Source organism: Acinetobacter sp. ANC 4169 (assembly GCF_002135355.1).
Lineage (GTDB): Bacteria > Pseudomonadota > Gammaproteobacteria > Pseudomonadales > Moraxellaceae > Acinetobacter.
Genome location: NZ_NEGE01000003.1, coordinates 1 through 57671 on the forward strand (window position 1 = coordinate 1; position 57671 = coordinate 57671).

48 protein-coding genes and 1 rRNA gene (1 of these 49 running past the window's edge) are annotated in these 57671 nt (G+C 42.3%); 25 read left to right on the forward strand and 24 right to left on the reverse strand.

The features are described from left to right. A 16S ribosomal RNA gene (locus tag B9T26_RS02690) occupies positions 1-106 on the reverse strand; the annotation flags it as partial. Positions 107-647: 541 nt separating this feature from the next. On the opposite strand from B9T26_RS02690, the gene B9T26_RS02695 reads away from it, so the two are divergent. From B9T26_RS02695 to B9T26_RS02720, 6 genes are all read left to right on the forward strand, one after another. Next, the gene (locus B9T26_RS02695; protein ID WP_086198282.1) at positions 648-1598 is read left to right on the forward strand and encodes a VacJ family lipoprotein; all 951 of its coding nucleotides are present in this window, start codon (positions 648-650) and stop codon (positions 1596-1598) included. A 112-nt stretch (positions 1599-1710) separates the two neighbouring features. Beyond that, positions 1711-2679 carry an RsbU family protein phosphatase GigA gene (gene gigA / locus B9T26_RS02700; RefSeq protein ID WP_086198283.1) on the forward strand — a complete coding sequence of 323 codons (969 nt, stop codon included), beginning with the start codon at positions 1711-1713 and terminating at the stop codon, positions 2677-2679. A 113-nt stretch (positions 2680-2792) separates the two neighbouring features. Beyond that, on the forward strand, positions 2793-3311 hold the full coding sequence (gene gigB, locus B9T26_RS02705; RefSeq protein ID WP_086198284.1) for an anti-anti-sigma factor GigB: 519 nt from the start codon (positions 2793-2795) through the stop codon (positions 3309-3311). A gap of 23 nt (positions 3312-3334) precedes the next feature. Next, the gene (locus tag B9T26_RS02710) at positions 3335-4159 is read left to right on the forward strand and encodes a carbon-nitrogen hydrolase family protein (RefSeq protein WP_086198285.1); all 825 of its coding nucleotides are present in this window, start codon (positions 3335-3337) and stop codon (positions 4157-4159) included. Positions 4160-4284: 125 nt separating this feature from the next. Continuing rightward, positions 4285-4710 carry an organic hydroperoxide resistance protein gene (locus B9T26_RS02715; protein ID WP_086198286.1) on the forward strand — a complete coding sequence of 142 codons (426 nt, stop codon included), beginning with the start codon at positions 4285-4287 and terminating at the stop codon, positions 4708-4710. A 171-nt stretch (positions 4711-4881) separates the two neighbouring features. Next, positions 4882-6129: a hypothetical protein gene (locus B9T26_RS02720; RefSeq protein WP_086198287.1), complete on the forward strand. Its 1248-nt coding sequence runs from the start codon at positions 4882-4884 to the stop codon at positions 6127-6129. Positions 6130-6179: 50 nt separating this feature from the next. On the opposite strand, the gene gspE is transcribed toward B9T26_RS02720, so the two are convergent. Next, a complete protein-coding gene (gene gspE / locus B9T26_RS02725; RefSeq protein ID WP_086198288.1) occupies positions 6180-7667 on the reverse strand; it encodes a type II secretion system ATPase GspE in 1488 nt (495 codons plus the stop codon). 99 nt (positions 7668-7766) lie between these two features. On the opposite strand from gspE, the gene B9T26_RS02730 reads away from it, so the two are divergent. Both B9T26_RS02730 and B9T26_RS02735 read left to right on the forward strand, forming a co-directional pair. Next, the gene (locus B9T26_RS02730) at positions 7767-8588 is read left to right on the forward strand and encodes a hypothetical protein (RefSeq protein WP_086198289.1); all 822 of its coding nucleotides are present in this window, start codon (positions 7767-7769) and stop codon (positions 8586-8588) included. An 8-nt stretch (positions 8589-8596) separates the two neighbouring features. Further along, on the forward strand, positions 8597-9523 hold the full coding sequence (locus B9T26_RS02735; protein WP_086198290.1) for a mechanosensitive ion channel family protein: 927 nt from the start codon (positions 8597-8599) through the stop codon (positions 9521-9523). 432 nt (positions 9524-9955) lie between these two features. Here the strand turns inward: B9T26_RS02735 and B9T26_RS02740 are convergent, their stop codons facing one another. Continuing rightward, entirely contained in the window at positions 9956-12676 is a 2721-nt protein-coding gene (locus tag B9T26_RS02740; RefSeq protein WP_086198291.1) for a DUF2339 domain-containing protein, read from the reverse strand. Between the two features lie 163 nt (positions 12677-12839). On the opposite strand from B9T26_RS02740, the gene polA reads away from it, so the two are divergent. After that, complete coding sequence (gene polA, locus B9T26_RS02745; RefSeq protein WP_086198292.1) at positions 12840-15605, forward strand: DNA polymerase I; 2766 nt, start codon at positions 12840-12842, stop codon at positions 15603-15605. A gap of 513 nt (positions 15606-16118) precedes the next feature. Here the strand turns inward: polA and B9T26_RS02750 are convergent. The 5 genes from B9T26_RS02750 to ppx are packed head-to-tail and all read right to left on the reverse strand — an operon-like array spanning position 16119 to position 21257. Further along, a complete protein-coding gene (locus B9T26_RS02750) occupies positions 16119-16688 on the reverse strand; it encodes a YggT family protein (RefSeq protein ID WP_086175774.1) in 570 nt (189 codons plus the stop codon). Positions 16689-16715: 27 nt separating this feature from the next. Further along, positions 16716-17546 (reverse strand): pyrroline-5-carboxylate reductase, encoded by an 831-nt coding sequence (gene proC, locus B9T26_RS02755; RefSeq protein ID WP_086198293.1) that lies wholly within the window; start codon positions 17544-17546, stop codon positions 16716-16718. Positions 17547-17575: 29 nt separating this feature from the next. Then, complete coding sequence (tilS, locus tag B9T26_RS02760; RefSeq protein WP_086198294.1) at positions 17576-18925, reverse strand: tRNA lysidine(34) synthetase TilS; 1350 nt, start codon at positions 18923-18925, stop codon at positions 17576-17578. Then, on the reverse strand, positions 18862-19686 hold the full coding sequence (locus B9T26_RS02765) for an acetyl-CoA carboxylase carboxyltransferase subunit alpha (RefSeq protein WP_086198295.1): 825 nt from the start codon (positions 19684-19686) through the stop codon (positions 18862-18864). Before B9T26_RS02765 ends, tilS begins: the two co-directional genes overlap by 64 nt. A 50-nt stretch (positions 19687-19736) precedes the next feature. Beyond that, complete coding sequence (gene ppx, locus B9T26_RS02770) at positions 19737-21257, reverse strand: exopolyphosphatase (protein ID WP_086198296.1); 1521 nt, start codon at positions 21255-21257, stop codon at positions 19737-19739. A gap of 261 nt (positions 21258-21518) precedes the next feature. Here ppx and trxA point away from each other — a divergent pair, with 261 nt between their 5' ends. From trxA to B9T26_RS02785, 3 genes are all read left to right on the forward strand, one after another. Then, on the forward strand, positions 21519-21845 hold the full coding sequence (gene trxA / locus B9T26_RS02775) for a thioredoxin (RefSeq protein ID WP_086175779.1): 327 nt from the start codon (positions 21519-21521) through the stop codon (positions 21843-21845). 328 nt (positions 21846-22173) lie between these two features. Then, the gene (gene rho / locus B9T26_RS02780; protein ID WP_005007569.1) at positions 22174-23442 is read left to right on the forward strand and encodes a transcription termination factor Rho; all 1269 of its coding nucleotides are present in this window, start codon (positions 22174-22176) and stop codon (positions 23440-23442) included. Positions 23443-23863: 421 nt separating this feature from the next. Further along, entirely contained in the window at positions 23864-24112 is a 249-nt protein-coding gene (locus tag B9T26_RS02785; RefSeq protein WP_086198297.1) for a hypothetical protein, read from the forward strand. Between the two features lie 186 nt (positions 24113-24298). Here B9T26_RS02785 and B9T26_RS02790 read toward each other — a convergent pair whose 3' ends face one another. The 3 genes from B9T26_RS02790 to pheS all read right to left on the reverse strand — a co-directional run bounded on the left by B9T26_RS02790 (position 24299) and on the right by pheS (position 28083). Further along, positions 24299-24595, reverse strand: coding sequence for an integration host factor subunit alpha (locus tag B9T26_RS02790; protein WP_004649746.1), 297 nt, complete (start codon positions 24593-24595; stop codon positions 24299-24301). Beyond that, positions 24592-26973, reverse strand: a complete 2382-nt coding sequence (gene pheT / locus B9T26_RS02795) for a phenylalanine--tRNA ligase subunit beta (protein WP_086198298.1) — start codon at positions 26971-26973, stop codon at positions 24592-24594. Before pheT ends, B9T26_RS02790 begins: the two co-directional genes overlap by 4 nt. Before the next feature lie 129 nt (positions 26974-27102). After that, positions 27103-28083: a phenylalanine--tRNA ligase subunit alpha gene (gene pheS, locus B9T26_RS02800; protein ID WP_086198299.1), complete on the reverse strand. Its 981-nt coding sequence runs from the start codon at positions 28081-28083 to the stop codon at positions 27103-27105. A gap of 157 nt (positions 28084-28240) precedes the next feature. On the opposite strand from pheS, the gene B9T26_RS02805 reads away from it, so the two are divergent. Further along, the gene (locus B9T26_RS02805) at positions 28241-29287 is read left to right on the forward strand and encodes a hypothetical protein (RefSeq protein WP_086198300.1); all 1047 of its coding nucleotides are present in this window, start codon (positions 28241-28243) and stop codon (positions 29285-29287) included. 156 nt (positions 29288-29443) lie between these two features. Here B9T26_RS02805 and B9T26_RS02810 read toward each other — a convergent pair whose 3' ends face one another. Both B9T26_RS02810 and orn read right to left on the reverse strand, forming a co-directional pair. After that, on the reverse strand, positions 29444-30232 hold the full coding sequence (locus B9T26_RS02810) for a ThiF family adenylyltransferase (RefSeq protein WP_086198301.1): 789 nt from the start codon (positions 30230-30232) through the stop codon (positions 29444-29446). 138 nt (positions 30233-30370) lie between these two features. Next, positions 30371-30928 carry an oligoribonuclease gene (gene orn / locus B9T26_RS02815; protein ID WP_086198302.1) on the reverse strand — a complete coding sequence of 186 codons (558 nt, stop codon included), beginning with the start codon at positions 30926-30928 and terminating at the stop codon, positions 30371-30373. A gap of 125 nt (positions 30929-31053) precedes the next feature. Here orn and rsgA point away from each other — a divergent pair, with 125 nt between their 5' ends. The 4 genes from rsgA to secB all read left to right on the forward strand — a co-directional run bounded on the left by rsgA (position 31054) and on the right by secB (position 33379). After that, entirely contained in the window at positions 31054-32112 is a 1059-nt protein-coding gene (gene rsgA, locus B9T26_RS02820; protein ID WP_086198303.1) for a small ribosomal subunit biogenesis GTPase RsgA, read from the forward strand. A gap of 94 nt (positions 32113-32206) precedes the next feature. Beyond that, the gene (locus B9T26_RS02825) at positions 32207-32614 is read left to right on the forward strand and encodes a rhodanese-like domain-containing protein (RefSeq protein WP_086198304.1); all 408 of its coding nucleotides are present in this window, start codon (positions 32207-32209) and stop codon (positions 32612-32614) included. A gap of 18 nt (positions 32615-32632) precedes the next feature. Beyond that, positions 32633-32887, forward strand: a complete 255-nt coding sequence (grxC, locus tag B9T26_RS02830; protein ID WP_086175788.1) for a glutaredoxin 3 — start codon at positions 32633-32635, stop codon at positions 32885-32887. Between the two features lie 36 nt (positions 32888-32923). Further along, on the forward strand, positions 32924-33379 hold the full coding sequence (secB, locus tag B9T26_RS02835; RefSeq protein ID WP_086175789.1) for a protein-export chaperone SecB: 456 nt from the start codon (positions 32924-32926) through the stop codon (positions 33377-33379). Positions 33380-33521: 142 nt separating this feature from the next. Here the strand turns inward: secB and B9T26_RS02840 are convergent, their stop codons facing one another. From B9T26_RS02840 to B9T26_RS02875, 8 genes are all read right to left on the reverse strand, one after another. Beyond that, positions 33522-34328, reverse strand: a complete 807-nt coding sequence (locus B9T26_RS02840; RefSeq protein ID WP_086198305.1) for an enoyl-ACP reductase — start codon at positions 34326-34328, stop codon at positions 33522-33524. Positions 34329-34488: 160 nt separating this feature from the next. Then, entirely contained in the window at positions 34489-35223 is a 735-nt protein-coding gene (locus tag B9T26_RS02845) for a Bax inhibitor-1/YccA family membrane protein (protein ID WP_086198306.1), read from the reverse strand. Between the two features lie 174 nt (positions 35224-35397). Beyond that, positions 35398-36219: a TatD family hydrolase gene (locus B9T26_RS02850; protein WP_086198307.1), complete on the reverse strand. Its 822-nt coding sequence runs from the start codon at positions 36217-36219 to the stop codon at positions 35398-35400. After that, a complete protein-coding gene (locus B9T26_RS02855) occupies positions 36219-37208 on the reverse strand; it encodes an RsiV family protein (RefSeq protein ID WP_086198308.1) in 990 nt (329 codons plus the stop codon). Before B9T26_RS02855 ends, B9T26_RS02850 begins: the two co-directional genes overlap by 1 nt. A 66-nt stretch (positions 37209-37274) precedes the next feature. Further along, positions 37275-38099, reverse strand: coding sequence for a hypothetical protein (locus B9T26_RS02860; protein ID WP_086198309.1), 825 nt, complete (start codon positions 38097-38099; stop codon positions 37275-37277). An 89-nt stretch (positions 38100-38188) separates the two neighbouring features. Continuing rightward, the gene (locus B9T26_RS02865; RefSeq protein WP_086198310.1) at positions 38189-39781 is read right to left on the reverse strand and encodes a peptide chain release factor 3; all 1593 of its coding nucleotides are present in this window, start codon (positions 39779-39781) and stop codon (positions 38189-38191) included. Between the two features lie 124 nt (positions 39782-39905). Continuing rightward, positions 39906-41975 carry a putative bifunctional diguanylate cyclase/phosphodiesterase gene (locus B9T26_RS02870; RefSeq protein WP_086198311.1) on the reverse strand — a complete coding sequence of 690 codons (2070 nt, stop codon included), beginning with the start codon at positions 41973-41975 and terminating at the stop codon, positions 39906-39908. A 350-nt stretch (positions 41976-42325) separates the two neighbouring features. Continuing rightward, the gene (locus B9T26_RS02875) at positions 42326-44524 is read right to left on the reverse strand and encodes a carboxy terminal-processing peptidase (RefSeq protein ID WP_086198312.1); all 2199 of its coding nucleotides are present in this window, start codon (positions 44522-44524) and stop codon (positions 42326-42328) included. A gap of 197 nt (positions 44525-44721) precedes the next feature. Here B9T26_RS02875 and nagZ point away from each other — a divergent pair, with 197 nt between their 5' ends. Together nagZ and B9T26_RS02885 are read left to right on the forward strand one after the other, a co-directional pair. Beyond that, entirely contained in the window at positions 44722-45744 is a 1023-nt protein-coding gene (gene nagZ, locus B9T26_RS02880; RefSeq protein ID WP_086198313.1) for a beta-N-acetylhexosaminidase, read from the forward strand. Between the two features lie 189 nt (positions 45745-45933). Further along, entirely contained in the window at positions 45934-46794 is an 861-nt protein-coding gene (locus tag B9T26_RS02885; protein ID WP_086198314.1) for a class I SAM-dependent methyltransferase, read from the forward strand. A gap of 28 nt (positions 46795-46822) precedes the next feature. Here the strand turns inward: B9T26_RS02885 and B9T26_RS02890 are convergent, their stop codons facing one another. After that, positions 46823-48154 (reverse strand): alpha/beta fold hydrolase, encoded by a 1332-nt coding sequence (locus tag B9T26_RS02890; protein ID WP_086198315.1) that lies wholly within the window; start codon positions 48152-48154, stop codon positions 46823-46825. 303 nt (positions 48155-48457) lie between these two features. Between B9T26_RS02890 and B9T26_RS02895 the strand changes: the two genes are divergently transcribed. The 4 genes from B9T26_RS02895 to pta all read left to right on the forward strand — a co-directional run bounded on the left by B9T26_RS02895 (position 48458) and on the right by pta (position 53991). Further along, entirely contained in the window at positions 48458-49723 is a 1266-nt protein-coding gene (locus B9T26_RS02895; RefSeq protein WP_086198316.1) for a glutamate-5-semialdehyde dehydrogenase, read from the forward strand. A gap of 134 nt (positions 49724-49857) precedes the next feature. Further along, positions 49858-50259 (forward strand): hypothetical protein, encoded by a 402-nt coding sequence (locus B9T26_RS02900; protein ID WP_086198317.1) that lies wholly within the window; start codon positions 49858-49860, stop codon positions 50257-50259. 312 nt (positions 50260-50571) lie between these two features. After that, on the forward strand, positions 50572-51795 hold the full coding sequence (locus B9T26_RS02905; protein ID WP_086198318.1) for an acetate/propionate family kinase: 1224 nt from the start codon (positions 50572-50574) through the stop codon (positions 51793-51795). A 54-nt stretch (positions 51796-51849) separates the two neighbouring features. Further along, positions 51850-53991: a phosphate acetyltransferase gene (pta, locus tag B9T26_RS02910; protein ID WP_086198319.1), complete on the forward strand. Its 2142-nt coding sequence runs from the start codon at positions 51850-51852 to the stop codon at positions 53989-53991. Positions 53992-54086: 95 nt separating this feature from the next. Here the strand turns inward: pta and B9T26_RS02915 are convergent, their stop codons facing one another. Next, entirely contained in the window at positions 54087-54428 is a 342-nt protein-coding gene (locus B9T26_RS02915) for an antibiotic biosynthesis monooxygenase family protein (RefSeq protein ID WP_086198320.1), read from the reverse strand. A gap of 496 nt (positions 54429-54924) precedes the next feature. Here B9T26_RS02915 and B9T26_RS02920 point away from each other — a divergent pair, with 496 nt between their 5' ends. Continuing rightward, a complete protein-coding gene (locus B9T26_RS02920; protein ID WP_086198321.1) occupies positions 54925-55452 on the forward strand; it encodes an ester cyclase in 528 nt (175 codons plus the stop codon). A gap of 248 nt (positions 55453-55700) precedes the next feature. On the opposite strand, the gene B9T26_RS02925 is transcribed toward B9T26_RS02920, so the two are convergent. After that, positions 55701-56312, reverse strand: a complete 612-nt coding sequence (locus B9T26_RS02925; RefSeq protein WP_086198322.1) for a class I SAM-dependent methyltransferase — start codon at positions 56310-56312, stop codon at positions 55701-55703. Positions 56313-56885: 573 nt separating this feature from the next. Between B9T26_RS02925 and B9T26_RS02930 the strand changes: the two genes are divergently transcribed. Then, positions 56886-57671, forward strand: the 5' portion of a protein-coding gene (locus B9T26_RS02930; RefSeq protein WP_086198323.1) for a fumarate hydratase. 741 nt of this gene lie beyond the right edge of the window; only the first 786 of its 1527 coding nucleotides appear in the window; it begins with the start codon at positions 56886-56888; its stop codon lies off the right edge, out of view.

Sequence of the window (57671 nt, forward strand, 5' to 3'; positions counted from 1 at the left end):
CCGTCCGCCGCTAAGTTATGGTGCAAGCACCACAACTCCGCTCGACTTGCATGTGTTAAGCCTGCCGCCAGCGTTCAATCTGAGCCATGATCAAACTCTTCAGTTTAAAATCAGTAGTACCTTTAAAGGGCACCAATCTTGGCTCATCAATTTTCTGACAAATATTTCTCAAATAAACTTCGAGTCATTTCTACCATCAATCAATGAAAATAATTTCGATCGATCAACCAGTAAAAATCCACACAAGTTGTTCTTCATAATCTCTTAATGATCTTCTTGTTGGTTCGTCACCAGCAAGCTAGGTCGGCTATATTACTCTTTATTTCTAAAAAGTCAACCGGTAATTCAAATTATTTTTAAACTTTCTTCCTAAAACCCAACCCAATCAATTTTAACTAAGTTGCTGTTTTATCAGAAGTTTTAATCTTCATCACCGCCGATGGATGTGCATTCTACAGCATTTCAGAACCAACACAACCCCTATTTTTAACTTTTCATATCATCAGGATATTTTTTGGTCGTTTTATCATTTTTTCCTACATATTTTGATCAAATTTGTTTTAATACGCCTATTCAAAGACCTGTTAATATATTTTATTACGTATTTTTAGCTTTAAGCACCAGCTTATAAAGCTCTAGGATTATTTATGCGTCACTTTCATTATATTTGGGCTAGCTTTTTATCTTTAGGATTAATGTCTCCTGTATTTGCACAGGATTCAGTCCCTTCTGCTGAGCCTCAAGCAACATCGGACCTAGATTCTACTACAGCGCAAACCTCGTCTACCCAACACCCCCGTCTTGAAGCACTGAAAGAATTAAAAAACATTAAAGCCAAAGATTTGAAAGTGAATGCTAACGCAACCCAACCTGAAAGCCAGAAAGATCCATTACAACCCTTAAATAGACAGGTGTTTGCTTTTAATGATGCATTGGATCGCAACGTTGCCCGCCCACTTGCCATTCAATATAAAGAAAAAGTTCCTACTGAGGTGCGCGGCTCTTATCGCCAGTTTCGCAAAAATCTAGGTGAGCCATGGAATGTGGTAAACCAGTTGATTCAAGGCCGTCCGCTACGTGCTGCAGAATCGTTGGGTCGCTTTACTATCAATACACTTACCACCTTGGGCTTTGCCGATCCGGCCCGAAGAATCGGGTTATCTGCCGAAGAAGAAAACTTTGGTACAACGCTGGGTTATTACGGCATTCCTTCTGGTCCTTATCTGGTATTGCCCGTGTTTGGCCCAAGCACCTTCCGTGACACTTTGGGTCTGGTTGTAGATGGTCAGGCACGCCCACAAAAGTATATTTTAGAAGACCATGACGGGCTGTACTGGAGTGAACAAGTATTACGCGGTATTGATGCACGTTCACTACTTTTAGAAATTGAAGATGTACTCCAAGGTGATAAATACTCGGCTATACGTGATATTTATTTACAACGTAAAAATTTCTCTATTGCCGAAAAGAAAGGACTCGAACCTGAAACCATGTTTATTGAAGATGATCAAGACAGTTCTGAAGATCAAAATCAAGATAATCCTGATCAACCTAATGATGAAACATCTGAAGATGATGTAGACAGCTCAAGTAAATAAGTCGTATCTATTTAATAGAAATATGATCAGCACAGCATCTTCCTTTGCTGATCATTAGATTGTTATAGTACAACTCTAGATGTTACCCATTTAAGGATCATACAATTTCTTTATGTATTTCATTCAACCGACTCGCAATATTCCTTATTTAGATCAGGTACTCAGTACACTTCCCGGTGTACAAATGATTCACATAGATGATATTGGCTTGTATGACCCAACTATCTTGGCGATTGCTGATGTGCAGGACTACCTTACTCATCAGTGGTCACTGCCTACTCTGGTGCTGGCTTTTGAAAATGAAGGTACGGCATTGGCCCAAGCATGGGAATTAGGCGCTCTGGCTGGCTGGATCTGGAACAAACTGCCCAGTGATCCACGAGATTCTTTACTTAAAATTGATGCACAATACAAACGCAATCAGGATAGCCGTGACCTACCCTCAGCGGCATATTTGCAACAGTGCTTGCTTCCCAATCCAATTGAACTGATCAATTATAAAGTTGAAACCCTGTTTCAACCTTCTGCTTATCTTTCTGGCGACTGGTACGACTACTGGAAAATCAGCGATAAAGAAATCATGTTTTATCTGGCGGATGTTTCTGGACATGGTGTCACCAGCAGTTTATTGACTTCCTGGATGGCTGCCTTTCATGGTCGATCCAAAACACCACGTGAGTTGATTAAAAAGCTCAATGGTATGTTGGTGCAAGAAAATATTGAAAAGCACATCACCATGATTGCCGGTGTTTTAAATTTAGAGACCCATCAATTGCGCTGGTCAAGTGCCGGACATTATCCACCCGCCATTATTTTTGAACCTAACCAGCCACCTAAAATTTTAAACACCAGCAGTTTCCCTCTAGGACTGACTGAAGACCTCGAAGTAGAAGAGTTTGAATGTGTGCTGAATCGGCATGCACGGTTTATTATTTGTTCAGATGGTGCACTCGAACCTTTCGATGGTGGACTGAATGAACAATTTGAAAAATTGGTCTTTCATTTGCAGAATCAATCATTTCAAGCCCCTGAACATGTGGCAGACGACATTGCCATCTTAAGTTTACGCCGAATGAATTAATCACATAATCAATATGTTAACTTTCAATTAAGTAAACTACGACTGTTGGCTACTTGAGTCTATAGTGGCCCTATGTGATAATTTTAGAATCCTTCTCTGCAAATGGCATTTATATGTCAACAGGTCATGTTGAATATGCAAGCTTGAATGGAACGCATATTTTTAAGCTTATTGGCGAAGTGCGTGCCCAATCTTGTATCAGTCTAGACAAACTCCTTAGTAAAATTGAACAGCAATCGAATGTCGTTGGGGCAATTGTAGATTTGACCCAAACTACATTCATTGACAGTACGGTTTTGGGCATTCTGGCCAAGCTTGGTTTAAAGCTGAAACAGACCCATCAAATTCAGGCTGTCATGTTATCTACTAATCCCGATATTAGTACCTTGGCCAATAGCATGGGCCTGGGACAGGTTTTTGTGATTTTAAATTACTGCGGTGACCCGAAAGTTTGTACCCGCGAATTAATGGAAGAGCACATTACCCATAACGCCATGCTAACCACTGTTTTAGATGCACATAAAACATTGATGAAGCTGAATGAAAGTAACCAAAATATGTTTGAGCCTTTGGTTAAGCAATTACAAAAAGAACAAGACACCCTCGAACAAGTGTCGCAACAAAACGTATAAAAATATTGCTTAGAGCGCGCCACATGACTTTACTCTCTGTTGTACAAATGAACTCTCAAGATGATATTGAAGCCAATTTCATCGTGATTGAGTCGTTAATACAACAAAGTAAAGCAGATGGTGCAGAGCTAATTGTTTTTCCAGAAAACTTTGTCTGTTTTGCAGGTGGAAAACAACGCGAGACAGCTGCTCAGTTTGAAAGCATTAAGCAGCGTCTGGAACAGCTCGCCCATCAATATCAAATCTGGATTGTGGCAGGTACATTGCCCTGCCCATTCCGCCCTGATGGCTCGATCATTACTGATGGGCGTGTACGCACTGTCAGTCTATGTATTAGCCCTGAAGGCACCGAAGTACGTTATGATAAAATTCACCTGTTTGATGTACAAGTGGGTGATGCTGTCGGTGGATATCAAGAATCTCAATTCTTTGAACCAGGAACAGATGTAGTCGTCGCAAAAACACCGTTTGGCAATATTGGTTTGATGGTGTGCTATGACTTACGTTTTCCAGAACTGGCACTCACTTTACGTAGTCAAGGTGCAAATATACTGACTGCTCCCGCGGCATTTACCTACACTACAGGTCAAATGCATTGGCAGTTACTGTTGCAAGCACGTGCGATTGATAGCCAATGTCATGTTTTAGGCGCAGCTCAACAAGGCTGGCATGGTGAAAAGCGTCAAACTTGGGGACATGCTGGTGCAAGCAATAGTCGCGGTCAAATTTTAGATATCATTGATAGCGAAGGTGCTAGTTTAATTACTGTTCCTTTTGACCTTACCGAACAAGAAGCTGTTCGTGCATCTATGCCTTTAATTCAGCACCGTAAAATTATTAATTATTAATTATTAATTTTTAATTCAATTCAGCTTTAAATTTTTACTGTATAAAAATTACAAAATCCCTGCTTATTCTTTCATCAAAATCCCACACGATAACAGCTCATATCAGAATCACAGGGATCATAAAAATGCCTTTAGAAAAAGCAGTCTATACAGCAAAAGCAAAAGCTACAGGTGGGCGTGATGGGCGTGCCACTTCATCGGATGGAATTTTAGATGTTAAATTAGCCGTGCCTAAAGAAATGGGGGGATCGGGTGGCGGCACCAACCCGGAACAGCTTTTTGCAGCCGGTTATTCAGCGTGTTTTTTAGGTGCAATGAAATTTGTTGCTAGTCGCGATAAATTGAATATCAGCAAAGAGGCTTATATTGAAGGTGAAGTGGGAATTGGCCCTATACCGACAGGTTTCGGCATTGAAGTAACCTTAAATATTCATTTAGAAGGCATGGATCAGGCTGAAGCGCAAAAACTGGTGGATGCCGCGCATATTGTTTGTCCTTATTCCAATGCGACACGCGGCAATATTGATGTAACTTTGAATGTGATTGTTTGATTGACTGTATACATCCCAAAGCAATTGCTTTGGGATTTTTTTAAATAATTTTATAAAAAATATAACCTTAAAATAAAAAATATCTATTATATTAAGCAAAAAACACAACATTGAATTTTATAGAAAAAGTATTTTTAACACTAAAAATTGTCATTTTTTAAGGGGGGAAACATGTCATTAGGTGCAATCTATTTATGGGAGCCAGAGGTTACGGGTAAATTTCCAAATTTGAATGAATCTGAACGTACAGCTTATGAACTTTACCAAAAGCATCGAAATACTCCTGCCAAGGGAAGAAAGATAAAAGACTGGGCTGAATTTATGCTTAGCAAAGTAATTGATGATGCCTATAGTGATTATTTCACAGAAGAAACAAAACAATGGTGTGTTAACTTACAGAAAGCCCTTTTAGCCGACGATTATGCTGTTTTAGAGTTGGATAATTTTGACCATATTGCTCAGGGCGATGCATTATATCGGGTATTTTATGAAGCCGTTAAGGAAACGGGTGTGGGTTTTTATGAACCGCGCTTTGCTGTGTGGGGATTCAGTGTTTTACAAGTTCCAGATGATGCAGTGGCTCAAGTTTTAAAGTCTTATTTAAAGCCTTTAAGTTCGGAACAGCAAAGTTTTGATTTGGATAATATTGAAGCACCACGAAATATAAAAAAAGCAGAGGAACTATTTCAGTTATGGTGTTCGCAGCATCCTATTCTAAAAAATTATGAATTAAATACTTTTTATAATAGATATGATTTTATAGAACCTAGAATGTGTGAGCCTGATGCTAAAACAGCGATAGCTAGCCAACAGCGCTACTTTTTGTTTTTCAACGAATGTAAAAATAGTTATTATCAATTATATTTTAAACTGCGTAGTTTTACGACTTCACACAATATAAATTTTTCGTTTGATTTGACTAATCACTTTTTAACACCTGAGTTAAAAGAAAAATTTGGAAAGAAACTCAAATTTAGAATAGATGAAAACGATATAAGAGATATTGCAAGGAGAAATTCATCTGGATCTTATCAGTTAAATTTCGACATTTTTTTCTGCAAATGGGAAAGTGCTTATGGTGTCAAAAAGTTTTTTCAGGAGTTTGATAAATTTGTAAGCTTTTTACATAAACACTTTTCAAATGGTCATTTGCAAAGTCTGCAGGCGTGGGCTTATGGGGATGCACTGGATCATGTGCTCGTGCAAATGCACTGGTCACAGGAGCTTATGATCATTGCTTTAGGGCTGGATAAAGACTATCTGGAAGAGCGTTATCAGTTTCATCAGGAAATTTTAACGAGTGAAAAGCGAGATTCTGAACTTGAATATCTCAATAACAGTTATCAGGAATATCTGGTTTTGATGGATTTAGTTAAAGAAGCAGGCACTGCATTAGCTCCCTATCAAAAACGCAACTAAAAAATTGAAAGATGCACATCATGTGCATCTTTCATCCGAGAAAGAAATCATCACTCCGCCGCTTCATTGGTGACGCGTAGCACTTCTTCCAATGTGGTTTTGCCTGCCAGCACTTTGCGTAAGCCATCATCGCGGATTGAACCCGACTGTTTACGTGCATAAGTTTCCAGTTCATATTCGGCGGCATTGCCATGCACCAGACGGCGCATCGGTTCATCTACAGGGACAATTTCATAAATTGCAGTACGTCCGATAAAACCGGTATGCGAACAATGATCACAGCCCTTAGGTTGTGGCAATTTTAAATCTGCACCAACTTCTAAATGCCGGAAAATTTCAGTTTCAAAGGCATCCGCCTCATGCCAGGTTGCACAACGTGGACATAAAGTACGTACCAAACGCTGCGCAATCACCCCAATTAAAGAACTGGCCAGCAAAAACGGTTCAATGCCCATATCTTTTAAACGGGTCACTGCACCAATTGCAGTATTGGTATGCAGGGTTGAAAGGACTAAATGACCTGTAAGAGATGCTTGCACTGCAATCTCAGCCGTTTCCAGATCACGAATCTCACCTACCATCACCACATCAGGGTCTTGTCGCAGCATGGCTTTTAAAGCACGGGCAAAGGTCATATCCACTTTGGTATTCACTTGGGTTTGCCCAATGCCTTCCAGTTGATACTCAATCGGATCTTCCGCAGTCAAAATATTTTGCGAGCCGTCATTTAAATCTGACAAGGCTGCATACAATGTGGTGGTTTTACCCGAACCGGTAGGTCCAGTCACCAGAATAATGCCGTGTGGACGATGCACCAGATGAGTCAATCGCTCATAATCCGCTTGCATTAAACCCAGGTGAGTCATATTCAAGCGTCCGGCCTGCTTATCCAACAAACGCATCACCACACGTTCGCCATGAGACGATGGCAAGGTTGAAACACGGACATCCACTTCACGTCCTGCCAGTCTTAAAGAGATGCGACCATCTTGCGGAACGCGCTTTTCGGCAATATCCAGCTTGGCCATGACCTTAATACGCGATACCAAAAGCGGTGCCAACTCACGGCGTGGCTGCACAATCTCGCGCAGTTGACCATCGACACGTAGGCGCACCGACAATTTTTTCTCAAAGGATTCAATATGAATATCCGATGCCCCGACACGGATGGCTTCAGACAATAAGGCATTGATCAGTCGTACAATCGGTGCATCATCTTCCTGATCCATCAAGTCTTCGGCTTCCGGTACCGAATCTGCCAGACTGAGTAAATCCGGATGATCTTCCAGTCCGGCTGCCACTTGTTGCGACTCACCGGTATCTCCGGCAAAACTGGAACTGAGCAACTGGTGAAATTCCTGTTCGCTACACAACTGGTGCTGTGCCGGATGGCCTAAATATCGGCGTGCTTCCTGTATCGCCAGCAATGGGGTATTTTCACGGCGCACAATAAATGCCTGATCACCCTCGTATCGAAGCAACACGCCATGACGCTTGGCAAAACTATAAGGTATTTGTAATTGTTTAAGTACTTGCATCAAAGTTTATAATGATGAATAAATTGATTTGAGTGTACTCTAAGCATAGGACAGCGTGAAGTCTGTTTTTACTGATTAAGCAATAAAGGAAATGTGCCGTTGTCTAAAAACAATGAATTGATCGAACCCGAGCACCCGAATTTAAAATGGTGGGGCGAATATCAGTTTGAATTAAATCAGCCCAAAGCCTGGCAATTTGGTTCATTGCTGTTTCGCCTGACCCGTGGTCTGCAAGAATGGCGCCTGGAATATCATCGTCCACAGGTGCAGTATGACTATGAACAAAAGTGGCATGAAATTGAAGATCCCAATTTTGCCTTTCCGCAACCAGTGAAAATAGAACGTTACATGTTCAAGACGACACAGCATAAAATACAGCTGATGCCGCGTCTGGCTGATCGCTCGGTAGTGATTAAACCGGTCGACCCGATTTATATTCCTGCCGGACAACGCGGAACCCTGTATATCAGTACGCCTTTATGGATTGCCGGTTTTGTCGAGGGACAAAAAGACCCGCTATTTGATATACCGGTGATTCTGCCTAAAGATACCTGGTTTGGCCCCAATCACCGGCATGGTGAAATTTGCTATGCCACTGCTGTCGATGGCCGTACCGAGTTACATCAGTTAAAACCTCGCGCCTTTCGTGCGGTTACCCCCATTGAGTTTCATAATACCAGTCATCAGCAATTACGCTTTGACCGCATGAATGTACCGGTTTCTGCCCTACCACTATTTTATAGTGAAAGTACCGGTCGCTTATGGACCTCACAAATCAAGGTACTGCATGAAGGTTTGGATAAACCTCCGCGCATTCGTATTGAAAACCGTACCCCACCCCATGCCGGGGAAGTGATGTATGTGCATCTACCCCGTTCTGCCGCAAGTGCCTTGTTTAATATGTTTGATTCATTTTTCTAGGGGGTAATATGGCCGATTCAAATATTCCAAAAGAAATTACCCAAAGCTTCAAGGGCATTTTTACCAATATCAACACTGAACGCCTAACTGAAATTATCGTTGCAATTGTGCTGTGTTTTATCGGTTTTTTAATTGCACGTTTTGTTTCGAATACCTTCATCCGCACCATCGGTTCACGTTTTAATGCACACCAGAGTCTGGTTTGGCGACGCGGGATTTTTTATTTCATCTTCCTGGTTTTTGTGATGGCCAGCTTAAAGGAAGCTGGCTTTAAACTGAGTGTATTTTTGGGTGCAGCCGGAATTTTAACGGTGGCGCTGGGTTTTGCATCGCAAACATCTGCCTCCAACTTGATCAGCGGTTTATTCCTGATTGGGGAAGGCTCTTTTGAAGTCGGTGATACCGTACAAATGACCTTGATTCGCGGCCATACCATTGAAGGTGAAGTGATTTCTATTGACCTGCTTTCAGTGAAACTGCTGACTCAGGACAATGTCTATGTGCGCGTACCGAATGAACAGCTGATTCGTGCACCAGTGTACAACCTGTCCAAATTTCCGATTCGGCGTATTCCGATTACCCTGGCCATCAACTTTCATGAAGACATCATCAAGGTTCGGGAAGTGCTATTAGATGTTGCCAATAAATATCCGCTGGTTTTGGCTGACCCGAAACCTGCCGTTACCGTGACCGCCTTCCGCGAATCATCCATTGAACTGTTATTTGCCATCTGGTGTGATCGTGAAAACTTTTTAAAAGTTCGGGATGAGATGCAAGAACGGATTCGTAATGGCTTTGTGGCCAATCAAATTGAAATTCCCGTTCCGAAAATGGGCTTTGTTGATCGCCCTGCGAATGCTCAGCCTTTAAATGAAGAAGACATTGATCAGTATGCCAATGCCAAAGAAGTGAAGCGTGAGGCGCGGTTGAAATAGTTCTTTTTATAATTTAATCCTCCCCGACCCTCCTTTATAAAAGGAGGGAGAAGTCAATTAAATTGTAGACTTCATTCATAAATCATTTTTCAATGACTACAAGTTGTTCGTCATACCAAAATAAAAAATAAATTTTCGTAGGTATTCAATTTATGAGTGTGGCATGGATGCCACATGTTACCCATCACAACACGGACGTTGTGTATGGGTAACAAAGGCTTTTCTTGCGAACTCAAAATATATTTTGAGTTCTCATTTTGGGCTTTCAAAAGTAAGACTTCGCCTACACAAATGCATTTCGACTTTATTGAAAAATTGTGGCAGTGAAAACTTATAACCTAAATAAGATAATTTTAAACATTCGTATAAGCAAAGAATCACGGGATATAACTGCTATTTGATTAGAGAAAAGATCCTTTACCTAAAAGAAATTTAGGGGGATTTTTTAACCAGAGAACCTTCAGGAATTGGAGCAATATAGGCAATCACCAGCATCACAAAACCTGCGCCCAAAAATGAGATCACTCGGGTCAAAGTACCGATATGCGACAGGTCGAACAACACCAGTTTCAAGGTCACCATCATCAGAATACTGCCGCCCAAAATCCAGACTGAACGCAACTGTTTTCGGCTGGCCAGACTCATGGTCATAAAGGCCAAACTGACCCATAACAAAGTCAGACTCAGTTGAACAGTCGCATTGCCCCATAAAGCTAGTTCATTAAACGGCGTGCCCAAATAAACATGTAATGCACGCAGCACAATATAACTGCTAAGCCAGAGCAAGCTGAGCACCATCAACACTGCGACAATGCCTTTATCCAAGCCCGATTTAACCTGTAAGGACAACATCCAGATAAAACCTGCCAGCATGGCTATACTGACCAGATCGAAAGGATTGATGATCGGCAAGATATAGCCCTGAAAAGCCTGCTGGGTAAACAATTGTGAGCAGATTATCCAGGTGGCCATCAGCAGCAAACTACTGCGTGCTTGCCAGAACATTTTCCAGTCAGGATTATCGACCTGCCAGTAACACCAGGCACAGAAACCTAAAGGCAAAATCACCACACTGATATAAGGCATGCTAGGTACAAAACTTAAACTGGCCATCGCCAGACTGGTCAATGTGCCAAAACTCACCCACTCTTTTTCAGTTCGCACGCCTAGCAGCGGACGGAGCCACAGTACCGTTAAGATCAGACCTGATATAGCAAAACCAAAGCGGTCAAAAGCCGAATTCCAAACAATCATGCCGTGCTTGCTCTGATCAATCACAATAATCAGGGCAAAAACAAAGACCGGAATTAAGCCTAGCCATTTTGGAAAGAGCCAGGTCCAGGTGGCTTTGCAACGCAGCATCACTTCATTCATCAGCAGATATACGCTACTCGCAATCAATAGGGTCATCACCAGTTGGTCTGCACTGTCTATTGCATCCAGCAATAAAACCAGCAACATGGTGGTGGCCGACAGCATTTGCAAACAGTGAAAAGCGATGGTTAAATTGCTCAGCTGCTGCCTAAAGGATTCCCGGCTATTCGCCACCACAACCACGGCAAAATAGCTCAGGCATAATCCCCAATACATTTCACGTGGAAATTCATTTAGCTCCACCAGATAATACAAACTGGATAATCCGGCAACGATCAACAAGCCCATGGCCAGATAGCGACTAATCTCTGATTGGCGATACAGGGCATAAGTAAAAATGATTAGCCCTTCAACTGCCCAGCCAATTACGCTCCATTGTTTATGCAACAGAATCGGTGGAATCAGGGCCAGAAAAATCAGCATTAAACTAAAATAACTTTGTGAAATCAGTTGCACTGCCTGATGGCGTTTTGAAAGTTGATACAAGACTGCATAAACTGCGGCAAAGGCCAGACTGCTACCTGCTTGCCACCCCGTCTCTTCAAAATGGATTAAGTAAATAAAAATATAACCGACGATGGGTGCAGCAAAAATCAGGGCAATATCCAATACCGGTTTGAGTTTGAATTGAGCCAGATCTTCTTTGGCCATGAGCTGGCTAAAACGAAAACTGAGCCAGATAAAGATAGCGGTATGCACCCAGACCAACACCGTTAAAGCATTCTTTTCCTGTTCTTCAGCCTGATAAAATGCATATCCCCCTCCGACAATGACCGTCATTAAAAAGGCGATTTGATTCAGGATTTTCCATGGACGCAAGGTACTTAAGATCGCAACGGCGAGATTGATCACCACATAATAAGTGATCAGTTCAATCGCAGTCGCATTGCGGACCGGCAAGGTAAACGGTGCAATATAGGCAATCATCATTGCCATCAGTGCCAGTTCAATGGATTGTTGTTTAAGGCTGAGAATCAGGGTCACGCCCATAATGAGGGCAAAACATAATCCAGCGATGGCTAGCGTTGGAATCACGGCATTGTAATAGGCAAAAAATAGCGTCAGGAATAATGCTGCCAAACCTAAACCTTCCAAGGCCAGTGCAAAACTGCGGTTTTTCGTCTGTAGCCTATAACCCAATGCCGTCACCAAGCCACTGACACCAGCCACAATGGCCAGTTTCGCAGCAAGGCTGAGTTGCCAATGTTCAGTAGCAAAGCGTAGTAATAACACTACCCCAATCACCAGCACCAATATTGCGACTTTTAACACCGGATTGCCTTGAAAAATCCATTGCTGTAGTTGATCCATCAGCCCAGATGCTGGAGATGGCACTTGCGTTGCAGAACGTTGTGCGACCGGATTTTGAACAGGCTGAGAAACAATGGTTTCGGTAGGCTCGGTTTGTATTGAATGAAAACGTGCCTGTACCTGATTTAATAAACGTTCCAAATGACGCAGCCATCTGAGAAAGAAAAAAATCCAGACGGTAATGCCCAGACCGATCACAAAACCCCAATCCATGACACCGCCCACAATAGCGGTAATAGAAGCGAGATAGAGCGGAACTTTAGAAGTTTCCTGAAAATCAAGATGAGCATTTTCTGCAAGTTGCATTGCCGGTGTCTGGATGGCATCGACATATTGCATCAGGCTCATGGCAAAGGCCAAGCCACAGAGATAGGTCAATAGCTGTGCTTCCAGAAACCAGGCTCCGACACCCACAATAATTAATACCATCAGCCAAATCATCCGGATTTCGCTCTGCTCTTTCCGCATCTTATCTCGATCTCAGTCCCTGTTGATTCGATGATACAACAGCTGTGACCTTGATTTTTAAGCATTCATCAGATATTCGGTAACATGCATCTTTGATCAGGTGTCTATGTTCAGATGAAAAATCACGTACAATAAGGCCGATATTTGAATTAGGAATCTTTCAATGCCACCATTTGTTTTGGTCGATGGCTCATATTTTTTATTTCGTGCATACCATGCACTGCCACCACTAACCACTTCTACGGGTTTACAGACCAACGCAATTCGTGGTGCCATTTCCGCTATTCAAAAATTGATGCGCCGTATCCAGCCTACACATATGGCGGTGATTTTCGATACGCCTGAACCGACGTTCCGTCATGCGCTTTCGCCGATTTATAAAGGTGACCGTCCGAGCATGCCGGATGAACTGTCGCAGCAGATTCCTTATTTACATAACCTGATTCGAGCTTTAGGTATTCCTTTGCACACCCTTCCTGGTGCTGAAGCGGATGACGTGATTGGCACCTTGGCTAAACGTGCTGAAGCCAAAGGTTATCAAGTGCTGATTTCAACCGGCGACAAAGACATGGCGCAGTTGGTCACTGACAAAGTGACTTTGGAAGACAGCTTTAAAGATAAGCCGATGGATGTCGATGGCGTATTTGAGAAATTCGGGGTGTGGCCGAATCAGATTATCGACTATCTGACCTTGATGGGCGATGCGTCTGACGGTATTCGTGGCGTACCGGGTGTCGGAGCGAAAACTGCGGCCAAACTTTTGACCGAATACGGTTCCATTGGTGGCATTTTGGAAAATGTCGATAAAATTAAAGGCAAAGTCGGTCAAAGCATTAAAGACAATGTAGAAGGCATTACTTTAGATCATCAATTGGCCAGTATCGTCTGTGATCTGGATATGGGACTGACCTATGAAGATCTTAAATTGCGTGATCCCAACGTAGAAGAACTACGTCGTCTATATACCGAACTTGAATTCCGTAACCAGTTACAGTCTTTAGATCATCCCAACAATCCGAATAATTCAGTTTATAAACAGACTTCCAAAGAAATTGAAAGCGCCGTAGATACTGCAGTCGTGATTAATACCGAAGATGAAGCAGAACTAACCAGCATCGATGATCAACTCGGAAAAGCCAATTATCATACCGTTTTAACTCAGGCTGACTGGAACAAAGTCTTCACACGTTTAAGTACTGAAAAACGATTTGCCTTTGATACCGAAACCACCAGCCTGGATTACCGAATTGCCGAGATGGTCGGCTTTTCACTGGCTTTTGATGCCCAGGATGCCTATTACATTCCGCTGACACACGATTATGAAGGTGCACCTGAACAGCTGAATCGTGAAACAATCCTGGCGCAAATCAAACCGATTTTAGAAAATCCTGCGGTTGAAAAAATTGGCCATCATTTAAAATATGATGCCCATATCCTGCAAAATCATGGTATTGAACTGCAAGGCTGGTATTTCGATACCATGCTGGCCTCTTACGTTTTAAATTCTGTGGCTACACGTCACGGGATGGATGATGTTGCTCGTGTGTATTTGAGTCATTTGACCACCACTTTTGAACAGGTTGCCGGTAAAGGTGCCAAACAGAAAAACTTTAACCAGATCGAGATTGAAACCGCGGCACATTATGCGGCTGAAGATGCGCATGTTACTTATCGTCTGTATGAAGTACTGTCGAAAAAGTTACAGGCCATCCCTGAGCTGAACAATATTTTGCACAATATTGAAATGCCGGTAGCCCGCGTGCTAACCATCATGGAAGAAAATGGCATTGAGCTGGATCTGAAATTCCTGGATCAATTGAGCGTGGATTTTTCCAATACCATTCAGAATCTGGAAAGCCAGATTACTGACTTGGCCGGACAGTCTTTTAATGTCAGTTCACCGAAACAGGTCGGTGAAATCCTGTTTGATAAACTGGGGCTCAAAGGCGGCAAGAAAACTTCGACCGGCCAATACAGCACCAGCGAAAGCATTCTGGAAAAAATCGACCACCCGATTACCGATTTAATTCTGCAATACCGTGGTCTGTCCAAACTGAAAAGCACCTATACCGATGGTCTGCAAAAACAGGCCAATAATGACAGTGGTCGTGTACATACCAGCTACCATCAGGCCCTGACTGCAACCGGACGTTTGTCATCAACCGATCCCAACCTGCAAAACATTCCTGTGCGTGAAGAAATTGGCCGTCAGATTCGTAAAGCCTTTATAGCACCTGAAGGTCGGGTTTTGCTGGCTGCCGATTATTCACAAATTGAATTGCGTTTAATGGCGCATCTTTCCCAGGATGAAGCCTTGGTTGATGCCTTTAAGCATGGTCAGGATGTACACCGCCGTACTGCTGCTGAAGTTCTGGGTATTGCACTGGAAGATGTAACCCATGACCAGCGTCGTCAAGCCAAAGCCGTTAATTTCGGTTTACTCTATGGCATGTCTGAATTTGGTCTGATTCGTCAATTGGGCTTTACCCGGGAAGAATCACAAAACTATATCAAGCAATATTTCCATCGTTATCCGGGTATTTATGAGTATATGCAACGTACTCGTCAGGTGGCGCTGGAACAAGGTTTTGTGGAAACCATTTTAGGCCGTCGTCTGTATACGCCTGATATTGACGCGCGTAACATGATGGTGCGTAAAGGCGCCGAACGTGCTGCCATCAATGCGCCATTGCAAGGAAGTGCAGCCGACATCATTAAACTGGCCATGGTTGAAGTGGATAAAATGCTGCCTAAAGACCAAGCCAAAATGTTACTGCAAGTACACGATGAATTGGTGTTTGAGGTAGATGCCGATATTGCCGATGAACTGGCACCCAAACTGGCTGAAGTGATGCAATCGGTGGTGGAACTTTCCGTACCTTTAATTGTCGAAGTCGGTAAAGGCAATAACTGGGATGAGGCACATTAATCCATAAATTCCCCCTCTTTTATAAAGAGGGATTAGGGGAGATTTATTTCCCTCTCCTTTTAGGAGATGAGAAGCAATGCTTCGCAAGGGAGAGGTTAAATTTTATAATATCCTTCTCCTCACCTCACCCACAGGGAGAGGAAAAATAAGGTAATAAAAAAGGACTCCATCGAGTGAATGCTGATCAGTTAAGGAGTTTAGAAATAAAATCTTTAATTTTTTAGTAAGTCATGGCGGAGTCTTACCGTTTTAAATCAGACCCTTGCAGCTCATTTGTTACTTTGGTTTCGCCCAAAGTAACCAAAGGCATTTGTCATCCGCAAAACTCGTCAGCCACTATCAACTAGCAAATTTGTCGCAGAAACAATCATTTTTAAATGTAGTCCTGCCTCAAACAGTTGCGGATGACTTTTCTACATATCAAATACAATCATGAATTTAAAAAGAAAATGCCAGTCAATTTCTTAACTGACTGGCATTAACTCCATCGAGTCCTTTTTTATTCAGCCAATTTTATAAACCAGTCAAAAGCACAATCGCGACTTCATTCATAATAATTTCAGCAATATACAATGCCAGGAACGCAATGATTGGCGACAGGTCAATCATGCCCATATTCGGTAAAATACGGCGGAATGGCGCCAGTAAAGGTTCTGCCAGTTCCTGAATCACTTCAATATAAGGCGAGCGAGATTGAGTAAACATCACTACCCAGCTTAAAATGATCGTTGCAAAAATTAAGTAACGACAGAAACGGATCAGGTCCTGAATCATGGTGACAAAAGTTAAAATCACCAGATGTACCGGACTGTTCGGCATGGCACCTGAAAGGTACATCACCCCAAAAATTTTGAGTAAATATAAAATCACCACCAAGGCCAAGGCTGCCAAATTGACACGACCTTTCGCCACCGTGGGGAAAATACGCCCAAAAACATCGACAATTTTTGTTGCCTTCACCGTAGACATCACTACCGGATTATAAGCGTTCACTGCTGCAAGTTGCATAAGAAAACGGAAGAATACGAGCAAAATCGCTACGTTAATGATAATGCCAAAAATCAGCGCAGAGTTTGCACCCATACTGGAACTTTCCTAAATAAAAACGAGTTATTTGCTACTTTCACTTAGCTCTTGAGCAAGTTCTTGACTGCGCTTTTGGGCTGCAGCCAAAGCGGCCTGAATATTTTGAGAGATTTGCGCGCGATCGAATACTTCGAGTGCAGCTTGAGTTGTGCCGTTTGGAGAAGTCACATTTTTACGCAGTTCAGCCGGTGAATTTGCACTGGTAATCGCCATTTGTGCAGCACCCAAAGCTGTTTGAAGCGTCAAAGCAGTTGCCACTTTTTCATCCAATCCCAGGTTTTTACCTGCACGAATCATGCTTTCCATCATATAGAAGAAATATGCCGGACCCGAACCAGACACTGCAGTGACTGCATCAATCTGTTCTTCAGAATTGACCCAAAGGGTTAAACCTGTTGCCGCTAAAACCTGGCTGGCAAGTTCACGGTCTTGGGCATCCACAGCATCAGTTGCATATAAACCATGCGCTCCGGTTTGAACCAAAGCCGGTGTATTCGGCATCACCCGGACAATTCGATTGGTTTCTAATAACTGGGCAATCGTGGTAATTTCAGCCCCCGCCACAATCGACATCACAAGTTTGCCTTCAAACAAACCTTTAAGAGGTTTTAATACACTCGCCAATACTTGCGGCTTCACTGCGAAAAGTACGATATCGGCATCACGAATGGCGGCAGCATTGTCATCGGTTACGTGTAGATCTTTTTCTGCTAATAAAGCACGTACTTTTTCTACCGGATCCGAAACTGTAATACGAGTTGGAGGCAAACCGCGCGAAATAAGTCCGCCAATCAAGGCCTGGGCCATATTGCCGCCACCAATAAAACTAATATTACAATTTAAAGCTGCACTCATGGATTTATACTCGACTTAGAATTTTTTAACTAAGAGATCAAATTTGGTTGCCAACCACCGACTTCACAATATTCAGATTGAGCTAACCAAAACCCTTTTGGTGTAAAAACACCAAGCATAACATTATCTATGCTTAATATTTGAATTCTATGACGCTGCCAAGGAAAAATTTGTGCTTCCTGAATAGCTTTTTTTAACGGCCAAGCTCCCACCCGCCCATATAAATGGATTTTTTCTCCACCTTGACGCATCACCAGATTCAGTTTTTTACCGAGCAATGATGCTGACAGACCTATTGTTGCAGTTTCAGCGACATAGTTTCCTGAAAGAATTTCAATCCTTTGATTTAACTGCAAACAAAGGGTTTGTTCAGCAATATTACTTTCATTTTTTTCAGCTAAATATTCTGCGGCACTTAAGCGGAAAAGTTTTTGCTGATAACGCAGATAATAAAACTGGTTCCAGTGCAATGCAGCCTGTGCATCAGATTTGGATTCAATCACTTCATGTAACAAGCGCTGCACCATCTCGAAACTGGGGCGATAGGTATCCTGCCCTTTCATCCATGCCGATAAAAGCTGTCTTTGCCGTGCTGTGGATAGTAGAGATAATTCTGTTAAATCCAGTTCAGTGGCCGAACCACAATCGTTTAGATCTTGCTGTAAAACATCCAGCAAAATATCTTCCGCATCCTGCATTAAATAGCTAGTTCGGCTGAGTGCCTGCTGCATCTTCGGATAACGTTTTTGCAACATGGGCCACAGTTCATGACGACACCAGGCCCGATCATAATAGGTATCTAAATTGGTGGGATCTTCAATATTTTGCACATTGAGCTGTGCTGACCATTGGCAAATCTGCTCACGCGAAATATCCAGTAGCGGTCGCCAAATGGTGAGTTGCTCACGGACATCAAGCTGTTTCATGGCAGCCAAGCCATGCACCCCTGCACCTGAGAGCAAGCGCAAGATTAAGGTTTCTGCCTGATCTTGCTGATGATGTGCCAGTACTAAAATTTCATTGGCTTTTAAATATTTTGAATAAGCTTGATAACGTGCGTTACGCGCCTGATGTTCCAGGTTTCCCTCTTGTACTTCAACTGCTTCAACAATACAGGGTACATTCAGCGCTGCACATTGATCGGACACAAACTGGCCCCAATCGGCACTTACGCTTTGCAATTGGTGGTCAATATAAATAGCACGGATTTTTTTGGGAAATAAATCAGACATTAAATGCAGCAGCAACATGGAATCCATGCCGCCACTGCATCCAATCAAGAAAGTGCTTTCAGGAGGAAAGCACTGGATTTGCTTTAAGACGCCAGACCGGAATTGTCGCTGCCAAACTTCATTAAACGCTGGTAACGTGCTTCGCATCTTTCATTCGCATCCATCGATTGCAATTCTTCTAAAGCTTGTTGTAACACATCTTTAAGGTCTTGCATCACTTGTTCAGGCTGTAAATGTGCACCTTCGCCTTCATCAACCACGTATTCAACAATACCGAGTTGTTTTAATTTCTCTGCAGTTAATGCCAGGGCTTCGCTGGCCTGTTCCGCTTTCTCTGCTGTCTTCCATAAAATGGATGCACAACCTTCAGGAGAAATCACGGAATAAATACTGTGTGAAAGCATCACCACACGATCCGCCACACCAATACCGAGTGCACCGCCTGAACCGCCTTCACCTAAAACGGTAGCAACCACCGGAACTTTCAGGCTGGAAAGCTGTGCAAGGCTGGTGGCAATCGCTTCCGCCTGACCACGTTCTTCCGCACCTACACCTGGATATGCACCCATAGTATCGATAAAGGTAAATACCGGCAGGTTGAAACGTTCAGCCATGTCCAGTAAACGCTGCGATTTACGGTAGCCTTCAGGATTACTCATGCCGAAGTTGTGTTGCAATTTTTCACGAGTGCTGCGACCACGATGTTGCCCAACAATCATCACCGGCTGACCATTAAAACGTGCCAAGCCACCGATCATTGCACCATCGTCACCAAATACCCGATCTCCATGTAAAGCATCGAATTCAGTGAAGATTTCACCAACATAATCCAGGAATTGCGGACGTTCTGGGTGACGTGCAATTTGAACCGTTGTCCATGCTTTAGATTGAGCAGCTTTATTTTTCATAGGTCGACCATTATCCCTAAATTAACAATAACTTGTTAACCAATCACTTGTTAATAGATAAATTGTTCCGACTGAATATTCAATTCAATATCCCAATGCTTAAACTGCACCTGTTCATCATGCAAGTCTGCTACAAGCAAAGGCCATTGTTTGGCATCGCCAGAAACGCTGAGTTGCCATTGTTGCTCATTGATGACACTTAATTCAATGGCAGGAAGCATCTCATCGCTACGACTATGATTCAGCAAAACGGCTAATCGTAGCAATAGACATAAGTGAACAAGTTTGCTACCACCGACTTTTGAGACATCCACACGCGCATCGCCACGAAGTTTACGACGATGATGAGCGACCAAATGTGACAAATGATTTTGGTCAATTTGCGAGAAACCCGGAATATCGGAATGCTGCAATAAATAGGCACCATGTCGATGATAACCACTATGGCTAATGGCCAGACCAATTTCATGCAGACAGGCGGCGCGACGCAGTAAGTCACTGTCATCATTGGTTAAATTTAGAGATTTCGCGACACCATTAAACAATTGCTGCGCCGTATTGACTACACGTTCGGCCTGTTTGGCATCGGCGTTATAGCGTCCCATTAAGGCATGTACAGAGCGGTCGCGAATATCTTCATGCTGGAAACGCCCCAGCAAGTCATACATGACCCCTTCACGTAGTGCGCCATCTGAATACACCAGTTTATTCAAACCCAGCACTTCAAACACTGCATATAAAATGGCAACGCCTGCTGGCAAAACTGCTCGACGGTCTTCTTTTAAACCATCAAATTCCATTTCAGTGACATGCTTATATTTAAGCAGCTTGTCTTTGAGTTTTTCCAGGCCCTCACGGGTGAGCTCTTCTTTTTCATTGCTCCAGCCCATATTGACCGTAATTTGACGACAAGCCTTAATGGTTCCGCTTGAACCGACCACGGTGTCCCAGCCTGCTGCTTTATAAGTATTGGCAATACCTGAAATTTCCTTACGCGCAGCGGTCACGGCTTTATCGAAACTTTTCTGGTTAATCTCACCATCCATAAAATAGGCTTTGGTAAATGCCACGCAGCCCATTTGTACAGATTCAGTGTGAATCGGCTCGAAGGCTTCACCGATAATCAGTTCAGTTGATCCCCCACCAATATCAATCACCAGACGACGGCCGCTATTGGCCATAGTATGTGATACGCCCAAATAAATCAGACGGGCTTCTTCACGACCTGCAATAATTTCTATCGGTTTGGGTAAAATCTCTGCCGCTTTTTGAATGAATTCATGGCCATTTTTTGCCTGACGTAAAGCATTGGTTGCCACAATACGCAAACGGTTGGGCTGAACTGAACTTAAACGCCCAACAAAACGTGCCAAGCATGCCAATCCGCGTTGCTGTGCTGCTTCAGTCAGGTTTTTATTTTCGTCCAAGCCTGCTGCCAATTGTACTTTTTCTGACATTGAAGCCACTTTTTTTACTTCGCCGTGATCTACACGTGCTATAGCAAGATGGAAACTGTTCGACCCCATATCGATGGCAGCAAGCAACTCTTCATCAATCAAAAAATCAGACATTATGCAAACGGACCTATAAGAATTATGCTTAGAGTAATTCACATACATGCAATTTAAAAGCCATTTATCAGTTCAAATGAATCAGTTTTTAATTTTTTACCGATGCAATAATTGCTGGATACGATGCTCAATATCGTGAGCATCAATTAGACAAACTTAAGATAATCACGGAAAATTTACATATCCCCCTACATAGTTAAACCAGGCTATGTAATACTTATAGATATAAAACTATCTTAAAATTTTATCTGGAGCATATCCATGTCTGGCAATATCGTAAACACAACTGATGCGAACTTCGAAGCTGACGTATTACAATCTGACGTACCTGTACTTGTCGATTTCTGGGCAGGCTGGTGTGCGCCATGTAAAGCGATTGCACCTGTATTAGAAGTATTGTCTACAGAATTTGAAGGCAAAGTAAAAGTTGTTAAAGTTGACGTAACTGCTTGTGAAGCGACTGCAGTAAACTACAATATTCGTAACATTCCTGCACTATTGATGTTTAAAAATGGTGAAGTTGTAGCACAACAAGTCGGTGCTGCACCAAAATCTAAATTGACTGCTTTTATTGAAGAAAACATCTAATTTAAAGCAGAATGATTGAATCTAATACGCTATCTCCAGATAGCGTATTTTTTTCGTCTATAAATTGACAAAAGCTTGATTAGCTCTTATATTGCATGTTCAAGGAATAAAGGATTTTTAATCCGCCATTTTCTTACAAGACACAACACATAAGATCGCCGCTCGGCAACAGAAATTGTTTTTACACTTTTCTCTTCGAAACAATGTATCAGACCTCTGAATTGTTATTGTGCAAATACAATTGCGTTACTTTTATTGCGTGTAAGCGGCTCAATGTTGCTCCCTTTTCTCATCTATATCCCAGAATTTTGATTCTATCTGACCCCCTATGAATTTAACTGAACTCAAGAAAAAACCGATTGGCGAACTCATCAAGATTGCCGAGTTTATGGGCCTAGAAGGAATGGCTCGTAACCGCAAGCAAGACATCATTTTTGCCATCTTAAAACGCCATGCAATGAATGGCGAAGAGATTTTTGGTGATGGTGTTCTGGAAATTCTGTCTGATGGTTTTGGTTTCCTCCGCTCTGCAGCAGGTTCTTATCTTGCAGGCCCGGATGACATTTATGTCAGCCCATCACAAATTCGTCGTTTCAACTTACGCACTGGTGATACCATTACCGGCACAATTCGCCCACCTAAAGAAGGCGAACGCTATTTTGCACTTTTAAAAGTTAATCAAATTAACTACGACACGCCTGAAAACTCACGCAACAAAATCTTGTTTGAAAACTTGACCCCATTGTTCCCGACTGAACAATTAGTGATGGAACTTGGTAACGGTACCACTGAAGATTTAACTGCACGTGTTGTGGACTTGGTGGCTCCGATTGGTAAAGGTCAACGTTCAATTATTGTTGCACCACCTAAAGCCGGTAAAACCATGTTGTTACAAAACATCGCGCAATCGATTGTACGTAACAATCCTGAATGTTTCCTCATTGTGCTTCTGATTGATGAACGTCCAGAAGAAGTCACTGAAATGGAACGTACCGTTCGTGGTGAAGTGATTGCCTCAACCTTCGATGAATCTCCTGCCCGTCACGTACAAGTAGCTGAAATGGTAATTGAAAAAGCCAAACGTCTGGTTGAACACAAAAAAGACGTGGTCATTCTGCTTGACTCGATTACCCGTCTGGCACGTGCTTACAACACGGTGATTCCTTCTTCAGGTAAGGTGTTAACCGGTGGTGTGGATGCACATGCATTAGAGCGTCCAAAACGTTTCTTTGGTGCTGCCCGTAATATTGAAGAAGGTGGTTCACTCACCATTATCTCTACTGCATTGATTGAGACAGGCAGTAAGATGGATGAAGTGATCTATGAAGAATTCAAGGGTACCGGTAACCAGGAAATCACGCTTGATCGTCGTATTGCTGAAAAACGTGTGTTCCCTGCAATGAACATCAAGAAATCGGGTACACGTCGTGAAGAACGTCTCATGAGTGAAGATAACTTACGTAAAGTTTGGATTCTACGTAAGCTGCTGCATACCCAAGATGAATTGGCAGCAATGGAATTCTTGCTAGACCGTATGAAAGAAACCAAAACCAATGATGATTTCTTTGATCAAATGAAGCGTAAAGCAACCAACTAAACTGGTTGTTATTCTTTTTTCTATAATAAGGCTATCTTTAACGATAGCCTTTTTATTTGGTTGACTTTATTTACATAAAGCTACAATCAACCATTTTCTTTGTAAACTTTATATGCAAGTTAAAAACTCTTAAAAATATCAACTTTAAAAAACCATAATTTTTAGCGAGTTATTTAGTATTTATCCAATATAAACCTCCCTATTGATTGTTATTTTCTGTTAAAAAAATGCTCATTTTTTATCTTTTTTTGCATTTTTTAACGGTGCCCTAGTAGTAATTCAAAATGCGCAGTGATAGCATATTCGCAGACCAGTTAGACTGCCTCTGCATTGTTACTGCCTAACAAATATTAGGAAGAATAAAAGCACTCAACAGGCTAACATAGGTTTTTTTTAATCTCATATTTTAGAGAGTGATGCCATGTTATTCAAAAAAATCGCTATTGCTGCTGCAGTTGCTACTACTTTAGCTTTCGTTGGTTGTGCTAAAAAAACTGAAGAAGCTCCTGCTGCTGATGCTGCTGCATCTGAAGCTACTGTAGCTGCTTCTGAAGCTACTGCTGCTGCTTCTGCTGCTACTGTTGAAGCTGCTTCTGCTACTCAAGCTGCTGCTTCTGCTGTTGACGCTGCTCCAGCTGCTTCTGAAGCTGCTGCTTCTGCTGCTAAATAATCTTTACGATTATTCAGTAAAAAAAGAGAGCCATTTGGCTCTCTTTTTTATGCTTCAAATAAAGGTCAATCAAACAATACTGAATAAAATAATACTGAATGAAAATATCTAATCTTCAAACAACCCTCTTCCTTATCTGTTCAAAATAAAGAAACCTCTTAAAAACTTAAAACAAAAAAAAGCAGATCAATCGATCTGCTCATTTCCTACGCGCTGACGGAATTTCTGTCCTGCGCGGAATGTGACTACACGGCGTGCTGAAATTGGAATTTCCTCGCCAGTTTTCGGATTTCGACCTGGACGCTGACGTTTATCACGCAACTCAAAGTTACCGAAACCCGAAAGTTTAACTTGTTCACCAGAGATTAGCGCTTGGCTAATCTCATCAAAGAACAACTCGACCATTTGTTTAGCTTCACGACGGTTTAAACTCGTGAGCTCACTTAAATGATCAGCCATTTCTGCTTTTGTTAATGCTGTCATGAAGCCCTCAATGTCGCATGATAAGTGTTTTGCAACACTTCAATTATTTGATCCATACCCGATTTAATTTCTGCATCTTCAAGTGTACGTGATGGATGTTGCCATAACAGAGCAAATGCCAGTGAGCGTTTACCTGTTTCAACACCTTGACCAGTGTACACATCGAATAACCAAGCCGAGTCTAACAACTCTCCACCCGTTTGTCCGATAAGTTGCTGAATTTCACTAACATTAATCTTATCACTAATTAAAAGCGCAATATCACGTCTAACCGATGGAAAACGTGATAATTCTGTAAAATTAGATACATAAGTTTGCAAAACAGCCTGTTGATCGAGTTCTGCCACCCAAGTGATGCCCAAATCAAGCTCATCTTCCAAAGATGGATGTAAGCGACCGAGATAACCGACAGACTTGCCATCAACTAAAATTTCAGCAGATTGTCCAGGATGTAACCAGCTACGCTCTGAACGTACATATTCAACTTTGACACGTCCTGCTGCTAAAATTTCCTCAACCTCACCTTTCAGGTCAAAGAAATCCATTGGCTGTGCTTTACCATGCCAAGATTCAGCGGTTTTAGCACCGACTGCAATTAAAGCCAAAGTCGGAATCTGTTTAAGATCATGAATGCTTTGTGCATCTTGATAATCAAAACGTAAACCGAGTTCAAAGAAACGCACACGGTTTTGCTGACGGTTGATATTGTATTGCACACATGGAATCAAGCTTGATAATAAAGTTGAACGCATTGCAGCCAATTCGCTTGAGATTGGATTAGCCAACATCAATGGATTTACCGCAGGATTCAATTGCTTTTCAAGTTTGGCATCGGCAAAGCTAAAGCTGATCGCTTCCTGATAACCTAAAGTCACCAAGGTTTGACGAAGTTGCGGCAATTCAAACTGATCTTGATATTTGGCAAGTTTCACATCAATTACAGGCAAACTGATCTGGATGTTGTCATAACCGTGAATACGGGCAACTTCTTCAATCAAGTCCTGATAAATGGCCATGTCATAGCGATGTGATGGAGGAATGACAGTCCACTCACCTTGTGCTTTTACAGTCACCACACAACCTAGGCGTTGTAGTGCATCGCTGATAAAGTCACTTTCAACTTTGTAACCGAGCAATTGATCGACTTGGGCCTGGTTCAGTTCAATCGCTTCACGTGTTGGTAATAATTCCGCTTTTTCCGCAGCGATGATTGGACCAAATTCACCGCCAGCCAATTCAGAAATCAGCTGTGATGCACGGTTCATGGCAATGATTGGCAATTCGAAATCTACGCCACGTTCATAACGTTGTGAGGCATCAGTATGCAAACCATAACGACGTGCACGACCAGCAATATGTAATGGCGCGAAGAAAGCAGATTCCAGGAAGATTTCCGTGGTTTCATCGCTTACAGCCGAAGATAAACCACCCATGATGCCGGCAATCGCTAATGCTTTTTCATCATCTGCAATGATCATCACATCTTCAGTCAATTCAACTTCTTGTTCATTCAGCAGCACCAGTTTTTCAGCTGCCGTCGCCTGACGTACATGCACTGAACCCTGAACTTTAGCACCATCAAAAGCATGTAGCGGCTGACCAAGTTCAATGAGCACATAGTTGGTAATATCCACCAAAATGCTGTGCTGACGGATACCAGAACGAGCAAGTGCACGCTCCATCCATTCCGGAGTTGCTGCTTTGGTATTGACGTTCTTGATCACACGACCTAAATAACGTGGGCAACCCTCAGTATCCACTACTACTTTTTTCTCATCAGCAATGCTTGCAGCCACTTCTTTGATTTCAGGGGCAGTCACTGGCAATTGGTTAATCACACCAATTTCACGTGCGATACCGCGAATACTGAAACAGTCACCACGGTTTGGCGTGATGCTGATGTCAATCACATGGTCATCAAGATCTAGATATTCACGGATATTCACGCCTACAGGTGCATCTGCAGGAAGCTCTAACAGACCATCAATTTTATCTTCAAGGTCAATTTCAGAAGCACCGCACAGCATGCCTTGTGATTCGATACCACGAAGCTTGCCTTTCTTGATTTTGAAATCACCTGGAAGTACAGCACCAATGGTTGCTACAGGCGCTTTCATGCCTGCACGCACGTTCGGTGCTCCACAGACAATTTGTAAAGGCTCACCTGAACCAATATTTACTGTAGTCACACGTAAACGGTCTGCGTCTGGATGTTGTTCTACAGTCAGAACTTCACCGACAACCACACCTGTAAATGGTTTTGCCGCTGGCGCCAGCTCATCAACTTCCAGACCAAGCATAGTTAATTGATCTGATAGTTTTTCACTATCAATAGCTGGGTTGACCCAAGTGCGTAACCAATTTTCGCTAATTTTCATTTCTATAAAAACCTATAAATCTAATTTCTTGAATCCCCTCTAACTCTCTATCTTTTAAAGAGAGATCCCTGTTTCATATTGAAAACCCCTCTCCTTTTAGGAGAGGTCAGGGAGAGGTGAATAAATTCTTTAAGCAAATTGGCGTAAGAAACGCACGTCATTCTGGTAGAACATACGCAGGTCATTAATGCCATAACGCAGCATCGCAAAACGTTCTACACCTAAACCAAACGCAAAGCCTTTATATTTTTCAGGATCAATACCCGCAGCTTGAAGCACGTTCGGATGCACCATACCGCAGCCTAGAACTTCTAACCAGCGACCGCGTTCATCCATGATATCCACTTCTGCACTGGGTTCAGTGAATGGGAAATATGATGGACGGAAACGTACTGTTAAATCCTTTTCAAAGAATTCGTTCAGCAAGTTCACCAATAAGCCTTTCAGTTCAGCGAAGCTGGTGTTCTCAGCTACATACAGACCTTCAATTTGGTGGAACATTGGCGAATGGGTTTGATCCGAATCACAGCGATAGACACGGCCCGGGCAGACAATGCGAATCGGCGGTTGTTGTGTTTCCATGGTACGAATCTGCACGCCCGAAGTATGGGTGCGCAATAAATGATTCACATCAAAATAGAAGGTGTCATGCATGGCGCGCGCAGGATGATGACCCGGAATATTCAAGGCTTCAAAGTTGTGATAGTCATCTTCAACTTCAGGGCCTGTTGCCACAATAAAACCGGCTTTGGTAAAGAATTGGCAAATGCGTTCTTGCACCTGAGTCACAGGGTGGATGCTGCCCACACTTTGACCACGACCTGGCAAGGTAATATCGATCATTTCGCTAGCAAGTTTTTGTTCTAGTGCAGCTTTTTGTAATTCTGCCTGGCGTGTGGTTAATGCACCAGTGATCGCTTCACGAACCGCATGAATTTTTGCCCCGAAAACTTTACGTTCTTCAGGATCCATTTTACCGAGCGCCTTCGATTGTTCCGCGAGCTGGCTTTTTTTCCCTGTAAATTGCACTCGTACTTGATCGAGTGTAGCAAGGTCCTCTGCTGCTGCAATCGCAGCGAGCGCTTCAGTGGTCAGGGCTTCCAGTGACATAGTAACTCTCAAAGCAACAATTTAAAAATATAATAAAACCCCATATTCTAACAGTTTTTGAACGTGTTGATGAAGTTCCCTGTAGAGGAAAAATTAGATTGGCATCCAGATTTAGAAAAAGTATAAGATAAAGCCAATATTTATGAGATAAATAACAATGGCACTTGATCAAATTTGGAAACAGCAGCTTACTTTGGTGACCTATGGCAATGAATATCTCAGCCAGAATTTGAGCTTTAATCATTGGGTACAACATGCCATTTTTAACCAGCATAATTTACGTTTCCGCGATCTGCTGTCACAACATTTACTCGCACAACATTTTCAGGTTTGGCTTGAAGGTCTAAAAAAACAAGGAACACTGCGTATTAGCCTGCATAGTTCCAGTCTGTTAAGTGATGAACAGAATCCAAACGCCAATGTTGAACTGCTGGCGATTCCGCATTTTATTGTCAGTCACGAACACAATAAAAAGACTGCCTGGATTTTCGGCAAGGAATTGGCGGAATGGTATAACGCTGATAATGACTATGAAGTGCCCCAGCCACAACAGGAACAGTGCCGTCAGGAAACCTTCTGGCGTTTTGAGCTGAATTCAAAACTGGCCAAACGTATCGATGCCGATTTACAGCAGCCGAATTGGGATGACATTCAGCTTTATACCAATAATGAATTATTTGAAAGTAAGTTTGCCGATGGATTTGTTGAACCGGCCCATCGGGATTTTCCTTATTATGGGATGACTCAAGCTGCGACAGAAAATGCAGATGGCTCCCCTTTGCCGGAAAGTAAATATCTGCCTTTACTGCCGAGCGAATATCAGGCGGATTATGCGCATACCACGCTACATCGCTTGGAAGCATTATCCAGTTATATTGAGCATAAGCTGCAACATCCCTATCATGCGGATGGCAGTGAGCTCAGTACTGATGAACGCCTGAATTTACGTCATTTCTCGCAAAAACTGGATGATTTAACAGCAAAATTTATCGTCAAGGTAGCCAATCATTATCAATCCGCAAAACTCAAAAAAGTTGAAGTTGCCAATCCGTTGGATGGTGCAACAGCAAGCACTCCGCATAATACCTCACATGTAAAAAGCCACCCTGCACATGCTTCGCACAAGGTCGGTACATCGGGCGTGATTAAACTGATTCTACTAACCATTGTGATTTGTCTTTTGGCTTATTATTTTGGACTTTAATTCTTATAAGGATGCTAAAAACTACTGTATCTATCTGGAAGATTTCAAATGAATCCACCGTAAATGTGGATATTGCGAATTTTCCAGCATGATTGAGATGCAAAATGAACTCGACAACGCAGCATCGAGTTCATCCTTTGTATGAGCTTTTTATTTTTATAGTGCTTGAGCAGATTCAATTTTAGTTTTTTTCAGTGCCAGTTTTTTTAACACTTCTGACACCGCCACCATGGCAAAACTTGAAGTCACGACTACTGCTGAACCATAACCACCACAGCGCAGGCCAGCACTTGCACATACCTCCGCACCTGAGAATGGATTATCGATAGAATAAACACAGGTGATGCCAAATTTTTCTTTCGGCTTTTTGCAAATGCCTTTGGCACGTAACTGACTACGCAATTTGGCCAGCATCGGGTCTTGTTCAGTTTTAGACAAGTCTGCGACACGAATTTTTAAGGGATCAAGCTTGCCACCTGCTCCGCCCGATACAATCAAAGGAATTTTATTAAATCGGCAATGCAGCATTAACACCAGTTTGGCTTTGACATCATCAATGCAATCGAGAACGACATCAGGTTTATTTTCTAACAGTTCTTTGACATTGTTTGGCGTTAAATAGTCATCCACCAGATTAATTTTGATCCGTGGATTAATCGAATAACAGCGCTCGGCCATTACCTCAATTTTTTCACGTCCCAAGGTCGAAGTCATGGCAGGTAATTGACGGTTAATATTAGAAGCGGCAACCACATCCATATCAATCAGGGTCAGTTCAGCAATACCGGTACGTGCCAAAGCTTCAACCGCCCAGGAACCGACGCCACCAATCCCGATCACCATCACATGACTGTGTTCATACTGGCGAAAGGCTTCATCTCCATAAATTTTTTCTACACCCGCAAAGCGGCGGTCATATTCATCATCTTCAAGGAGATCAGTCATTCGTCATCTGGCATCTAAAAAACACCGAGGCATTTTATCAAATTCCGGCTCAATCCGATAATCTATATCTTTCGCATCCTTCAGCTGCGGTGCTAAACATAAAAAAAGAGGCTTTCACCTCTTTCTATCTACTTAAAATTAGTCTTTATTCATAATAAAGAAATAATCACGATAATATTTGAGTTCCACAATCGAATCACGAATATCATCCATGGCCAAATGTGAGGCATTCTTTTTCAGGCCGCTCATAATTTCTGGACGCCAGCGTTTCGCCAACTCTTTGACTGAAGATACGTCAAGATTACGGTAGTGGAAGTATTGTTCCATTTCCGGCATTAAACGGTGCAAGAAACGGCGGTCTTGGCAAATCGAGTTACCGCACATCGGTGATGATTTTGGATTGACCCATTTTTTCAAAAATTCCAGTGTCTGCTGTTCTGCATCCTGAGCGGTCAATTTACTGCGGCGTACCCGTTCAATCAGCCCCGATTGACCATGCTGACGGGTATTCCACTCATCCATCGCATTGAGCACGCGATCTGATTGATGAACAGCCAGCACCGGCCCTTCCGCCAGAATATTCAGGTTATCGTCCGTCACAATAGTTGCAACTTCAATAATTTGATCGTTATCTGTATCCAGACCTGTCATTTCAAGGTCAATCCAAATCAGGCGGGTATCAGGGGTGCTGCTCATAAATGTGCAATCTTATTAGGCTTAAAAACAGCTATAGTAGCAAATTTATTGCAACTTGGCTGTAACTCCTACCCTGCTTCATGCTATTTTTGCCTTACTTAATTCATGGTTTTTTTAGGATATGAATGGCTTTAATTCGTAAACGTCGTTTAACTGAACAGCAGCAACGCCGCATTCAGAAACAACATCAAACACGTCAAGAAGAACTCGACACTTCAAATGATCTGGAAGGCTTAGTGGTTCAACATTATGGTCGTCAACTTGAAGTGCAAGCCCTCTCAGCGCCCGAAATCCACCCCACCAAACCTATCGTTGCAGCAGGTGAACCCGAACCATTCTGGAAACCGATTGAAATCGGCAGTGTATGGCGATGTCATACCCGAACCAATCTGGAAGCACTGGTCACAGGTGACCGGGTCAAATGGCAGGCCGATCCAAATACCGGACTCGGCATTATTACCGCTATTCACCCTCGCCAGTCGTTGCTGACCCGCCCTGACCGTTATCACAAGGTTAAACCGGTGGCTGCCAATGTCAGCCTGATCGTGATTGTGTTTGCTTCCTTTCCGGAAGTCGCTCCCAGCTTAATCGACCGTTACCTTGTGGCCTGTGCCGATGCCGACATTCCGGCTCTACTGGTCCTGAATAAATCCGATTTAATTCAGGAAAATGATCCGATTTTGACCCTGATGCAAGAATATCAAGCTTTAGGCTATGAAGTGATTCAAACGCAATCCGATGGTGATTTAACTGAACTGGCGAAACGTTTAGCTGGTGAAACTGTTGCCTTTGTCGGTCAGTCCGGTGTAGGTAAAAGCTCGCTGATTAATGCCATGGTTCCTGATGCAGCACAAAAAACCAATGTGATTTCGGAAAACTCGGCACTGGGTCAGCACACCACCACCTCTACACGCTTGATTGCTTTTGGTGAAGGAGCCGCACTGATTGACTCCCCGGGGATTCGTGAATTTGGCTTGTGGCATCTAGACCTAGACAAGGTTCAGCACGGTTTTCCGGAAATTGAAAATCTGCTGGGACATTGCCAGTTCCGTAACTGTACCCATAAGCATGAAAAACAGTGTGCTTTACGTCAAGCCGCCGCAAGCGGTGAAATTTTGCAACGCCGTTTGGACAGTTATTTGCGTTTAATTGATGAAATTACAGAAGCACAGCAAAAAAATTAATTTTTCTTAACCCTTAGCCCTTGAAGCGGTGATTTTGATCGCCATATTTATAGGCTATACTCTACGCAATTTTCAAATTGTAATTAGGTGACTTGTGGAACGTTGGTTCGAATTTATGGGGAATCACCCCTTCTTGTTTGGAACACTTGGGGTGTTGGTTGTTTTGTTCTTTATTTTAGAAGGACAACGCAATGGTCGTAAAATTTCACCACAATCTTTAGGTATTTTAGTGAAAGCTAAAAATGCCATGCTGATTGATTTACGTGATGCAAAAGATTTCCGTGAAGGTCATATCAGCGGCAGCCGTAATATTCCATATAGCCAGATTACAAGTCATGTTGAAGAGTTAAAATCTGCGGATCGACCACTGGTGTTCATTTGTAACCTGGGTCAAATTGCAGGTACCGCTTTACAGCAAGTGGGTCATGCCGACAGCTACCGTCTGGAAGGTGGGATTAATAACTGGAAAGTACAAGGCTTACCGTTGATTAAAAGCAAATAATACGCTTGGAGATTTTGAATGGCTGAAGTAACAATTTACTCAACTACTGTATGCCCATACTGCGTTCGCGCGAAACAACTTCTTGAGCGTAAAGGCGTTGCATATAAAGAAATTAATTTATCTAACGAAGCGCCTGAAGTACGTGTTGAACTGATGCAACGCACCAATCACCGTACTGTTCCACAAATTTTTATTAACGACCAATTCATCGGTGGTTTTGATCAACTTTATGCTTTAGAGCGTGAAGGAAAACTCAACGAATTATTGGCTTAACTTTTTAAGTCACCTCTTCATATTAAGGATTAAAGAATGAGTGAACAACAAGCTCAACCGCAATTAGCACTAGAACGTATTTATACTAAAGACATTTCTTTTGAAGTACCTGGGGCTCAAGTATTTACCAAAGAATGGCAGCCTGAATTAAACATCAATCTGTCTTCTTCTGCAGAAAAAATTGATGCAACCCATTATGAAGTTGCATTACAAGTGGTTGTTCAAGCGAACAACGCGGGCGAAACAGCATTCATCGTTGATGTAACCCAATCAGGAATTTTCTTGGTTGATAGCGTTGAAGAAGAACGCCTTCCATATATTCTTGGTGCATATTGCCCAAATATCCTGTTCCCATTCTTGCGCGAAGCGGTAAATGATATGGTGACTAAAGGAAGCTTCCCGCAATTGCTTCTTACTCCAATTAACTTCGATGCTGAATTCGAAGCGAATATGCAACGTGCTCAAGCAGCCGCTGCTGAAGGTCAAGCTTAATCGCTTACTTTCTAATATAAAAAAGACCGCAAATGCGGTCTTTTTATTGCCTAAATTCCCTCTCCTTTTAGGAGAGGGTTAGGGAGAGGTCTAATAATCCGCTCTCTAACTCTCTCCCTGAGGGAGAGAGGACTCAAAACACTTATTCAGCATCTGCCATCAAATCTGCACTCATACCTACAGTATTGAAACCGGCATCGACATACATGATTTCACCGGTAATACCATTTGCCCAAGGCGAGCATAGGAATAATGCAGCATTACCGACATCTTCAATGGTGACATTACGTTTCAGTGGCGCAACTTTTTCATTCAGGTCTAACATCTTACGGAAAGACTTGATGCCTGAAGCTGCAAGAGTACGGATTGGACCTGCTGAAATCGCATTGACACGAATGCCTTCGCTACCCAAGCTAGATGCCAAATAACGTACGCCCGCTTCCAACGATGCCTTCGCCATACCCATGACATTGTAATTTGGCATTACACGTTCAGAACCTTGATAAGTCAAAGTCAGCAAGCAACCTTGGCGAACTTTTAACAAAGGTTTTGCAGCACGTGCCATCGCAACAAAGCTGTAAGCACTGATGTCATGCGCAATATTAAAGCCTTCACGGTCAGTAATATCGGTAAAGTCACCATCTAAAGTATGCGCTGGTGCAAAACCGATCGAGTGCACAACACCATCCAGTCCATCCCAATGTTTTGCCAATTCTGCAAAAGCCTGGTCAATTTCAGCATCTACAGCCACGTCACAAGGGAAAACCAGAGTTGAACCGAATTGTTCAGCAAAGTCATCAACACGTTTTTTTAATTTTTCATTCGGATAGGTAAATGCCAGTTCAGCACCTTCACGGTGTAGGGCTTGAGCAATACCAAATGCAATGGATAATTTACTTGCAATACCCGCGATGAGAAAACGCTTACCCGCCAATAGTCCTTGTGCCATGTGAATCTCACTCAAAATAATTTACAAGCATAATGCCAAGTCTGAAGCATTTGCGAAATTGCATAATGCGCCTTTTTTAACATGTTGTGTAAAAATCATAAAAAAATGCTCCCTCTATCTGGGAGCATTTTTATTTAGACTCATTTCACTTTTACGATGCTTAATCATCACCTTGTAATAGACTGAGCAAACGCAGGAATGAATAATACATCCACACCAGAGTTGCCAATAAAGCAATACCACACAACCATTCCATCGCTTTCGGTGCATACTGTGCAGCGGCAGATTCAATCAGGTCAAAATCCAGAATCAGATTTAAAGAAGCAATTATCGCAACAAAGGCAGCAAAGCCAATTCCGAGCCAGTTGCTTTCAAAAAGATAAGGAATGCTAGAACCAAAAGCCAAACTCATCACCATTTGCACCACAAATACCATGGCAATAGCAATAGAAGCTGACATCACCACCGCTTTAAATTTTTCTGTGGCACGAATAATTTGAAAACGGTATAGCCCAAACATCACCAAGGTGGTGATAAAAGTCGCAAGCAAGGCTTGTAGTGGCACGCCAGGAAATTTCAGCTGAAATAATACTGAAACTCCACCTAAAAATGCCCCTTCAAACAGCGCATAAGGAATGGCCAATGTTGGTGCAGTATTTGGCTTGAAGGTTGTAATCAGCGCCAGAATAAATCCACCGATCGCACCCACTATGGCAGCGGAATAAGCAATCGAGATATTCAGGGTCATAAAACTATATAAAAAGAGTGATAAACCGACTACAGCAGCAATCACGGTCAATAACACTGACTTTTGAATGGCGCCTTGCACCGTCATGGTCTGGTTAAAATCACTCTGAGTTTCGACCCGGGTTAAAATGGGGTTATTACTTTGCATAATTCGCTCATTCTTGTCATTTAGATTTTAAAAATAGTATAGACAGCTTTTAAGTATAGAAAATGGATTTTTAGCCTTACAAAAAAAGAACGTTCATCCATCAAGATCTATTCATAGCAAAGCATATGCCTAAATACGAATATTTATCGATAAAAGGTGATTTTATAATAGCTTTTATGACCCTAGTCTTAATGCATCCAAGGAATTCTGCCATAGTTGTGCGGCAAGCATGGCCTGATCCAGATTGAGTGATTGTGCCAATCCATCCAGCACATAAGGTAAATTGACTGGCGTATTGCGGGTGCGATGCTCGGTGGAACTTTGACAGCATAAGGGTGTCATATCCGGACAATCGGTTTCCAAAACCAAATGTTCAGCGCCAATGGCCTGAACCACGGCATGTAATTTTTTGGCATTGGGATTGGTAATTTGTCCGGTCACCCCAATTTTAAAACCCAGTTTAATAAAGGCCTTGGCTTCCTCTATCCCGCCGCTAAACGCATGCGCAATCCCACCTAATTTAAATTGCTGCTGTTTTAATATGGCCAGTGTTTCCGCATGCGATTTTCGGATATGCAATAACACCGGTTTATCAAACTGCTGCGCCAATTCCAGTTGTGCTGCAAAAAAATCTTTTTGTTTCTGAAAAATTTCCGGTTGTTTGTGCTGTTTTAAAAAAGTATCTAAACCAATTTCTCCAATCGCGACACAATCTTCAGTTTTTAATAATAATTCTAAATCTGCAAGATGTGAGGTTTGATGCTGTTCAATATAAAAAGGATGCAATCCCGGCGCCAAGTAACTTTGCGGAGCATCGACCAATTGATTTAAGAACTGGTGACTTTGCAGTAAATCCTGAAACCGCGACTGGACAAAACCAATCAAAACCAGGCGTTCCACCCCAACCGCTTTGGCCGCATGTGCCAGTTGTTCCCGATCTGCATCGAAATCGGGAACATCAAAATGGGTATGGGTATCAAACAGTGAATAAGACATTAAGATTGGGCTTTGCTGTCACTGGCTGCGCTGGCAGCTGCTTCATTTTTGACTTCAGGCTGAGGCAAATAGGCTTTTTTCAACACGGTTTGTAACTGCTCATAAGGAATGGTCAAACGTGGCAATCCCACCACATAAGGCCCGATTTCATATTCGCCATATTGTAAAATCAAGCCTTGAGTCGATAAATAGAAATTATCCGATAAAGTAAATTTCCATGCCTGTTCGTATTCATCGACACTGTTTGCCAATTTGGCATCCATCACCCAGCTTTTAAACACTTCATGGGCTTTCTGTTCCAGTGCGGCTTTCTGGTTTGGCGCCAAAATATCATCCAACTGGACAAGTTTTTTCTTTTTCAAATCAAAATTATAATAAGACTGTGATGATGAACCATGTGCCCCACCCAGATAGCTGCTGGAATTGAGCACCACGGTTGCCAAAGGCTGACCGGCATTGAGAATCTTCGGTTTAATCATCAGGCTGATCTGATGATTGGCACTTAAAGCTTTCAGCTCTTTATCGAGTGATAAAAATGTATCCCGATAAGGGGCTAGCTGTTTTTCCAGTTTTTGTTTCGGCGTTTCCATGCTTGCCGATGCCGCAGGTTGATCTGCCTGAGCTTGCTTTGAATCTTTAGATTTTTCAGTAGCAGTAGTAGCCTGCTGGCCTGCATTCAACGATTTCGGCGAAATATCTACAGTCTGCTCCAGCTGCTTTAAAATTTGCTGATCGACAAATTCATCAATAAACGCCTGGTTACTGGATAGACGTTCGATGCTGATTTCAGGGCAGCTATTCCCATCACATTCAGGTAAATTTAAACTTAGTTTTTCCGTGTCACCTGCCAATTTTAAAACTTCAGCTTGAGCGGCTTGCGATTGAACCGGCTTGTCCTCTTTAGGCTCAGCTTGTTTAGGTTGGCATGCACTCAATGCTATTGCTGTAGCAACAAGGCTTAGGGTAAATATTGTTTTATTTTTTAGCATCATCTGACCTATAACTTGAATCTGGTAAATGGATGTTCACTCGATGTCTGTATGGATTACGGCTTACTAAAACATATGCTGATAAGCATCAGCTTTCAATATCTGTTGCGTTTGCGCTTTGGTCAAATAAATATCCAGCTGAGCGCCATCTTTCACAATTTCATGGGTGCGATAATGTAAACCGATACCTTCCTGATCAAAGAACCAGTCTGCCTGTCCCCAATACAGCTTTTTCGGGGCTTTCTGTTTTACTTCCGCCTTTTGCTGTTTTAACCATTTTTGATAAGCCTGTTGCACAATGTCATTCATGACCGTTTGCTGCTTGGGCTCCAGAATATCCAGTAAAGTCACTGCTTTCTGTTTTTTACGATCAGCCACAAAGAAATAATATCGTTCTTTCACTTTTACTTCTTCTTGTTTTGTATCGACCCCTAGCTGCATCAATACGTACTGATTACGCTGATAGGCAATACGGGTATACATGGCCAATTCATAGGGCTTATTTTTGGAAAATTCGGCTTGCCAGACATCAGACTTTTTCACATAGGCATTAATGGCCTGTTGCAAGCTCATATCCTGCTTTAGACCAATTTGATCCTGAATGACTTTGGCCTGACTCTTGGCAATCCAGTCATTTAACCAGGCATCTTCGGTATGAACCGTTTGAATACTCAGGTCAATACAATTCTTGGTTTCACAAAAAGGCAAGGCAACTTTTGCCTCTTGCTCCTGAATATTTAAATATGGCAACACCTCGGCCTGCTCTGTTTTAACGACCGATGCAGACGACTGTTCCTGCTCTTGTTGTTTCGATTCTTGTTTTGAAGCATCACAGGCACTGAGCATCAGAGCAATGGCGATTATGGATGCAGCCCTTATTTTACCGTTCATGCTGACCACTCTTTTTCTCAAGTCATTCATTTATCTTAATGATTCTAATAAAACAGCTTCATAAAGAAGCTGTTTTATTTTTGCTTATTTTAGTGTTCGCGTGTGGCACGGAACTGGATATCCGGATAACGCTCTTGCATCAATTGCAAATTCACACGGCTTGGTGCCAGATAAGTCAAATGACCACCGCCATCTAGCGATAACTGATCATGGGCCTTTTTCTTAAATTCATTGAATTTCTTTTCATCATCACATGAAACCCAACGCACGGTATTAATGTTCACAGGCTCGTATACACAATCGACCTTGTATTCTTCTTTCAAACGATACGCCACCACATCAAACTGTAGCACACCGACTGCCCCTACAATCAGATCATTGTTGATTTGCGGCATGAACACCTGAGTTGCACCTTCTTCTGAAAGTTCTTTTAAACCCTTTTGCAGCTGTTTAGATTTCAAAGGATCTTTCAAACGCACACGACGGAACATTTCCGGCGCGAAGTGTGGAATACCGGTGAAGTGCAGATTTTCACCTGAAGTAAAGGTATCGCCAATCTGGATGGTGCCATGGTTATGCAAACCAATGATATCCCCCGGCCAAGCTTCTTCAAGCTGTTCACGCTCACCCGCCAAGAAAGTCAAGGCATCACTAATCCGTACATCTTTACCCAGACGGACATGATTCATTTTTAAGCCTTTTTCATACTTACCCGAACAGATACGCATGAATGCAATACGGTCACGGTGTTTTGGATCCATATTGGCCTGAATTTTGAAAACAAAACCGGTAAAGCCTTCTTCAGTCGCCTCTACAGCACGTTCATGCGTAGGATGCGCTTTCGGTTTTGGTGCCCATTGAATAAAGGCATTTAACACATGATCGACTGCAAAGTTACCCAATGCCGTACCGAATAGTACCGGTGTTTGACGGCCTGCCAGGAATTCTTCAGGGTCTAATGGATCATTGGCCATCTGCACCAATTCCAAAGATTCTTCAAAGGCAGCAAAAGCCAGCTCACCCACTTTTTCACGCAAGTCTGGATAGTCATAGCCATCACGGATTTCAATATCGGTAATGGTTGAACCAAAACCGGCTTTGTAAACGTAGAATTTTTCTTCGAGGATGTTATATACGCCAGCAAAATCACGACCTGTCCCCAGTGGCCAGGTAATGGGTACACAGCGAATTTTCAGGACATTTTCAATTTCATCAAGCAATTCTAATGGTTCACGAATTTCGCGGTCCATTTTGTTAACGAAAGAGATAATCGGGGTGTCGCGCATACGACACACTTCCATTAATTTAATGGTTCGTTCTTCGACCCCTTTTGCACCGTCAATGACCATCAATGCAGAGTCAACCGCAGTTAAAGTACGGTAGGTATCTTCCGAGAAATCTTCATGCCCCGGGGTGTCAAGCAAGTTGATGACATGATTTTTATAAGGGAACTGCATCACCGAAGTGGTAATGGAAATACCACGTTCTTTTTCCATTTCCATCCAGTCAGACGTTGCAGCACGATCTGACTTGCGGCTTTTGACCATCCCTGCAACCTGAATTGCCTTACCCCATAACAGCAGTTTTTCTGTCATGGTGGTTTTACCAGCATCGGGGTGGGAAATAATCGCGAACGTCCGTCGCTGTGCGACCTGCGCCGCTAATTCGTCTTTAAAACTCATGAAAGATACCTACTGCAGAATGGCAGTGAAAAAGATCAGAACTGATCAATATAAAAAATTGGCCATATTGTAGCAGATCATAAAACTTTTGAAATGAACTAAACTTGTTCGGTCCGCATCAATCTTAAGTAAATAATGCCTTGTCCATCTTTTCCAGACGGTTCACATCCATCGGCATTCCCAACAGAAAGCCCTGCAATTGCTGGCAACCCAAACGGGTCAATATGTCTGCCTGTAAAGGTGTTTCAACCCCTTCTGCAGTAACCACCAAACCCAGTTTTATAGCCAGCTGGATAATACTTTCTAAAATCATTTCATCTTTTGAACCGACCGCCAGATCACGGATAAACTCCCGATCTATTTTTAATTCATCTACAGGCAAGTTCTTCAAATATAAAAAGCTGGAATGACCGGTTCCAAAGTCATCAATCGCCAGTTTAATGCCCATCTGACGCAGCTGCTCAAAACACCGAATAGTAGAATCCACATGATGCATGGCAGTCGATTCGGTAATTTCAATGGCTAAATGATTGGGATTAATCCGATATTGATTAAATAAATTTTCTAGTGTTGAAAACAGGTGCTTATGTTCAAATTGTACAGCAGATAAATTTACTGCGAGAGGAAAATAGTTGGAACCATTTTGCTCCCAGATTTGAATTTGTTTACAGGCCTGTTCAAGTGCCCAATAACCCATTTGAATAATCAGTCCGGTTTTTTCCGCGCCACCTATAAACATGTTCGGCGTTAACATTCCCAAGCTTGGATGATTCCAGCGGATCAGGGCTTCCACCCCGCAAATGCTATGATCTTGGGTGGTAAATTTAGGCTGGTAAAATAGAACAAATTGTTTTTCTTCAACAGCTTTATATAGATCATTAATCAGTTTGGTCTGACTTTTGGTTTCCTGTTGATCCACACTATAACTAAATAAGGAATAGGTGTTTCTGCCTTGATATTTCGACATCAACATGGCGGCATCGGCATTAATCAGCAGATCTTGCAAATTATTGCCATGATCTGGGTACAGGGCGATACCAATACTGCTAGAAATATTGATCTCTTTACCGGCAATCAAAAAGCTGTTCTGTATTTGCCCCAATAACTGTTCAGCCTTTTCAACCGCATTTTCGATAGTGACCTGTTCCAGCACCATCAAAAACTCATCTCCGCCTATACGGAGCAATTTTTCATTTTGTTTCAACTTCTGTTGAATACGGCTGGCCAGTTGCACCAGCAATTGATCACCCACATGATGCCCAAATACATCATTCACCGCTTTAAATCGGTCTAAATCTATATAGATAAAAGCAATTTTATCATTACTATAACGATGATCAGTAAATAAAAAATGTGAATATTCAGCTAGGAATAAACGATTGGGCAACTTGGTTAAATTGTCCTGCACGGCCTGATTGGCCAATTCACGATTGGCTTTAGAAAGCTGTTTATTGCGGGCTTCTAATCGTTGTTCCAGTATGGCAACACAAAATGCTGCGAGCAAAATTAAACTGGTAACTAAAATAACACTTAATAAAATTAATCCTTGTCCACTTTGGTAATGCCCAACCAGCTGATCGGTAGCAATGGCATAAAAAATGCTTGCCCCCATACCGATATAGTGCATGGCGACAATGGTCAAAGCCATCATCAATACTAGGGAAATTTTGATCAGCAGCTTTTGCTGTGCTGCATTTTTATATTTAAAGGTAAGCCAAAACGTTAAACCGGAACCACCTATGGCAATTAATACGGAAAGAATAGTCAGTAGAGGATCATAATAAATCTGGTGCTGATCCACGACCAGCCCCATCATGCCGGTATAGTGCATGCCGGCAATTCCCATCCCCATCAGTACCGCACCTAAAACCAGCCGGCCATAGGGCAAAGTTTCTCTCGTGGTCAACCAAATGGCAAATGTAGATGCAATAAACGCAATAAGGTACGAAACAAAATTAAATCCGTAGTCAAAAGAATAATCCGCCGGTAAATCACATGCGAGCATTCCGGCAAAGTGCATAGACCAAATGGCAGCCCCAAGCATCAGACCGCTAATGGTCAGCAGAATTTTTTCATATTTTTGACCCCAGCCACGGAATAATAATTGTTCGAGTGAGACTGTAAAATAACAGGCCAAAACCGCAACAACGATCGAAGCAATTACCAGGCTAAAATCATAATGTATATGAACCATATTAAGTTCCGTATAGGTTATCTTTCTTGTTTTAATCCACGTGATTCATACTCTTTATACTGTCTAAAAATTTTCATCTTCAAAAGAGTGGTTATAAAAACAATCAATTAAAACAAGAATCTAATACTATTCTATTTTGGTCAAGTGTTAATTGCTCTATTCATTTTTATTTCTAATTTATTCATTTTGCAAAATAAACATAGTTCAACATTTTTATCATTATTCCTACACCGTTCATATTTTTAAAAGTAGCTCTAAAATGAATTCCCCCATTCGCTCATGCATAAATAAAAAAACCAGTCAGATCAACTGACTGGTTTTTTTTAATAGATAAAAGCTAAATAATCATTCTATTTGGCAGAAGCCTTAGCTGACTGTAATTTCGCATAATCCAATAAAATATTGGCAGACTCTGTCACAAATGTTTCTTCTTCAGCTAATGCAGGTCGTTGAGTTGCCTTCATTTTTGCACGAGATTCAATCAGGGCATCTACAGAAGCCTGATAACTTTCCCAATTGGCATAAGGCTTTTGACCCGTCATGCTACGGCGTTGATTTTCCGCCTCTAAAGTTTTCTGCTCAAGTGCATTCAACTCGACTTTACGCTGATCAATATCCAGTACCACACGCTTTTGCTCATCGGTTTTTTTCGCAATGGCTTTACGCTGCTCCAGATATTTAAATTGCGGATCAGCAACGACGCGTTGCTGCGACATTTGCGCCAGATTTTGCACATAAGGTTGTACCGAGCCTTCGCGTTTAAACGGTGCTGTTGGAATGGTATCCCATTTCAAGGCATTCTTGGCTTTACGCTCGCCAAACTCTTCGTTGTAGATATCGACCAGTTTGATATCCGGTACAACCCCTTTATTTTGGGTACTTCCCCCAGTCACGCGGTAGAACTTACGCTGGGTCAAGGTTGCCTGACCATAGGCCAAGGTATCAAGCTGAACCTGAGCGGTTCCTTTACCGGTGGTGGTACTGCCAATCACAATCCCGCGCTCATAATCCTGAATAGCGGCAGAATAAATCTCACTGGCCGATGCTGAAGCCAGATTAATCATGACGGCCAATGGACCCGCATAGGTTTGTGCACCACCGTCATCATCTTCAAACACACTGACATTGCCGTTACCATCGCGAATTTGCACCACTGGACCTGACTTGATCACTTGCCCCAGCATACGCGCAACTTCTTCAAGCGAGCCACCCGGGTTATTACGCAAATCGATAATAATCCCTTCTACATTCTTGGCTGCCAGACTCTTTAAAGCATTGTTGGTATCTTCAGAAACAGAACGATAATCCGTACCTGCACGACGCGCACGATAATTCAAATAAAATGACGGAATTTCAATCACACCAAAAGTATGATTTTTACCATCGCGCTTGATCTCTACGGTACGTGAACGAACACCGGCATCTTCTTCTTGAATCACATCACGTACCAGGCTAACCGTACGTGCCTGCCCCATGGATGCACCGGCACCCAATAAACGCAGGCTGACCTTGGTTCCGCGCTTGCCACGTATCAGACCCACCACTTCATTGCTGGCCCAACCGATCACATCCACCATTTTATCGCCGTCTTGGGCTACACCAATAATGCGGTCTCCAGGTTTGATCTGACCTGATTTACTAGCTGGGCCACCTTCCACAATGGTTTCAATCTTGGTGTAATCTTCATTGCCGCGTTCAGGACGAATCGAAACCCCGATTCCCTCTAATTGCAAAGTGGTTTGGCGGTTCAATTCCATGGCATCGACTGGCGGGAAATAGTTGCTATGCGGGTCATAGGTCAACATCATCGCATTTAAGGTCTTGTCGAGAACATCATCACTTTTTACACGGCTGACACGTTCAAGCTGACGGGTATAACGCTTGGTCAGGGTTTGAACCGGAGTTAGATCTTCCGGACTGGCCAGATCCTGACCATTGGCCAGCGTCGGATCATCTTTTAAGGCTTTTTGCTTCGCAGACTCTTCTTCTTTACTAATATTCAAGTTAATCAGCTGCGATACCAACATTTTTTGCCAATGGGCACGTTGTTCTGCCTCAGACTTGAAATAAGGTGCTTTTTCGCGATCAGTATCAATATAAACATTGGTTTGTTTCAAGTTTTGCGGTTTTTTCAACTCAGCTAGCATGAACTCATAAAACTGTTTTAAGCGTTCACGGTATTGGGCATGAATTAAATATGGACCGGATAAATCCCCTGCTTTTAATGCAGCACCGAAATTTGCGCCATACTTTTTCTTATATTGTTCAACTTCAGGGGCTAAAAATAATGAATGGTCTGCATCCAGGCTATCTAGATAAAAATCAAGAATACGATTCGAAGTTGCCGCATCTAAACGCTGATTTAAATAATGTTGACGGTCAACCAGAGTCGCCAATTGGCGCGAAACCAACGCCTGTTCCTGCGTGGGTTGAATGGTTTGAGAAACTGCCTCTGTATTATTAGCTGCAATTGCCTCGTTCATTACATGAGAAAAGAAAAATCCTCCAGTCGCGATTGCAACTGCACAAGCTAATGTCTGAAGTTTCATAAATAATTCGTACTTCCTTGGTCTTGGACCAATATTGCATCGTCGTTTTTTAACATGAATCGAGTATATTCAAAATCTTAAACAACTTAATATGTATGTCGTGTAGTTTTATCATATTCTGTACTGTCAAAATGTAGCAAATCATTGCAGAATTCGGGTATTGTTTTTCTTTATAAAATTCCAACACGGACACCGATATGATTGGCGCATTGATGCTAGACATCGCTGGCACAGAACTTACTCAAGAAGATATTGAACTATTACGGGCACCGCAAGTAGGCGGCATGATTTTATTTTCACGAAATATAGAATCACCTGAGCAGGTTCGCGCTTTAACCGATCATATGCGTCGCATCAGACCTGACATTTTAATTGCTGTGGATCAGGAAGGCGGCCGGGTTCAGCGCTTGAAACAGGGCTTTACCCTGCTTCCAGCCATGGGCCGTTTAGGTGAGCTTTATCTGAATGAGCCCGCTACAGCCATTGATTTGGCCGAGCAATGCGGCTGGCTGATGGCGACTGAAGTGCTTGCCGTAGGTATTGATTTCAGTTTTGCTCCGGTACTGGACTTGAATGATGTCAGTGATGTGATTGGCGATCGTGGTTTTGCCAAAAACATTGAAGATATTGTCCCTCTTGCCAGTGCTTTCATCAAAGGCATGAAACGTGCAGGCATGGCCAATACCGGCAAACATTTCCCGGGGCACGGTTCGGTCAAGGCCGATTCACATGTGGCAGCACCGGTAGATTCACGTTCTTATGATCAAATCTATCACAAGGATATGCAAACCTTTATCCAACTGATGCCACAGCTGGATGCATTGATGCCTGCGCATGTGATTTATGATCAGGTCGATCCGAACCCTGCCGGCTTCTCAACTTATTGGATTCAGGACATTTTGCGTCAACAACTCAACTTTGATGGCGTGCTGTTCTCCGATGACTTAACCATGCAGGCAGCATGTGTTGCCGGTGGTGCAGACGCACGCATTCAGGCTGCAGTTAAAGCCGGCTGTGATATGGGCCTGGTCTGTAATGACCGCTCAGCAGCATGTACGGCATTAGAAGGTATTCGTGACTTGCCTTTACCGAATCAAGAACGTTTGGAGCGTATGCGCGGTAAAATTCCAGAAATCACGGTTGGGCAAACGCTGGACTTGGGGGCAGAATGGCAAAAAGTTCGCGATAGCATCGAAAACTTTAAAAAATCATTGAATTAATGCGACAAAAGGAACACGACAAGGTGTTCCTTTTTCTTTATGATAAATAAAAATAAATTACGCTTACGTCATTCAGCTTATTGTGCTTTGCGTCAAAACTAAAAATAAGCTGAGCTGGCAATGTAAGAAAACTCAACCCATAAACAGCCAACGTTAAAAAACTAAAAAAACAGATAAGGTCAGGATGACATGACACAACAACTTTCAGAACATCGACATATTTCATTTACTGCCCATTACACTGGATACATCTGGTACTCCATGGGAATTTCTCATCCGGTTTTTGCGACCTCTAAAGGGAAAATGTTAGCCAAACTGGTACATCCCTTAGAAAGCTGGGCGGAAAAATTTGTCGGCGGCAGTATGCGTACGACCTTAAAACAACGCCACCGCATGATTGATCAGCATCTGACCCAACTGATTGAACAGCACCCAGATTTACAGGTACTTGAAATTGCCAGCGGGCTTTCTCCCCGTGGCTGGAATTTCCGGCAGAAATTTCCCCATATTGATTATCGTGAACTTGATTTACCCGATATGGCGAAAGTAAAAACCAAAGCCCTGAAACAGATTGATGTCAATAGCCCGGAAGTTTTATCAGTCGATTTATTCACTGCTGATTTTGCACAGGCTTTTCAGGTCTTTGACCCGAATCGCCCCTTAGTCGTGATTAGTGAAGGCCTGATTAACTACTTTAACAAAGACATGTTATTGCAATTACTCAAGGCAATTCATCATTATGGACAGAGTTTTAAAGAACTGCATTACCTGACCGATATCTATCCAGAACCAGTGAAAAATAAACTGGCCAATTTTATTTGGGCATGCAGTAAATTATTGAAATGGATGTCTAAGAGCGCATTTAGTTTCCATTTTATTGATCCGCAGCAAGTACAGGAATTTTTCCAGCGCGCAGGCTTTGAAAATATTACTGTCGTTCAACCGCAACAGTATTTTCAACATCCAGCCGTGCCTCTCCCCGCTAATGAAGAACACTTGGGTGATCTCGTCTGGATGATTCATGCAAGCAAAAAAAACAGCGTTATATAACGCTGTTTCTTTTAGATCTTTCTATACTTTAACTGACCGATTCCAATACAGTCATCACTTCTTTTTGTCGTTGTACATAACGCAATAAACGCTCTGCCACATCAAAGCTGCCATGCTTGAATAAGGCACGAACTTGTGTTGAATTGACTTCAAAAATTAAGCATTCAATTTTAAATTGACCTTCTTCATCTTCCAGATGCAGGGCCAAGTCACGTGGATATTGTGCAGCTTTTTCTGCCAATCCAGAAGTAAATTCAAGTAAAACGCCAAAGAAATTTAAATCAACAATATGGGTTGGTAACTGCAAATCTGAATGACGATGCGTTAATACAGTCATCGGTTTTTGTACAGCAATGCGTTCTTCGCCACGACGCTCCAAAGTCAGTAACTGAGCACGTGTCATCGGGATAATCCCTTCTACATTTTGAATAGGCTGACCCTGCAAGAAGGTGGCAAACAGACTCATGGTTTCTTTACGGCGCTGTAATTGCGGTACATGATCGGCATTGGCAATCATTGCAAATTCCATATTGGGGCATTGCAAGGCAAAATTGGCATTTTCATGTGGCAAGGTAAAACTGTCGTATTGCCCACAAGCAACCAGTACTTTACATTGCGGAATAGGTACATCAGTTAAACGCAATAATCGGCTACAGTTGATTTCATAACGATCTTGCTCAGTTGCTGTAAATTCAGCCATCTGCCTGAAGAACAAACGCTTTGCAGTCGGTGACATACGGGTTTGATCAATTTTGGCATGATTGACCAGATACAGAATCACCGCCTGACCAAACTCATCCATGCGCTGTTCATTCATTAAATGCAAAGATTCTTCCAGCAGCATGCGCCAGCTTTTACGGGTTTTTTGCATCACGCCCATTAAGATCATCCGGTCAATCAGTTCAGGACGTTGATGTGCCAAACTTGAAGCTACCACTGAGCCTAAAGACATCCCCATGACCGAAACTTTGGAAAGATTTTCTACATCCAGCCATTCACCGAGCATACATGCCAAGTCCGGCAATTCTAAAGTTCCCGCAGAAACACCGGTATCACGATTGGTAATTTGTTGATTGGCACCCATGGAAGGCAAATCAATTAAAATAATCGGCCCTGCACTCAGCAGCTGTTCAACGCAATATTTATAAGAATTAAAATTTTGAAATGCCCCACCCACAATGACAACTGGCGTGTTGTGGATAGTTTCAGGTTGAGCAATGGCCATATACTCAATTTTCCAGCCGTTGATCCATGTCGTTCGTGCCGGTTCTTTAAAACTGTTCCTATGGTAAAGATCAAAAAAACCAAAATCTGCGTTTGATTCTTCTACTTCCGAGTCCATTTGGATCATGGAATTCATATCCCTTCCTCCATTCTTGCCTTATTGTTATTTTGCAAGAAAATAAATTTAGAATTTCTGCGCCATGCTGCTTCCATTCTTCGCTGTAATTATCAGACGTCACTGTCCTTATCATTTCATAATATACAGAGGAGGCTTACTCAAGCAACTGATTCTATGACCACTTATCTAAATTTACCTACAAAAGGATTTCAAAATATTAACAGCCCGAAAGTTTCAGGGACTTTTTTCGGGTCAGATGCTTCATTGTCGGGTTCCAGACTGTTACTATCGAAGATGTAATTTCTAAGTGATCAAACCGCTATGCAAGATTCGATTGAACAATATATGCAAACGGTAGGACAACAGGCACGCCAGGCTTCTCGCGTGTTAGCAAGCGCTTCTACCCAAACAAAAAACAATGCCTTATCTGCAATTTACACTGCATTACAAGACAGTGAAGCCGCAATTCTGGCTGCCAACCAAATTGATATGACCAAAGGTCGTAACAACAATTTGGACAGTGCATTGCTTGATCGTTTAGAACTTACCCCCAGCCGCTTTAAAGGCATGCTACATGGTTTAAAAGATGTGATGAATCTGGTCGACCCGATTGGAGAAATTACCGATCTTGCTTACCGCCCTTCAGGCATTCAGCTTGGAAAAATGCGAGTGCCTTTAGGTGTAGTCGGCATGATTTACGAATCACGCCCCAATGTTACTCTGGAGGCGGCCTCACTTGCCTTGAAATCAGGCAATGCCATTATTTTGCGTGGCGGTTCTGAAGCGCTGGAGTCCAACAAAGCCATTGCCGAAGCGATTCAGCATGGTTTAAAGGCCTCAGGTTTGCCTGAAACTTCGGTACAGGTGATTAATACTGCTGATCGTGCCGCAGTCGGACACCTGATTACCATGTCTGAATATGTGGATGTGATTGTTCCACGTGGAGGCAAAGGGCTAATTGAACGTGTGAGCAATGAAGCACGTATTCCAGTGATTAAGCATTTAGATGGCAATTGTCATGTTTTTGTTGAAGCACAGGCAGATTTGCAAAAGGCTTTACCGATTGCGCTGAATGCCAAGACCCATCGTTATGGCGTATGTAATGCCATGGAAACCCTGTTGGTGGATGAGAAAGTCGCTGAAGAATTCTTGCCAAGCATTGCTGAACTGTATGCAGAAAAACAGGTTGAACTGCGCGGCTGCCGCGAAACCCAGCGCATTCTCGGTTCAAACGTTAAACCTGCCAGTGAAGAAGACTGGTACACCGAATATCTAGGTCCAATTTTGGCGGTTAAAGTGGTCAGCGGGATTGATGAAGCCATTGATCATATTAACAAATATGGCTCACACCATACCGATGCCATCATTACCGAAAACTATAGTCTAGCCCGTCAGTTTCTGGCACGTGTAGATTCAAGCTCAGTGATGATCAATGCCTCTACCCGTTTTGCTGACGGTTTTGAATATGGTCTGGGTGCAGAAATCGGGATTTCTACCGATAAAATTCATGCCCGTGGTCCGGTTGGACTGGAAGGTTTGACCTCACAAAAATGGGTCGTGTTTGGTGATGGTCAAATTCGCCAATAAATCAGTGCCGCTTGGTCATTAAAAAGCATGTGTTGTTCAGCTTCAAAACTGAGGCTGAACACAGTCACTACACTATCCCAGTCTTAAATTTCGTAACATGATAAAAATAATGAGAAAGATGAAGGGGAAATCGTATGTTTTATTATTTAATCATTTGTACATTTATATTGGCATTAGTGGTTTCTTTTGCCGTAATGAAAATTTTTTCCAATTCCATTAACCAAATTCTTGCCCGAATTATTAACGATCCCATTCATAGTGCCTGGGCCAAATACACCAAGTTTGCCGGCATGGTGGTCGGAACATCTTCCGGTATCCGTATTTACGATATGGAAAAATACATTACCCCCCTGACTTATAGCGATAATGAAAAAAAAATTGTGATCGAACTGACTCAGGAACGCTGGGTACTGGAAATTTACCGGACGATTATTGAAACCTTACAAGGGCTTGCCTGGATGATGCTGGTTTTTTTTATGGTGGCATTGCTGGCTTATGTGATTGTACGCTGGTCAGAAATAAAGTATCAAAAGTAAGTATTAAAACAACACTTATGCCCTGCCCAAAATTGATTTCTCATGCTAGGGTGAAATTCATGCAAGATGGATAGTTTAAGATTTAGTACTATTTCATTAATAAATGAAAACTATCAACTGATAAATTTTAATTATTATTATTTCACTGGTCGATAGTGCTTAAGTCTAATCTCCTAAAGTCTAGCTTGTCGCTACAAAAAGCCGCATGGTACAACTATTAAACAGATCGGATGATGCCTATCACTATGAATATCAACGATCAATGGTAATACAACAATTCAAGTACGATCATTTTTAGTTAAGGAATACGTCATGCCTAAATCAGTACTAGTAATCAATTGCGGATCATCTTCAATCAAGTTTGCATTATTGCTTAAAGATCAAGAATTCCGCATCCATGGTTTGGCTGAAAATTTAGGCACACCTGAAGCACGTATTAAAGGTGTGACTGTAGGCAATGAACCTGTCGATATTCGTATTCCCAATGCTGATCATAAACAAGCTTTAGAAGTAGGCCTGGAACGTCTGGCTAGCTATAAGCCTGATGCCATCGGTCACCGTATTGTGCATGGTGGTACGCTCACTAAAGCTGAATTACTGACTGACGATATTATTGAACGCATTCGCCAAGCAACCCCACTGGCACCGCTACACAACCCTGCCCATCTAGTCGGTATTGAAGCCACTAAACGTCTTTTTCCAGACCTGCCACAAGTTGCAGTATTTGATACAGCCTTCCACCAAACCATGCCGGAACATGCTTATCGCTACGCAGTGCCAAAATTCTTATACACCGAGCACAATGTTCGTCGTTACGGCTTCCATGGTACCAGCCATGCCTATGTATCTGAACGTGGTTCAGAACTGGCAGGCAGTTTCAAACAAGGTGGCTGGTTAACTGCGCATTTAGGAAATGGTAGCTCGACCTGTGCGATCTGGAATGGTCAAAGTGTAGATACTTCAATGGGCTTAACCCCGCTTGAAGGCATTGTTATGGGTACCCGTAGTGGTGATGTCGATCCAAGTTTACATAGCTTCTTGGCTGCTAACCTGGGCTGGGATGTCTATAAAATTGACAAGATGCTCAACAAAGAAAGCGGCTTGCTCGGTTTATCAGACAATCTTTCAAATGACATGCGTACCCTGATTGAAGCCTCAGAACAAGGCAATGAAGATGCAACACTGGCAATTGAAGTATTCTGCTACCGTTTAGCCAAATCTCTGGCTGCTTTAAGCTGTGGCTTGCCACGTCTTGATGGTCTGTTCTTTACTGGTGGCATTGGCGAAAACTCGGCTTATATCCGTGAAAAAACCATGACTTACCTACCTCATTTCGGTTTCAACTTAAGCAAAGAACAAAATAATAATTTGAAACGTGGTACAGAAGGCCGTATTGATGCCGGCACAGGCCCCCAAATCTGGGTCATTCCAACCGATGAAGAAGGCCGTATTGCCAAAGAAACTGCGCACGTTGTAGAGGGCGAGGTGAATCAGGCAGCGGTAAAAAAGTTTGAAACTGATGCGGTAATGGCTTAAGCCATTACCCCTTTATGTTGTTCATCATTCAATCCTTTTATTTAGAATCAAGCTATGAAAACAATTTTACTCGTGCCAACCGGGGAAGGCGTAGGTCTTACTTCAGCCTGTTTAGGTCTAATTTATGCTTTAGAATGTCAAGGTGTAAAAGCCGGTTTTGTAAAACCTTTTTCACAAGAAAGCCAGCAGGAAGCTGACCGTTCAACGGCGCTGTACCGTCATTTATCCAATAGTGAAACTGTAGAGCCGATTACTTATGAAAAGCTGGTTCAGCAACTTAATTTAGGTGAAAGTGATGAACTGCTTGAAGATGCTGTTCATCTGCATCGTCAAATCGCCAAAAATCATGATCTGATTATTGTTGAAGGCTTGGTGCCGAATAATCGTGACTCGTTTGCGTCCACACTCAATGCTGCATTGGCTCAGGCACTGGATGCCAAAGTGGTCATTGTCAGCAATGCCGACATCAACAAACCTGAAATTGCTGCAGAAAAAGTTGAACAACAGTTACGTTATTTGGGTGGCTTAGCTTCTAGCCGCATGGCTGGCGTATTGTTCATGCGCACCAAAGGCTTACCTGCAGATGCTCAACAGATTCCGGTCACCATTGATCCAAGCTTGCGCCTGATTAGCGACACCAACAAATTTACCGCTCAAATTCAAAAAATTCATGCACATATTGGCTCTGAAAAACTTCCGGTCATTGGTCTGGTACCATTTAGCAATACGCTCAGTGTGCCACGCATGTCAGATTTGGCAGCATATATTTCAGCAGAATGGATTAACCGGGGTGAAGCAACGCAGCGCCGCGTATTACATAGCAGTTTAATTGCGTCCAATATTGAACATGAACTAGATAAATTTACTGCCGGTGAACTGATTATTAGTGCATCTGACCGCATTGATGTTTTATTGGCAAGTAGTCTGGCAAGCAGCAATGGTATTCCATTGGCGGGATTGATCTTAACCGAGCATCATCAACCGAATCCTGCAGTTTTAGAATTCTGTCAGTCTGCCATTAAAAATGGTTTACCGATTCTACATACACCATTGAGCATCTTTGAAACGGCAGAGCATCTTTCAAATTTAACCAATGAAATTCCAGTAGATGATACCGAACGTGCCGAACAGGTTACGCGCTTCGTTTCCAGCCATATTAATGCAGACTGGATTACTCAGCAGATCAATGGTTCACATAAGCCACGCTTATCCCCTTCTGCGTTCCGTCATGAACTGGTGCAAAAATCCATTGCAGCAAAAAAACGTATAGTTCTGCCTGAAGGGGATGAACCGCGTACCATTCAGGCTGCAGCCATTTGTCAATCACGTGGAATTGCACAATGTATTTTATTGGCAAAACCTGAAATTGTGATTGAAGTTGCCAAAGCTCGTAATATTGAATTGCCGCATGATCTGGAAATTATTGACCCTGATCTTATCAGCATCAATTATGTCGAAAAAATGGTCGAGCTGCGCAAAGGTAAAATTAACGAATTACAGGCACGCGAACAGCTGCAAGACACAGTTGTACTCGGCACCATGATGCTGGCACTTGATCAGGTCGATGGCTTGGTGTCTGGTGCAGTACATACCACAGCAAACACAGTCCGCCCTGCTTTCCAGCTGATTAAGACCGCACCAGATTACTCACTGGTATCTTCTGTGTTCTTTATGCTGCTGCCAGATGAAGTCTATGTGTATGGCGACTGTGCCATCAATCCGGATCCGGATGCAGAACAACTGGCTGAAATTGCCATTCAGTCTGCCGATTCAGCCAAAGCTTTTGGTATCGACCCACGTATTGCGATGATTTCTTATTCAACCGGGACTTCGGGTGCAGGGGCAGATGTTGAAAAAGTAGCGAAAGCCACTGAAATTGCAAAACAGCGTCGTCCAGACTTACTCATCGACGGACCACTGCAATACGATGCGGCATCGGTTGAAAGTGTAGGTCAATCCAAAGCTCCAGGCTCTCCTGTTGCCGGTCGTGCCAATGTATTTATTTTCCCTGACTTGAATACCGGTAATACCACTTATAAAGCCGTACAACGTGCAGCAAATGTGGTGAGCGTGGGACCAATGTTGCAAGGTTTGAATAAACCGGTGAATGACTTGTCACGTGGTGCATTGGTCGATGACATCGTATTTACCATTGCCTTGACTGCGATTCAGGCAGAGCAACAAGCTGCTCAATAATCCTTAAAATAAAGATTTCCAAACCATCTGATTGAAAAATTGGATGGTTTTTTTATGCCAATTTCTATACGGCTATTATGTTAAATGAAAGCCAATTATGACTTATCAGGATTATCTTCAGCTTGCGTATGAAATGAATATTCACGAATTACTTTAGATATACGTACCGTATAAGATGAATACCATTCTTCCCTACCGAGATTTCTAGCCAATGTATGATCGATATGTTCCTTCCATTTTTTAATGGCTTCTAACGATTTCCAATAGGATACCGTAATGCCTATCTCTTCTCTGGCAGATTCCACCCCTAAAAAACCTTGCTGTATTTTTGCTAATTCCAGCATTTTACTGGCCATTAGACTGTAACCATGATCGCCATCAGTACGGACAGAAGTGAATATGACAGCGTAATAAGAAGATTCGTCATCTAAATGCATAAGATTTAAGCCCCACAGTAAATAATATTTTTTTAAAGATTTTCTAAAGTTGATATAAAAAAGCTTATATGTTTTTTTGTCAGCCTCTCATAAAAATATCCCATAGGAATATTTCCAGATCAAAGCACAAGATTCAGATTTCTTTCCCGGACTACTGTTTTCTAGTACCTGCCAAGCATGCCCTGAACGTCACTTTTCTGATCCATCAAACACCTCGATAGTCGCCATTATTTATGAAAGACATAAATATTTATAACTTTAGATGTAACGATAGACAATAAAACACATGCTAACAAACTACTCATTGATCACGGGTTGTTAAGGTTCATTATAGTAAAGCCATCAGAAGTAAACCTCTTAATACCGATTGATCTCCCCCTGCGCAGCATGTCATACATACCCCCTTAAACGGGTTGGGTAACACGGTTGCGATCATCATTCAACTGGAGCGTATCCGTTGTAAAGAAATATTTGCTCCATCTCTAAAGGAGTCACCATGAAATCTATTTCTTTTGCAGTACTGGCCATGTGCCTGATCACGGCGTCAGTGGCATCACAGGCGGCAGAGCCTAAAAAAGCAGAGACATCACAAGTTCAAGCCAATCTGAAGCGCTTTGACCGACTTGATTTTGATGCCTATAGTCAACGAAAAAACATGAAACTGTTCAAAGACCTACATTGCGAGAATGTCAAAGTGGTTTTTCCGGATGGAAGAGTCACCCATGGTATCAAGGATCACATGTCAGACATGGACAATATTCTTTTTAATGGCACTCCCGATTCTCGAATCACTTCGCACCCTATCGCCTTTGGTTCGGGCGACTGGACGGCAGCTACTGGCGTGCTAGAGGCGACTTTCTCTAAACCCATGAAGCTGGCAGATGGCAAAACCATTCCGCCTACAGGAAAAAAAGTGAAGATGTCTATGGTCACCCTTGCGAAGTGGCATAACGGCTGCATTACCGAAGAGCATCTTTTTTGGGATAATGCTGAATATATGAAACAACTTGGACTTAAGAATTAAGTTTTTAGGCTGTTGCTTTAATTTACTACTCTGCAATAAAACACTCACTTTGAAAAAAGCCTGCAATCGCAGGCTTTTAATTCTGTTCATCAGTAAAAGATGAGCTTAAATTCTTCAGGATTACTGCAATGATCTAAACCAGTTTTAAGCTGCCTATAACACAATAAACGTTCAAGCTTATCCAAAAAACATACTCATTTACCTATCATTTCCACTCTGAACACTCTAATTCATCACAGCACATTTCATTATTTTTTTTGCGCCAACCACACCGTATGCCCAGCACAGTCGGGATCTTCTGCAATCATTTTCACGACTTTAAAACCATGATTTTTTAATAATTGCTGATATTCATCTGGCGACAAACTGGCGTGATATAAGGCATCGCCAAACATATCTCCGATCACTTCGCCATGACTTGGTCCACTGGTGAACATCAAAGCTGTACCTGTTTCAGCTAACTTAGAAAACTGAGCCAACATCTTGCGCTGATCATCTGGAGTCAAATGAAAAAAGCTATCCCACGCTAAAATACCCTGAAACTTTTGTTCTACCTCTATCTGACGCATGTCTGCCTGAATCCAGTGCTGTTCAGGGAAGTTGTGTTTTGCCATTTCAATCATCACATCGGAACTGTCCACCCCTACTACGGTATGCCCCTGTTCAATCAAATACGCCGCAACCGGTTTTCCCGAGCCACAGCCCAAATCCAGTATTTGAGCATGTTCAGGAATCAGCGAAAGAAAATGATTAAGCCATGCTTTTTCATAAAGGAATTGACCGCGCAATTCCGTCCATGCACGTGCATGTTTTTTATAAATTTTAATAATATTTTTCGCAAACTCAGATTGATCTTTCATGAGCGGTTTTTTCTAAATACTAATCACAATAGTATAGGCAGATTTAGATATGGATTTGAAGATTTGAAAATTTGAAGATTTGAAGATTTGAAGATTTGAAGATTTAGAATGTTTTTATTGATATAAAATTTAAAGCAAAAAAAAGAAGATAAAGCCTTATGCCTGATCTTCTTGCTGACCGTAAATCCATGTTGCTGCGATATATAGAGAGAAACCAACAACTGAAACGATTGAAGTAATCATATACTTAATACACTTTAGATTTGATGCGCTCATTATGTGAAAGTTTTATGACAGTTATATGACAAATATAAAAGAGAATAAAAATTTAATATAAATATTATTTTCAATAACTTAAAATAAAAAATAGCCTTATCCATCTTATTAGATGACAAATATTTCATAAAATATGACAGTAAAATTGTCATATTTCGAGCAATTGTGACAACCAAATAGCCATTTATGACAGCGCATTAAACTTTCGGCCAAAGATTGAGCAAAACTCCCACAAAACTTGCTTTTTATCTTATAATTTGGCCCGCTAGCTAACAGCCCGCTCAAGAGATATTTGATATGACAACTATTATCAAGCAAGATGACTTGATCACATCGGTAAAAGATGCGCTTCAGTTCATTTCTTACTATCATCCACAAGACTTCATCCAGGCGATGAGCCGTGCTTATGATCGTGAAGAAAACAAAGCAGCTAAAGACGCCATCGCACAAATTTTAATTAACTCTCGTATGTGTGCAGAAGGCCACCGTCCTATCTGTCAAGATACGGGTATTGTGAACGTATTTCTTGAAGTGGGCTTAGACGTTAAATTTGATTTAACCATGAGTCTAGACGACGCAATCAATGAAGGTGTTCGTCAAGGTTATCTTGAAAATTCCAACATTCTTCGTGCATCTGTTTTAGCAGATCCTGCTTTTGGCCGTAAAAATACCAAAGACAACACCCCTGCGGTAATCCACTACAAACTCGTACCGGGTAATAAAGTAGACATTACTGTTGCTGCTAAGGGTGGCGGTTCAGAAAACAAATCTAAACTGGCGATGTTGAACCCTTCTGACTCGATCGTGGACTGGGTATTGAAAACTGTTCCAACCATGGGTGCAGGCTGGTGTCCTCCTGGTATGTTGGGTATCGGTATTGGCGGTACTGCTGAAAAAGCCATGATGCTTGCGAAAGAAGCATTGATGGAAGAAATCAACATGGACGAATTACTTCGTCGTGGCCCACAAAGCCAGATGGAAGAACTCCGTATCGAAATCTTCGAAAAAGTAAATGCTTTGGGTATTGGTGCGCAAGGTCTTGGCGGCTTAACCACTGTTCTTGATATCAAAATCAAAGATTAC

What these genes read in the sequence shown, in the direction of transcription:
- B9T26_RS02885 (WP_086198314.1), top strand. Translation starts at nt 45,934, where the DNA reads ATGACACAACAACTTTCAGAACATCGACATATTTCATTTACTGCCCAT.
- B9T26_RS02875 (WP_086198312.1), bottom strand. Translation starts at nt 44,524, where the DNA reads ATGAAACTTCAGACATTAGCTTGTGCAGTTGCAATCGCGACTGGAGGA.
- pheS (WP_086198299.1), bottom strand. Translation starts at nt 28,083, where the DNA reads ATGTCACTGGAAGCCCTGACCACTGAAGCGCTCGCTGCGATTGCAGCA.
- B9T26_RS02850 (WP_086198307.1), bottom strand. Translation starts at nt 36,219, where the DNA reads ATGTCTTATTCACTGTTTGATACCCATACCCATTTTGATGTTCCCGAT.
- B9T26_RS02715 (WP_086198286.1), top strand. Translation starts at nt 4,285, where the DNA reads ATGCCTTTAGAAAAAGCAGTCTATACAGCAAAAGCAAAAGCTACAGGT.
- rsgA (WP_086198303.1), top strand. Translation starts at nt 31,054, where the DNA reads ATGGCTTTAATTCGTAAACGTCGTTTAACTGAACAGCAGCAACGCCGC.
- gspE (WP_086198288.1), bottom strand. Translation starts at nt 7,667, where the DNA reads ATGCAAGTACTTAAACAATTACAAATACCTTATAGTTTTGCCAAGCGT.
- rho (WP_005007569.1), top strand. Translation starts at nt 22,174, where the DNA reads ATGAATTTAACTGAACTCAAGAAAAAACCGATTGGCGAACTCATCAAG.
- B9T26_RS02855 (WP_086198308.1), bottom strand. Translation starts at nt 37,208, where the DNA reads ATGCTAAAAAATAAAACAATATTTACCCTAAGCCTTGTTGCTACAGCA.
- pta (WP_086198319.1), top strand. Translation starts at nt 51,850, where the DNA reads ATGAAAACAATTTTACTCGTGCCAACCGGGGAAGGCGTAGGTCTTACT.
- B9T26_RS02890 (WP_086198315.1), bottom strand. Translation starts at nt 48,154, where the DNA reads ATGAATTCCATGATCCAAATGGACTCGGAAGTAGAAGAATCAAACGCA.
- gigA (WP_086198283.1), top strand. Translation starts at nt 1,711, where the DNA reads ATGTATTTCATTCAACCGACTCGCAATATTCCTTATTTAGATCAGGTA.
- B9T26_RS02785 (WP_086198297.1), top strand. Translation starts at nt 23,864, where the DNA reads ATGTTATTCAAAAAAATCGCTATTGCTGCTGCAGTTGCTACTACTTTA.
- B9T26_RS02860 (WP_086198309.1), bottom strand. Translation starts at nt 38,099, where the DNA reads ATGAACGGTAAAATAAGGGCTGCATCCATAATCGCCATTGCTCTGATG.
- B9T26_RS02905 (WP_086198318.1), top strand. Translation starts at nt 50,572, where the DNA reads ATGCCTAAATCAGTACTAGTAATCAATTGCGGATCATCTTCAATCAAG.
- ppx (WP_086198296.1), bottom strand. Translation starts at nt 21,257, where the DNA reads ATGTCTGATTTTTTGATTGATGAAGAGTTGCTTGCTGCCATCGATATG.
- B9T26_RS02740 (WP_086198291.1), bottom strand. Translation starts at nt 12,676, where the DNA reads ATGCGGAAAGAGCAGAGCGAAATCCGGATGATTTGGCTGATGGTATTA.
- gigB (WP_086198284.1), top strand. Translation starts at nt 2,793, where the DNA reads ATGTCAACAGGTCATGTTGAATATGCAAGCTTGAATGGAACGCATATT.
- B9T26_RS02865 (WP_086198310.1), bottom strand. Translation starts at nt 39,781, where the DNA reads ATGAGTTTTAAAGACGAATTAGCGGCGCAGGTCGCACAGCGACGGACG.
- tilS (WP_086198294.1), bottom strand. Translation starts at nt 18,925, where the DNA reads ATGCGAAGCACGTTACCAGCGTTTAATGAAGTTTGGCAGCGACAATTC.
- grxC (WP_086175788.1), top strand. Translation starts at nt 32,633, where the DNA reads ATGGCTGAAGTAACAATTTACTCAACTACTGTATGCCCATACTGCGTT.
- B9T26_RS02695 (WP_086198282.1), top strand. Translation starts at nt 648, where the DNA reads ATGCGTCACTTTCATTATATTTGGGCTAGCTTTTTATCTTTAGGATTA.
- B9T26_RS02900 (WP_086198317.1), top strand. Translation starts at nt 49,858, where the DNA reads ATGTTTTATTATTTAATCATTTGTACATTTATATTGGCATTAGTGGTT.
- B9T26_RS02765 (WP_086198295.1), bottom strand. Translation starts at nt 19,686, where the DNA reads ATGAAAAATAAAGCTGCTCAATCTAAAGCATGGACAACGGTTCAAATT.
- B9T26_RS02810 (WP_086198301.1), bottom strand. Translation starts at nt 30,232, where the DNA reads ATGACTGATCTCCTTGAAGATGATGAATATGACCGCCGCTTTGCGGGT.
- B9T26_RS02805 (WP_086198300.1), top strand. Translation starts at nt 28,241, where the DNA reads ATGGCACTTGATCAAATTTGGAAACAGCAGCTTACTTTGGTGACCTAT.
- nagZ (WP_086198313.1), top strand. Translation starts at nt 44,722, where the DNA reads ATGATTGGCGCATTGATGCTAGACATCGCTGGCACAGAACTTACTCAA.
- B9T26_RS02710 (WP_086198285.1), top strand. Translation starts at nt 3,335, where the DNA reads ATGACTTTACTCTCTGTTGTACAAATGAACTCTCAAGATGATATTGAA.
- trxA (WP_086175779.1), top strand. Translation starts at nt 21,519, where the DNA reads ATGTCTGGCAATATCGTAAACACAACTGATGCGAACTTCGAAGCTGAC.
- B9T26_RS02735 (WP_086198290.1), top strand. Translation starts at nt 8,597, where the DNA reads ATGGCCGATTCAAATATTCCAAAAGAAATTACCCAAAGCTTCAAGGGC.
- B9T26_RS02920 (WP_086198321.1), top strand. Translation starts at nt 54,925, where the DNA reads ATGAAATCTATTTCTTTTGCAGTACTGGCCATGTGCCTGATCACGGCG.
- B9T26_RS02895 (WP_086198316.1), top strand. Translation starts at nt 48,458, where the DNA reads ATGCAAGATTCGATTGAACAATATATGCAAACGGTAGGACAACAGGCA.
- B9T26_RS02750 (WP_086175774.1), bottom strand. Translation starts at nt 16,688, where the DNA reads ATGGGTGCAAACTCTGCGCTGATTTTTGGCATTATCATTAACGTAGCG.
- B9T26_RS02720 (WP_086198287.1), top strand. Translation starts at nt 4,882, where the DNA reads ATGTCATTAGGTGCAATCTATTTATGGGAGCCAGAGGTTACGGGTAAA.
- B9T26_RS02845 (WP_086198306.1), bottom strand. Translation starts at nt 35,223, where the DNA reads ATGCAAAGTAATAACCCCATTTTAACCCGGGTCGAAACTCAGAGTGAT.
- pheT (WP_086198298.1), bottom strand. Translation starts at nt 26,973, where the DNA reads ATGAAAATTAGCGAAAATTGGTTACGCACTTGGGTCAACCCAGCTATT.
- secB (WP_086175789.1), top strand. Translation starts at nt 32,924, where the DNA reads ATGAGTGAACAACAAGCTCAACCGCAATTAGCACTAGAACGTATTTAT.
- B9T26_RS02925 (WP_086198322.1), bottom strand. Translation starts at nt 56,312, where the DNA reads ATGAAAGATCAATCTGAGTTTGCGAAAAATATTATTAAAATTTATAAA.
- B9T26_RS02840 (WP_086198305.1), bottom strand. Translation starts at nt 34,328, where the DNA reads ATGGCACAAGGACTATTGGCGGGTAAGCGTTTTCTCATCGCGGGTATT.
- B9T26_RS02870 (WP_086198311.1), bottom strand. Translation starts at nt 41,975, where the DNA reads ATGGTTCATATACATTATGATTTTAGCCTGGTAATTGCTTCGATCGTT.
- B9T26_RS02915 (WP_086198320.1), bottom strand. Translation starts at nt 54,428, where the DNA reads ATGCATTTAGATGACGAATCTTCTTATTACGCTGTCATATTCACTTCT.
- orn (WP_086198302.1), bottom strand. Translation starts at nt 30,928, where the DNA reads ATGAGCAGCACCCCTGATACCCGCCTGATTTGGATTGACCTTGAAATG.
- polA (WP_086198292.1), top strand. Translation starts at nt 12,840, where the DNA reads ATGCCACCATTTGTTTTGGTCGATGGCTCATATTTTTTATTTCGTGCA.
- proC (WP_086198293.1), bottom strand. Translation starts at nt 17,546, where the DNA reads ATGAGTGCAGCTTTAAATTGTAATATTAGTTTTATTGGTGGCGGCAAT.
- B9T26_RS02790 (WP_004649746.1), bottom strand. Translation starts at nt 24,595, where the DNA reads ATGACAGCATTAACAAAAGCAGAAATGGCTGATCATTTAAGTGAGCTC.